The following is a 55631-nucleotide window of genomic DNA, read 5'->3' as shown; positions in this document are numbered from 1 at the left end:
CGTGACGCCTTCACCGTCGGCTTGGCTTCCGCCGGGGCGGACAGCGGAGACGGTACCGCGGGCATCCTGGAGCGGTTGGAGGAAACCCTCGCCGAGCAGGAGGCGGAATTGCGGCGGCAACGGAGCGCCGTTCAGCGGATGCGCGCCGAAGGCAGACGGATGGGCCTGCTCTCCGACTTCGTCACCGAACGCCTCAAGAGCCTGCCCGAGGGCTCCCTGCGTCAGGCGGACCTGGACAGTCTGCTGGTCACTGAGCGGATCTTCGGCCCGCTCGGCGCGGCCGTCCAGGCCACCCGCTTCGTCGTCCTGGCCACGCATCCCACTCTGCGGAAGGATTCCGACCGTATCGACGGCGCCGAGGAGGCACTCGATGACAGCGTCGCCGTTGATGATCCGCGGGTGGCTCAAGTAGCCGTCGAGCGGCACGCCTTCGAAAGCGCCCTGCAGGCCGTCATCGAGGAGTCCGGCCTGGATAGGGACGACGATGCCCTCTTTGACGCCTGGGACACTTTGCACCCGGCTACCGCCGATGACGGCGAGGACGAGGTCGACCTCAGCTCTGGCAGACGGAAGGCTGACTCCATGAGTGTGTTCGAAGCCACCGGCAAGATGCCCTACGACTTCTCGCCGGCCCGCCTGCGCTGTATGGAACTGGCCGAAGAACTATCCGCCCAAGACTGACCCTCCACCACGGTCATGCCGCCGTGCCCGGCTGCTGGAACACCGCCACGTCGGCAGGGAGGCCTTGACCATGTCGGTCCAGATCGTCTTGGCCGGGAACACCCCACAAACGCGGGGGTGTTCCCAGGATGGTGCAGCCAGGGCTTCGGGCTGAGAATAGGTATCCGCGACGGGCCGGACGGTGACTTCGCGGACCCGTTGGACCTCGGCGCGCCCTTGGCCCCGGAGCCGCCCCGCGGTGCGCGCGCGGCCGTTGGGGGCGACGCGATCTGTTACTGCTCCTCCTCCATGCGAATCACGCGCCGCAGGTCATCGACAGCGGTGTGGCTCGTTGGTTCGCGCTGTTCGAGGATCGCCGCGGCGATGGCGTCCAGTTTGCGCTGAACGGCGCGAGTGTCGCGCCGTTCAGTGTTCTTCAGCAGGGTGAGCAGGAGCAGGTTGATGGCCGTCATGACGTCACCCGCGAAGATCAGCCAGGGCGTCGACAGGTGTGCCAGGTGCACCACGACCATGCCAAGGACGAGGAGTACGCAGAGTAGGTAGAAAAGCGGAGAGCTGGTGACGTTTGAGGCCCGGTCGGAGAAGGCGGCGAACCAGCCGCGCCCGGTACCGCCCCGTTCGGCGGGATGTTCGGTGGTCATGTCCACCATGATCCCTGGTCGGTTCGACGGTGAGGATCGTGTGCGTGCCGCGGGAACCGCGTGCGGCCTTGGTGGCGGCGGGCGCGGCGGGCTCAGTCGACTCGGCGGGCTCCTCGGCCCTCACGAGGATCTGCCGCACCGACTCGGGGGTCGGCGCCTGGTCGAGGGCATCCACTGTCTGCGGGTCTCCAAGCAGCCGGGCGAGGGCGCCCATTGCCTGAGTGTGTGCGGAGGCGTCCGTCGCGGCCAGGGCGACGACGAGGCGGACCGGGTCATTCGTGTCGTGGCCGAAGGGGACGGGCTCGACAAGACGCACCCAGGACATGCCGGTGTGATGCACGGCGGGCGACGGCCGTGCGTGGGCGAACGCGAAGCCGGGGGCGACGACGATGTACGGCCCGTTCTCCTCCACCGTGCGGAGCATCTCTTGGGTGTAGGCGTCCGTACTGACGCCGTTCGCCACGAGCAGGTCCCCGGCGGCACGACCCCTGGAGAAGCAGCTCGCCAGCCGGCTGGCGGGACTGGGCGGACCCTTCATGGACCTGCAGTTCATCAACCCGCAGATGTCCGGCGCTCTGGCCTCGATGCGCGCGAGGCCGTCCGCCAGACGCGCTCCAACCCCCACCACCGCCAGGCCAGGATCGACGGCTTCGCCAAGCTCGCCGCCTTTCTGCAAGAGAACGACCTGCTCAAGGGTCAGTCCCTGAGCCTATGGCGTCGCGCGGGGTTCGTGGCATGAAGCGGTGCCGAGGCCGTGACGGAGCCCTCGTCGGTGTCGGGCGTTACGGGGAGAAAACCCCTCTGCGTCTCCAACCGCCCTCGCCGTCAGTTCGGTAGCTGATGCGCAGTAAGGTGCCGATGCTATAGGGGAGTTGACGCGGTGGAGATCGAACGTGTTACCCATACGAAATCCCGAGGGCAGGACAAGAGCCCCCGGCGGTGGCAGGATGCACCGCAGCTTGCGCAGCACACAGCGCTGTTGATCTCGCTCGCGCCTCGTTCGAGCCTGCCCTGGAGGTCCTGTGTCCGCTCGTCCCCCCAAGCCCGTTCGTTTCCCGGTGGCTGCCATAGCCCTGACCACAGTCGCCGTCCTGCTGATGACGAGCTGCACCAGCACCAAGTCCGACAGCGACGGCGACAAGGGCGCCTCGGGGATCAAGCTTGTCTCGTCTGGCAAGATCAAGACCTGCACACATCTGCCCTATCCGCCGTTCCAGTCGAAGAAGGACGGCAAGATCGTCGGCTTCGACGTGGATCTGGTCGACCTGGTCGCCAAGGAACTTGGGGTAGAGCAGGAGATCGTCAACACACCTTTCGAGGGCATCGAAACCGGCCAGGACTTCAACATCCGCAAGTGCGACCTGGCCGCCGCAGGCATGACGATCACCGACGAGCGCGACAAGGTCATGGACTTCTCGGCCCCCTACTTCAACGCCACCCAGGCGCTGATCACCAAGAAGGGGCAGCCCTACAAGACCTTCGAGGATCTCAAGGGCAAGAAGCTCGGCTACCAGAAGGCCACCACCGGCGGCATCTACGCCAAGAAGGAGAGCAAGGGCCTCGACGTCGAACTCGTGGAGTACGAGGACGTCGGCTTGCTGCTCACGGCGGTCAAGGCCGGCAAAGTCGACGCGGGCATCAACGACAACGGCGTGCTCTTCGAATACATCAAGGACAACCCGGACACCGAGGTGACCGCGGAGTTCGACACCGGTGAGAAGTACGGAATCGGCTTCCGCACGGGCAACGACTCACTGCGCACGAAGGTCAACAAAATCCTCAAGGACGCCCGGACCGACGGAAGTTACGACAAGATCTACAAGAAGTGGTTCGGCACCACTCCGCAGAGCTGACCTCCAGGATCCAAACGGCCGACCAGAGGAGTTCTGCACGTATGTCCATGTCCCGACGGCGGCGGGCACGGCTGTTCCGCGGCATCCAGTACGCCGTGCTGTTCATCGCCATAGCCGTGATCGCGCTGGTGGCCGACTGGGGGACACTGCGCCAGGCCTTCTTCGATGTGGAGATCGCCAAGGCGCTGTTCCCCGAGGTGATCACCACCGCGCTGGTCAACACCGCCTACTACACGCTCCTCGGCTTTAGCTTCGGCTTGGGGCTCGGCATCGTGCTGGCGCTGATGCGGCTGTCCACGGTGCCTCCCTACCGCTGGATCGCGATCGCCTATATCGAGTTCTTCCGCGGCATCCCCTCCCTGCTGGTTTTCATCTCGCTCGGCTTCGGGGTGCCGCTGGCCTTCGAGGTCGCGCTCGACATGGACATCACGGTTATGCTGTCTCTGGGCCTGGTGGGTGCCGCCTATATGGCCGAGACGATCCGCGCGGGCATTTTGGCGGTGCCCAAGGGCCAGACCGAGGCGGCCCGTTCGCTGGGCATGTCAGCGGGGCGTGCAATGGTGTCGATCGTGATGCCGCAGGCGTTCCGAATCGTGCTGCCGCCGCTGACCAACGAGCTGATCCTGCTCACCAAGGACTCCTCACTGGTGTATTTGCTCGGCCTATCGCTCGGCCAGTTCGAGCTGGCCAACTTCGGCCGGGACGCGCTGAACGAGCACAAGAGCCTGACCCCGATCCTGATCGCCGGACTGCTGTATCTCGTCATCACCCTCCCGCTTGGCCATCTGGTGCGCCGGCTCGAGGCCCGTACGGCGAAAGCCAGGTGAGCACCATGAAGTTGGACAAGGCACCCGATGCGCCCGCACCTTCGGGCCAGGCGATCGAGGTGCGCGAGCTGCGCAAGTCATTCGGCGATCTGAAGGTGCTCAAGGGCATCGACTTGACGGTCGGGCGCGGCGACGTGGTCTGTGTCATCGGCCCTTCGGGCTCTGGCAAGTCGACCCTGCTGCGCTGCGTCAATCTCCTGGAAGAGCCCACGTCGGGCACGGTGACGGTAGCCGGCACGGAGGTCACCGACCCCGATGTGGACATCGATCGCGTACGCCGTCGGATCGGCATGGTCTTCCAGTCCTTCAACCTCTTCCCGCACCTCACGGCACTGGAGAACCTGACCATCGCGCAGCGCCGCGTGCTGCGGCGCAGCACGGAGGAGGCGGAGCGCATCGCGCGGGCCAACCTCGCGCGGGTGGGCCTCGTCGGCAAGGAGCAGTCCTATCCGGCGCAGCTCTCCGGCGGCCAGCAGCAGCGGATCGCGATCGCTCGGGCGCTGTCCATGGACCCCGAGCTGATGCTCTTCGACGAGCCGACCTCCGCGCTCGACCCCGAACTGGTCGGGGACGTACTCGCGGTGATGCGCTCGCTCGCCCAAGAGGGGATGACGATGCTGGTCGTCACCCACGAGATGAGCTTCGCGCGCGAGGTCGCCGACCGGGTGGTCTTCATGGACGACGGAGTGATCGTCGAGGAGGGCACGCCCGAACGCGTGGTGGGCGACCCGCAACACGAGCGGACTCGACTCTTCCTGGCGCGCGTACTCGATCCAGCGGCGGCGGAAATGGGCGAGGTCCCGGAGGACCGCTGAGTGCGCCTCGGGATTGAGTATCCCGGTGTGCGGGAGGAGTACCCAGCAGGGATGCTGTCCTGCGCGGATCAGTGGATCGGGGGGTTGTCACGCCGGGCGGGCGGTGGCTTGAGTTGTGTCATCGGTGATGCGGCTTCAGCCGGTCTCGGGTGGGCACTCCCAGCCGTGCGTGTGCGTCGTGCGAGCCCGGTGCGCCCGAAACAAGGTGGTCGACATTCTGTGACGTCGCCCCGGGCCGGCCAGTGGGCTCGACGTCGAAATGGCCGTCGCGACGCCTTTCGGCCAGTGCCTTTGTTACCCCTCCGGATGATGCAGCGGCACGACCCCGACACTGCGCCCGACGCGGTCGAGGAGCCGCCCCGTGTGTCAGACCGTGCGCAAAACGGAACGGTCGACGATCGTCAGGCGCACCGTCTGCCAGGAGGCGCCGAAAACGGGCGGCAGTTGCCGCCACGTGCAGCCCGACGTGGCAACGAAGTTGATCACAGCGAGCACCGCACGGTCATCACATCCCCGCCGACCACCGCCTTGCGCGCGCACTGGTGGCTCCGGCATCACATCTTGGAACACTTGCCACAGCCCATCCGGCGCCAGCCGTTCAACTATCCCCATGTCGGGGCATGAGACTGTCTGTCGTGCCGGTGATGATGGGTGGGTTGGAGGCGGCATTGGCCGAGGCGTCGTCTCCTTCGTGGACGCAACGTGTTCGTGCCGGGCGTGACCTTGCTTCCTTCACTGATGTCCCTGAAGCTGCCGAAGCGCTGGTGGGGCTGCTTCTCGACGTCGATGACACGGCGGTGACTCGACAGACGGCAGAGGCTCTGGCCCAGCTGGGGACGGTGGGCGCCATAAGGCTCATCGCTTTCGCGGTTGCAGAGGCTGACGACAACCAGGCCGACTGGCTGCAGACCGGTATATATGACGCGCTTGCGGGACCGGACGGTGTGCCGGACGTCGCAGCGGCCTGCGGAGAGCTCGCCCTGGACCCGGAAGAAGCTGTCCGTCGGGGTGCCGCAGATATCTCGGTGTGGACAGGCGGCACAAGGTGTTGATCTGAATCAACTTGCCTGTGGGCTGGTTCATGTAGCCGTCGTTGTGCCTTCGGCACTGTATGGGGCGAGGCTGCTGTTGGCTAAGGAGTTCTCTGGGTGCTGACAAGTGCAGGGCACATCTCAGGGGCGGAGCCAGAGTTCTATCGCGGCTGTGGTGACAGCGCCGTGGAAGACGTAGGCCCTCTTGTCGTAGCGAGTGTTGACGGCCCGGGAGATCTGGAGCCGGTAGATGGTCCGCTCGACCTCGTTGCGCCATTCGAAGCCGGCGGGTCGGTGCGGGTCGAGTATCGGGGACCGTCCCCACGCATGCGAGGAGTAGTACTGAACCCGGTGCTTGCCGATCCTGCGCCCGGGACCATCCCCGCGGGCGCGGAAAACAGGCTCTTTCACCAGGCATTCTGCCGTCACCAACCTGCGGATCTCAGTACTTTCACCGAGTCCGGCACACCCGAAAAATCCCTCCAGATCATCGCCTGCAAGGCATCCCCCAGGTGCGGGGACAAAACAGCAGGTCAAGCAGTGTGCTCCCCGCGTCCGCGGGGATGGTCCCCACATCGGATGGCCTCCATGGAGGGGCAGGGACGCGGCAGGCAGGGGCCGAAACGGTTTCGAAAAGTTCCGGAAGATTCCCGGATTCATTGACGCCACAAGCTAGGAACGAGGGGTCGTCCGGTCAAGGCCTGTCGCCGATCTGGCCGCAACTGCGCCTCTTGGCGGAGGTTGGCGATTTGCCACGTCGATCGATGAGGTTCCGGAAGTTTCGGGAAACCAACGGAAACTTCTTCTGTTGGGAGTATTGACGATCCACCATCAATAGCTCGACCATTCCTGTCTGAGAAGCCGATCACGGTTCGAGATATCGACCATGCAGGCTCTGAACACTCTGTGCCGCACGGCAGATCCACGCACCGCCGCACGCCCCATCCGCCCGCCGAGTGGGAGCGGGAGACACCCACCCCGCGCCTCAGCGCATTCGCCCTTTCGACTCTGGAGACACCCTCATGGGCTTGTCCGCCCTTCCCGGACCCATTGTCCGCCGAAAGCTCCGCGGTCTGCTGTTATCGCTGGCCGTCACCGTCCTCACGCTGGCCGCCGCACTGGTGGCGCCGCCGACCGCACACGCGGCCGAGAGCACGCTCGGCGCCGCGGCCGCGCAGAGCGGCCGCTACTTCGGCACCGCCATCGCCTCGGGCAAGCTGGGCGAATCCGCGTACACGACGATCGCGGGCCGTGAGTTCAACTCGGTGACGGCCGAGAACGAGATGAAGATCGACGCCACCGAACCGCAGCGCGGCCATTTCAACTTCACCGCCGCCGACCGCGTCTACAACTGGGCGGTGCAGAACGGCAAGCAGGTACGCGGTCACACCCTGGCCTGGCACTCGCAGCAACCCGGCTGGATGCAGAGCCTCAGCGGCAGCACTCTGCGCCAGGCGATGATCGGCCACATCAACGGTGTGATGGGCCACTACAAGGGCAAGATCGCCCAGTGGGACGTCGCGAACGAGGCCTTTGCCGACGGCAGTTCGGGAGCCCGGCGCGACTCCAATCTGCAGCGCACCGGCAACGACTGGATCGAGGTCGCCTTCCGTGCCGCGCGCGCCGCCGACCCGGCCGCCAAGCTCTGCTACAACGACTACAACGTCGAGAACTGGACCTGGGCCAAGACCCAGGCCATGTACGCCATGGTCAAGGACTTCAAGCAGCGCGGCGTGCCGATCGACTGCGTCGGCTTCCAGTCCCATTTCAACAGCGGCAGCCCCTACCACAGCAACTTCCGCACAACCCTGCAGAATTTTGCCGCCCTCGGCGTCGGCGTGGCCGTCACTGAACTCGACATTCAGGGCGCCTCGGCCACGACCTACGCCAATGTGACCAACGACTGCCTGGCCGTTTCGCGCTGCCTCGGCATCACCGTCTGGGGCGTGCGCGACACCGACTCCTGGCGATCGCAGGACACGCCGCTGCTGTTCAACGGCGACGGCAGCAAGAAGCCCGCCTACACCGCCGTAATCAACGCACTCAACAGCGGCTCCACCACACCTCCTTCGGACGCCGGAGGGATCAAGGGCGTCGGCTCGGGCCGCTGCCTGGACGTCCCCAACTCCCGTACCACCGACGGCACCCAGCTCCAGCTGCGGGACTGCTCAGGCAGCACCAATCAGCAGTGGACGTACACCGCTGCCGGTGAACTCAGGGTCTACGGCAACAAGTGCCTGGACGCGAGTGGGACAGGCAACGGCACCAAGGTCCAGATCTACAGCTGCTGGGGCGCCGACAACCAGAAGTGGCGCCTCAACTCCGACGGATCCATCGCCGGCGTCCAGTCCGGCCTCTGCCTCGACGCCGCCGGGGGCGGCACGGCCAACGGCACCCTGATCCAGCTCTACTCCTGCTCGAACGGCAGCAACCAGCGCTGGACCCGCACCTGATCGCCGGGGGCAGACCGGCGCCCGCTCCGACGGGGGAGCGCCACTCGCCGGGTCAGCCGCGGGCCCGCGTCGAGACGACCGCGTCCGCCACCGCTTCCCGGTTCGCCGGTTGATTCCGACCACGCGACACGCTTCTCGACTGCTCAGCCCCTGGTCCATGAGCCGAAAGTATTCCTCCCGCTCACGGACCAGAGGCCTGGGCCCCTGACTGCCCCGGTTCTTCCTGACCTTGAAGTTCATCGCATCCCCTGAGCTGGGGTGTTGCGGCGACCACTAGAACGAAAGCTGGGGGGCAGAAGGCATCAGTCCCAGGCTGTCGTTGGCGACGGCTCGGTTGGTCAGCACGTACTCGATGGCAGCCCGTTCGACACGGGCATCAACGCCTTCTGCTCCATACGAACCGCCGAGTACGTGATCATGCTCGCGTCTAAAGCCCGTGGTCGCGGCCTCGGCACCGCAGCCACTCGGCTCACCCTTGACGACGCGTTCCACATCACCAACCTGCGGATGGTCTGGCTCAAGGCTCTCGCCCTCAACGCTGCAGGCATCCGCGCCTACGAGAAGGCCGGCTTCCACATGGTCGGTGCGTTGCGCGAGGCCGGGTACTGGCTTGGCAACGTCTGCGACGAGGTCGTCATGGATGCCCTCGACAAGGACTTCACCGGCCCGTCCACCGTTCGGGCCGCATTGGGCGGCGGACGCTGACCACCAGTTCGAAGACTTTCACGGCGGCCAGGATGCCGACGCTGAATGGTGTGCGGACGACCGCGCCCCGTGCTTCGAGGTCGTGTTCGGTACCGAAGCCCCCGAGAACGAGACCGGCGTCTGCGCCTGAGTGAGCCGTACGCCCCGGCCGAAGCCGACCCGGACCACTACCACCAGATCCACCGCCACGTCCGCCCCAGTCACGCACCGCTGCGGATCGACACCGATGTGCTAGGCCGTGTGTCGAAAGTGCTCTGATTTGCCCGCTGCGGCGGTGGCGCGTTCTCCAGCGTGTTGTCACAGCGGGCCGTGGTTCAGTCGGCCTGATTGCTTGTGCGGCGGGCAGGAGGAACATCAGGGCCCACGTGGCGGTGAAGGCGGCGCCAATCCAGTACAAGACGTGAATGAGGCGTCGTGGCTTCTTGCTGCGTTTGTTGGCGTTCTGGTGGTAGCTGCCCGGGGGCGCGGCTGCGTCAGATGTCGTCCGGTGTGCCAACCACGGCGGTGCTGACCGGCGTGCCCGCCTCCACGGTACGGCTGACCGTGCACAGCCGGTCGTGCGAGGCCTTCACGGCCCGGGGGAGGATCGCCCGGGACCGGTCACCTGACGGCGCGTCGGGGAAGGCGGCGGAGAAAATGACCGTGAGATCCGACATCCGGTTTCCGTGCTCGTCCTGCACCTTGTTGCCGTTGACCGTGACGGTGAACGTGGTCGGCTCGCTGTGACGCGTCGTGGCGGCCTCCACGTCGGCTGCGCTACATCCGCCGATCGCGGTGAGGAAGAGCTCGACGGGCGTGAATCCGCCACCCTCGCCGGTGCCGAAACTCAGCACGTCCCCGCGGGCGTTGGTGGCGGTGAACCGGCCCGGGCCAGCACGTTCGATGGTGAGGGAACGCAGCGCATCATCAGTCATGGCGCCGACATTAGCGTCGCGCTGCTGGAACCCTCCGCAGGCCACGCCTCGCCCGGGCGCTCACGGACGACGCTGACCAGCGGGGACCCCGACCCCGGTTGATCATCGCAGCCAAGCAGGGTGTCACCGGCTGCGGTGTCGGACACGCTCGCGGCGGTGACCCGGACGGTCAGCAGCAGGCCGAGGGTGTCGCAGCCCAGGTGGCGCTTGCGGCCGATGACCCGCTTGCCCGCGTCGGTTCCCTGGTCGGCCAGGTGCACGTTGGCGGAAGTCTTGACGCTCTGGGAGTCCAGCACGCAGGCGTGACGGCTCGCCGTCACGCCTGCGGCCTCGCGGACCAGGCGCCGCAGTAGCCCGGTGAGCTGGGCGAAGACACCGTCCTGCTGCCACTTGGCGCGTGGCTCACGGGGCGAAGTCGTGCGGCAGGTAACGCCAGGGAATCCCGGTGCGGTCCACGTACAGAATCGCGTTGAGGATCTGCCGCAGGTCGTGCTCGGGCGGGCGGCCGATATCCAGGGCGTCTCGGCGGCGCCGGGAGCGCCAGGCAGTGAGCATGGGTTCGATTAGCTCCCAGCGTTCATCGGACAGATCGTTGGGATACCCGTCGCGCAGGCTTATGTTTCCGATGTTCCGCGCCGCGAGCGGCCCCGCCTGGGGGTAAATGCCGAAGAGCCGGGCCGAGTTGTACGAAACTCCGGGCGGCTCAGTTTCCCCGCCGAGCGTTTGGCGTGGGCGACCGTAACAGGGCGCAGAGCGTCGCGGGATCACGTTTCCCCGGGCGGGCCCGGCGCCGTCTCAGGGCTGCTCTCCTGCTGTCCTCCTACCGTCGTTTCGTTGTGCGGCGCCAGCCGAACGGGCCCGGCAGGTCCATCGACGTGGTGCGCCGACCGGTGCTGCTGTGGGTACGGCGGGGGCCGTGGTGGCCGCCTGTGGTGAGGGACCACGAGCGCTTGTTGATGTTCAGCTGCACGCCGGGAAGTATCCGGAAGCTCTTGCGGAACGTGAGCGGCATGAAGTCCTCCTTATGTCCCTCTCCGGGTACCCGGAGGGGGCCGTCCCTCACATGCGCGGCGGCCCCCGTGTTCATGCCCCCAGGTGATCTCTCACGGTTAACCCCCACTCACAGGAACCAGTTGGGACGATGTGGCTGCTGGGGGAGAGAGGCGAAGCTCACCCGCAAGACGACACCCAAGTACACTGCTTCCTGCTTGCGGCCGCCGCCGTCCTCTGCGGCCGGTCGAAGCCAGCGGAACGCCGCCAGCCAGGAACGAAGGTGCGGGTCCGTCTGCCTGTCGGCCGTCCCCGGACCCGGTCCGGGGCTGTCGCCGCCGACAAGGCCTACTCATCCCGCGCCAACCGTTCTTACCTGCGTAAACGCAACATCAAGGCTGTCATCCCGGAGAAGAAGGACCAGGCAGCTAACCGGAAGAGGAAAGGAAGCCGGGGCGGTCGGCCCACAGGTCACGACGCCGGTCTCTACAAGGAGCGGAACACCTTCGAGCGTCTGATCAACAAGCTGAAGGCCTGGCGGGGCATCGCGACTCGATACGACAAAACGCCCCAGAGCTACCTCGCCGGCCTCCACCTCCGCGCCTCCGTGATCTGGATCAACGACCTGCTGAAGGCAACTGATTGATCACAACGTCACACAGGCCCGTAGCCGCCTAGCGGAAGGCGCGACCCGCGTGTGGCAAGCTCAGTTGCAGAGCCCGCTGCATGGAGCCAGCCACAGTGGGCCGCAGCCGTAGTCCGTCCAGGTGCACCCGCCATAGCACACCGAGGAGCAGCTTCCGGTCCCCACCCCGCACCGGGAATTGCAGTCTTGGGCCTGGATACCTTGGTCGCGCCGAGGTGCCGCGCTGTGCGTGCCGGCGGGGCCGAGCGTCTTGAGTACCGCGTGGGCGCTGCTCTCGCCGAACGCCGACACGACCGCCGACTCCAGATCGTCGGCGGCCGCTCCCTTCCCGCGTCCTGCGATGATCTGCGGTGCCAGCCGCGTCGCGTCGTCCAGGACGGCGGACTGCCCGGCCGACAGACCCGTGTGCGTCTTCCGGTAGTGCGCGAAGTGCGCCACCCACAGATCGCTCCGGGCCGAGGCGGACAGCGCTCCGTAGACGGCGCGCCGGTAGTGCGGGGGATAGGAGACGAACTCGGCGTAGCCGGTGGGCAGTCGTTCGAGGTTGGCCTGCACCCAGCGCGAGGCCTTGCTCCCCTTGACGCGGGACACCGCCTGCGCGGGTGAGGCCGCCAGACCGCCTGTGACCAGGAACGTGCCCAGGGCCAGCCCCGGCACGGCCTTGAGGATTCCCCGACGGCCCGGTGACCGCAGCGCGTCGAGGCCATGGAGCGCGCGCACCACCCGCAGCGAGTCCGCCGGTCCCAGCAGCCGCACCAGCCGGAGGGACAGTGCGGTTCCGGTCCACGCCCGCACCTGGTCGCCGTCGACCGCCAGCAGGGTCGGGGCCCACTTGGCCCCTTCTCCCAGAGCACGCACGCGCAGCGCACGGACCCTGGGCTCCGTGAGGCCCGCGGTGGTTAACGTTCCATCGACGGAGTTCCCCACCCGATCGACGACTTCTTCACAGAATCCGCAGTCGGCGTCGAATGCCAGAATCCACTCGGTCATGAACTTCTCCCCACGTGTGTGTGACGAACCGTTCCATGGCGCCTGTCCGGTGAGCGTTCGCACGCCTTTCGCGGCTTGCGTGGCTATTGGTCACTCGAGCGCGCTCCGGAGACACTCGAGGAGAAAGCCTTCTCCGGGGCGTCGGTGAGTGTCAATCATTTCGATGAGATCGCGCGTCGCACACCCTCGCGAGCACGCACGGCCGAACAGCAGCGGGGGCGTGGCCGTCAGGTTGAGCACGCGGACAATCCGTCGACCAGACGTCCGGGTCGTGCAAACGGCGAGCGCGAAGACATGGCGGTTTTGTACACCGCGTGGCGCTCGGGGACGGGGTCCGAGGCCCCGCCTTCACAGACCGGTGCCGCGCAGGACGACGTTCACCCGGAGACACAGGCACCGACAGGCACCGGTGGGTCCCGCTCGTCGCGGCCCTCCAGGAGAGCCACACTTGCTGACGGTTGCCCAATGACGTGCGCAGTCACCGTAGCGGCGCCGCTCCACGCCCTGATGATCTACGGCGCCCGACGTGGCTGCCTCACGCAGGTCGCTGCTGGCTGCGCTCAAACAGCTCCAGGAGGATCGACACGCCGGTTGCCGTGAGGCCGCCGGCCGGGGGCAGCGGTCGGAGCTCTGACCAGCAGCCGTCACCTCTGCGCCGTTGCTGTGTCTGCAGGCGGGGCTGTCGGTGTGCTCGAGCGGTGTGCACGCCATCTGAACGGCGAGGACGGCTGTGAGGGCTGTGCCGGCAGCCGTAGTTGGGCCGGGCGCGACGGGGAGGCCTGTGTGCGGGCCGCCCTGTTGCGCCTGGTTGTCGCCAGTGGGTGGTGTGGCGGGTCAGGTGGTGGTGATCAGGTCGGTGAGGGGTTGGGCGGTGTCGGTGCCGGAGTGGCCCAGGGGTGCGTCGAAGCTCCAGACGAGGAAGAGCAGGAAGACGATGAGGGCGCTGAAGGTGGTGGCCAGGATGAGTTCGCGGGCGGAGCGGCGGATCTGCAGGGTGTAGAGGAGTCCGAGGGTGACGACGGCGCCGGCGATGAGGCCGAACCAGAGGGCGCCGGGCAGGGTGGTGCCGGCGCTGTCAAGGCGTTGGTGGCGGGCGTCGTCGGCGGCTGCTACCTGGTCCAGCAGGGGCTGGTAGGCCTGGGCCTGGAGCTCGTTGGCCGGGGTGTGGTGGGCGATGTCGCCGCGGATGCGGGCCAGCAGGTCGGCGCCGGTGGTGTCCAGGGGGGTGTCGTCTTTGAGGGCGGGCCATTCGGTGGTGACGGCGTGCCGGGCGTAGGCGTCGATGTGGTCTTTGACCTGGCTGCGGAAGGCGGCCGGGTAGACGTCCAGACGCTGGTCGACTTCGTAGAGGGCCTGGGCTTCGCGCTGGACGGTGTCCTCGGCGGCGCCGCGGGCCTCCCAGACGCCGGCGATGGCCAGGCCGAGCACGATGGCGTAGACGACGCCGACCATCATGACCATGTATTCGAGCACGTCCGGGGTCTGGGAGGTGTCCTCGTCGGCGTCCACGCGGCGGTGGCGCATGACGGTGGCGGTGATGACAAGGACGCAGACCAGGATCGAGGCCAGGGTGTAGACGAGCCATTCCGGCACAGCACAACTCCAGGACGGATGAGCGGGCGGGGGAGCGGGCGGGGGGAAGAGCGGCGTGGGGGTGTGCGGCTTGCCCGGACGCGGGTCGCCTCGTGGCGGTCAGCCGCGGCGGGAGCGGGGTCGCAGGGCGGCGGCGGCCAGGATGCCCGGCAGGGTGATGACGAGAGTGGTCATGGTGGTCGGCATGCCGGCCGGTAGCGGGCGCGAGGGACCGCCGGTGTAGTGCGGGCGGGGCACCCACCCAAAGGCCTGGGCCACCGCTGTCTTGGGCCGCTCTGCGACGGGGGCCGGGGCGGGGGCAGTGGCAGGCGGCGGGCCGGTCGGCGGCGTGGACTGTGCCGGGGGTTGGGGCGCGGTGGCTGCGATGTCCGTCCGCTGCACGAGCGGGGGCACCGGCGGCCGGGGCGTGGGCGCGAGGTGTGGCACCGGAGCGGGCTGGGGTGGCGCCGGCGGCCGCGGCGGTGGTGGGGGTGTGGACTGTGGCGGTGGAGGTGGAGGGGGCTGGGGATGGTGGTGACTGAGGTCGACCCATGCGTCTGGGGCACACACCACCAGGCGCTCCCCGGCCGCGGTGTGGTCCATGGCAACGGCCACGCCCCCGTGGTGCGGCAGCGGGCACAGCGCCGCGCAAGCTCCCAGACCGATACCGATCCAGCCGCCCATCCGCCATCCTCCCCGCCACGCCCTGACCTGATCTGCCCCGCTCTTCGAGCAAGCCGGGACACCGCCGCCCTCAGGCGCCGGCATCCCGATCAACGATCATGAGTCGAGGCGGTCACGCATGATGCCGCTCGAACCGGGGGGCCGGGTGGCGCAGTGCCCCGACGACGCGGACCAAGCGCCCACCGGTCCGCCCCTTGCGCCGCAGATCCGGGCGCACCGGATGCATCGCTGACCTCGCCTCGCAGGCCGTGTACGCCAAAAGCCCACGGGAAGGGTGGCCCGGCATCGGCCGGTCGCTGACGTGCAGGGCGAACCTGTTCACGTTGCGGTCCCGGGCGTCGAGATCACCTGTGATGACGGCGATGACGGGTATCACCTGGCGGTAAAGGGGGTCGGCGGGGCGTCCGTGCACAGGGCGCCGCTGGGCGCGGGAATATGTGTGGTGGTCGCAGCGCGTACGTAGTGGCGGGGCAACGCCTGTGTCGGGTCCGCCGGCGGGCTGTCCCTGCCTGCGCTGCGTGCCGGGCTCAGCCGGCTGCCGGGCAGCACCGAGCTCAGCGAACTCGTGGCGCAGCACGGCTCGTCCGTGAGGGGCCGCGGAGCGCTGAGCGCGATGCGGAGCGGCCGCATCCAGTGGGTTCACGATGCCGCATCCTGCGTCTCGGGGCGCAGGCGAGGGTTCAAAGACAGGCGTTCAGGCAGGGGGAAGCCCCCGCCGGGGCGGGGGCTTTTGTAAGTGGTCTCAGTGCTTGATCCAGTCGATGAAGGTGTTCCAGCCGTGGTCGGGTACGACCAGGGCGGGCCGGTGGGGTGTTTTGCTGTCCCGGGATCTGCGAAAGAGCGGCGGAACGCCGGGCGGCGAGCAGACCGGTGCCGCACTGCGTGTGATGCACGATCGCGACGTCCATCCTGACCCCGAGCCGCACCGCCAGACACGCGATGTCCTCGATCATCCACCCGTCCACCCGTCCACCCGTCCACCCGTCCACCCGTCCACCCGTCCACCCGTCCACCCGTCCACCCGTCCACCCGCGTTCCGCAGCACTCCCGCGTCCCCGGCTCCGATCCAAAGAAGTCCGCTGGCACGACTGGCGGATCGGCACCGACCAGCACAAGCGGCAGCCGCTCCGGCATCGATTCCGGCATCGCCAACCGGGCGAGGTCGACGTTCGCCGCGAACCCTGGTTGCGCTTCAAGAACTCGTCGAAGTCCTAAACGATTACTCCATGTGGTGTATCTAAGAAGCGGCAAGTCCTGTGGATGGCGGACCGGTATCTCGACGTTGACCGCGGTCAACAAGCCGGTGGTGGGGGAGTCCGCCAGGCGCGGACTGCGAGTCGTGGCCGGAGGCCGCTGGCGTGCGGACCATCCGCCGTCCCCGGCGCCTGTCGGGCGGAGCGAGTGGTCGTGTTGTCCCAGGGGACTTCGCAGCCGAGACTGACGCGCATGCAGAGGATGAGCCGGGCCGGGATCGTTGATATCGAGTACTCCCACTTCTCTGTGGGCGAGATACCTGGCGACGGGTTCGATCTGGTTGATGCCGAGGTGGACTTTCAGACCGACCGCCCCGTCATCGTCGTGCCCGGCCTTGTTGTGGTGATCTCACGAGTGCAGGCTCACTATGCACCGGTGGTTCTGGCTCTCTCTCATGGCCAGGATGCGGTACCGGGGGAGGGGTGGCAGTTGGTGGACACCGTGTCCTATACGCCGGTGTACGCGGGGCTGATGGCGGTATACGACACGATGAATGGGATCTCGTCTCCGTCCGATGCCCCGTTGGTGCTCTTCGGGCAGTCTGCCGAACCGGGGGAACCGGTGGTCGAGTTGGACCCGGGGTGGACGTACCGCGTACAGGTGTGGGCGCAGGGCCGTGACACCTCACGCGAGCGTCATGAAGCTGCGATGGCGCGCGAGGAGTGGGGTGCCAGTGAGGGCTTCGAGGCCTACGCCGTGGTGTTCTTCCCTGCATCAGAGCAGGAGGCCCCAGAGCCCGCGCATGAGAGGGGACTTCGGGCACGCTTTGCACGCCAGCGAGCCGAGGAAGAGGCGATCCGCCGCGCCGTGAAAGCCAAGGAAGGCGACGGCGCCCCGCCGGTGTAGCGGGGCACTGCACCTGGGTTCAGCACGTCAGGCGATCTTCATGAAGAAGCCGCCCTGGTGGAGCATGCGGTCCTTGGTGGACCACACCCAGCTGAGAACCAGCCTTGCGGTTCTGTGTGCTGTCGAGGTACTTGACCGCCTCCAGGAACGCACATGCGGCCCCCGCCGCCCGGAGTGAGGTCCGGGAGGCGAGGGCCGCGTCGTGCCGCCGGGACCAATTGGTCCCAGCAGCAAGACAGATGGTTCAGCGAGGCTTGGTGGCCTTCACGATCGTTGAGTGCACGCCGTCGGCGACCTGGTGGGGGTGTTGGAGAACCCGGTGAAGGTCCAGGCCGTATGCCTTATCGGTCGCACCGACGCGGCGGGGCGGACAGCAGGACCTCGACGTCGATGCCGCCGCCGGAGCCCAGGTCCAGGACGCGCTCGCCCTCGCTGGGGTCGGCGACCGCGGTCGGATTACCGCAGCCGAGCGACGCCGCGACAGCGCCAGCCGGAAGGTCATCGGTCTCGCCTCATCCTTCATGTCCTGCGAGCCCGGGAACACGACGGTCCCGCCCAGTTCTGCACGGTCCACCGATACACCTCCCGGTTCTGCCAGGTAAGGGGCGGGGGGCACACGGTGTGGGCGGGGGCCCCTACAACAGGGCGCCGCCGGACACTTCGAGGCGCTGGGCGGTGACCCATCGCAGGTCCTCGGAGGCGAGCGCGGCAATCGCGTCGCCGATCTCGTGCGGTTCGCCGACGCGGCCGAGCGCGGTCTGCGCGCCCAAGCCCTCGCGCATCTGCGCGTCGTCCCGCATGGCGCCGCCGTTGAAGTCGGTGGCGGTCGGCCCCGGTGCGATGGCGTTGACGCGGATCTTGCGCGCCCCCAGCTCAAGGGCCAAGGCCCGGCTGAGGACCTCGACCGCCGCTTTGGAGGCCGAGTAGACCGAGGTGCCGGCACTGGTGTGGCGGCTGAGGGAGGAGGAGACGTTGATGATCTGCCCTCCGTCGGCCAGCACGGGCGCAAGTGCCTGGATGAGGAAGAACGTGCCGCGTACGTTGGTGTCCATCATCGCGTCGAAGTCGTCGACCGTGACCGCTTCCAGCGGTCCGAACAGCCCGACCCCGGCATTGTTGACCAGGACGTCCAGCCGGGTCGCGTCCCAGCGCTCCAGCTGCGCAGCCAGGTGGGCGACGAAGGTGGGAAAGGAGGCCACGTCGCTGATGTCCAGCCGCAGCGCGGCAGCCGTGGCGCCGGTTTCCTGAATGCTCTTGACCGTCTCCTCGGCCTCCTGCGCGTCGCCGCGGTGGGTGACGATGACGCGCAGCCCGTGCCGGGCCAACGCCTGGGCCGTGGCCCGGCCCAGCCCGCGATTGCCGCCGGTCACCAATGCGATCTTGCCTGACTCCATGAGTGCTTCTCCTTGCGGGAACAGACCGACGCTGGCGGGGGAGTGCTTCCGCCGACCAGATGCGAGTCACTCGACTCGCATCCCTGCCTACGTAAGCATCCGCACAGTGGCGAGTCAAGTGACTCGCCTCGTGATGGGGCATACTGGTCCCATGACCGCAGGACTCTCCGCGCACCACCAACGACTCGCTCAGCGCAAGCGTGAGGCGATCACCGCTGCGGCCACGAAGCTGTTCCTGGAACGGGGCTATGACGGGACCTCGCTGGCGAGGATCGCGCAGGAAGCGGTCGTTTCGAAGTCCACGCTGTTCAAGCAGTTCCCGACCAAGGCGGCGCTGTTCGAGGCCATCGTCACCGAGTACTGGGAGGGTGGGCCGGACCCGGCGGCGTCCGCGACGCAGCCCGAGGACCTGGGCGCCGGCCTGAGCGCGATCGGCCGCCAGTACGCCGACCTGGTCGGCCGGCCCGCGATGGCGGCCCTCTTCCGCATTGTCATCGCAGAACTGCCGCGCTTCCCGGAACTGGGACGGGCCCAGTTCGAGCTGGGCAAGCTGCCCTACTTCATCTCCGTCCAGCACTACCTGGAGGCCCAGCACGCCGCGGGCACTGCGGTGGTACCTGACGCGGAGAGCGCCACCAACCAGTTCCTCGGCATGATCGCCAACTACGTCCTGTGGCCGCGGATGCTGCTCGCCGACTGGAGCCCCGCATCTGCCGACATCGGCCACGCGGTCGACGAGGCGGTCACGACGATGCTCGCCCGCTACGGCCGCAGCGCCAACGACCCGCAGCACTCCTGAGGGCCCCGGCGCCGCTGCGGGTGCGGACGGCGGCGCCCGCCCCCGGACCCCGGAACACTGCGGGAGGCTGCCGGTCAGTACCGGGGCGGCCTGTAGGCGTCATTCGCAGCGTCGGGGAGCCGGCGGCTGTGCCGCCGCCGGGAACGTAGACGGTGTCCCCGACCGGTGTTGGAGCCTGACTCCACGTCAGCTATTGCCCGTTCGTGAGTGACTTCTGCTGACCTGTCGAGGCCTTGAAGGGTAGGGATGAGCCGCTGGCGGCAGCATCAATCTCGCAGTGCTGTGGCCTGCAGAAAGAAGGGGTGACACAGGCTCTTAGCTCTCGACCATGTCGCCGTTGCTCCAGGCGTAGACCTTGTCTCCCTTGACCGCGACCCGTAGCTGGTACTGCCCGGAACAGTCGGGCCGTCCGTCATCGGCCCCCACGTCTTGTGGCCACCAGCTCGCCACTAGCGTGGGCCCGTCGGAGAAGGCGCCTTCCGAGCAGCCTTCCTCACCGGTCAGTTTCAGCGGGGTGTCGCCGAGCGTGAAGTGCATGAGTTTGGCATTGCCGGTGGTCTGCGCCTTGATTGTGATGTCCGTCGCGTCCCTGGGTACCCACTTGGGGAGCCGGAAGATGAGTTCACCGTCGGCGGACTTTCGGGCCTCGTGCTCGGTGGGGAACGTCTTGACGCGTTCGTGGAGCACGTGGTCGTTGAACACGTCCGGGAAATCGGCGTTGTGTTCTTTCAGCACGGGCGTCACGGCCGAGCCGACGGCCCAGAGGCCTACTACGCAGGCTGCGCTGATGATCAGAGTCTTTTTCTGCATACCAATCCAGGCCCGGATGAGGCCGCTCGCTTCCACGCCGACCAGGCGATCGTATGTCGCCCCATGAGAGAGACGGAGGCGCAGAGCAGGCGGTTCAGTCCCGCGGTCCAAGAACATCTACGGTCATCGTGCCCGTCGGCCTCGGCGTGCTCTGGGCCCGCAGCTGTCCTCGTCCTCTCCATCTTCGGCGGCGCAGGAGTTGAGGAAGGGGCACAGGACAGGCTCGGGCCGCTGGCGCTGGCGCTGGCGCTGATGTTGAATAGGGAGCGGCCCGGGATGTTGATGTGCTGCTCCCTGAATGGGTAGGGGCGGGGCACGTCCTCGTCTTTGACGTCGCAGCCCACGGCGCGGCCTCGGGCGACAGCGGCACAGGTAGCGGGCAGTTGCGCGCCAACGTTCAATCTTCATGCGACACGCCGAGGTCGTGGCGCATAGCGGCTCTCATAGTTCGGAGCATCTCCCAGACCTCGTACTGAGCCTGGGCCGCGGTCTCCATCGTTTCGCCTGGTTCGGGGGCGCCGCGTTCGAGGCGTTTGACCTGGCCGTAGACCTTGGTCAGGGCTTGGTTGACGACACTCGCTCGCCTGAGTACTTCTTCGGGGGCGATCATCTGTGCCTCGGAGTATCGATCGCGGTGCGCGTTCTTCGTCTCATCGAGTGCGTCGCTGTCGGCCTCTTCCACGCCGTGATCCCTCATGATGTGCAGGTGGCGGTTGAGCGCGGTGGTGAACTGCCGGGCATCCCGGTTGAGTTCCACATAGCAGGTACGTCGCAGCGAACGGGCCTCGCGAGCCTCCTCATGGTCTCGAACGAGTTCTATCTCCAGGCGCTTAGCTCGTTCGGAGCCGCGCTGGGTGAGCAACGCACCTCCCAGCGTTCCGGCGACGCCTGCGACAGCGATGATCACTGAGCTGAGATCCACCGACGCACCTCGTGAAATTCTTCGGCCTCGTGCCCGCTGCGCATGGCCCAGGCCGTCCAGTTTGCCGCTCCTCGGTGTGTCGGTGACGCCGAAGGGGCGGACGCACTCCGGCCAGGTCTACCGGGACGTCGCGTAGCTGATTGGCGCCGTGCCGGGACCATGCGAGCGAGATCGGGTCCCTGGGCGACACAGTCGGCCATGTACTCACCTCCACCGCCGCCCAGGGCTTCGAGTACGACTGGAACGGCGTCATCCTGGGAGACGACCTCGTCTGGCGTCAGGACCGGTGGATCCCCAACCCTCAGGCCAGCAGAGACCCCGCGCTGAGCAGCACCGACACCGCCACCTTTCTCCGCCTGGTCCGCAACACCTACAAAGTCCTCCTCACCCGTGGCATGTCCGGAACCCTCCTGTGCTCCACGGACTCCGAAACCCAGGCACGACTGCGCCAACTGGTCCCCGTACCGACTGCGGCAGAGCCTGACCCGCCTGCGCCGGTCCATCAGCCCACCTGAAACAGCACCACCGAACTCACCACGTACGGCTGCAGATTGCGGCTCGCCCCCCGCGTCCAGGCCGGCAGCGCACGGCGCAAGCCCTCTGCGGCTCGACACAGCGCCGCGACCCGGTCCCGGGCCGCGGCGTCAAGCACATCTCACCGTCGCCCTGTACAGCTCCCACTACGTCCTGCCGGCCAGCCACTTCTCTTACCGTCGATAGCAGACTCGACTACACCTCGTTGAAGCCACGTGATGCGTCGTAGATGTCGAGTTCGATGAAGACCACGTAGAAGCTCGTGACGACGTACTGGACCATTACGTGGTCCTCCCAGACCGAGCGGGTCACGGTGTCGGTCGTGTAGGTGAGGTGACTGCCGGGGCCCTCTGGCTCAGCGGCGATCCTGGCGACCAGACGCAGGAACGTTTCCCGATCGTCGGCCGGCATGTAGTCACGAAACCGCACAACCTGCTCGGTGAACTGCACACGTCTTTTCATCGAGGCAGGACTCTACGGGCACGGCGAAGGCCCTTGCCGGGAGTTTCGGCCGGGCCTGCTCGCCTGCAGGTAGTTCAGGCGGCCGCTTTCTCCGGGATGCCGGAGACGAGGCCAGTCAATCTCCAGGATGGTCAGCAGCCGGCAGTCGCCGCATGTGTACGTGATGCTGTCGTGTGCGAGCTCCAACTGAGCACGTCTGTCTGTACTTCGTTGAGCACCGGTCAGAGGGCCGGGCTCGTGCGGGGCTCTGCCTTGGGGTCGCTGGTGCGGCCGTGCTCGGAGTCGGCGAAGGCCCTGCGGACCAGCGGCCGCGCGGCCTTCGACTGCAGGGCCCGCATCGCCAGCGCGTTCACCCGGATTCCCAGCGCGGACTTGGGCGCCATGGACGCGATACGGCCGGGCGGGAGTTGCTGCGCAGATGCGGTCCTGGGCCGCATGGCCTGCTCGAAGGAGGCCAGCGCGGCGGGCGTTTGCGAGGTGTCGCCCGGCGCGCCCGCGGCGCGCAGCGCGGCCGCCAACTCGGCGGCACCGCGCAGGGCGAGGGCGGTGCCGAGGCCGCTGAGCGGGCTCGCACACCAGGCGCTGTCGCCGAGCAGCACGATCCGGCCGGTGTTCCAGCACGGCACGTGCACTTGGTCGAAGGTGTCCAGAGCGAAGTCGTCGGCTTGGCGAGCCGCGGCCAGGAACTCGGTGGTGCGCCAGCCGACACCCGCGAACGTCCGCTCCAGCAGGGCGAACTGGGCCTCGCGCTCGTGCCGCGAGGGCAGCGTGTCGGCAGCGAAGGTCAGGCCCACCTCCTGCTGCCCGGGGTGGCCGGGGCGAGCCTCGACGCCGCGGCGGCCCGGTGCGTTGTGGGTCAGGAACCAGCCGTCGAGAGACGGCGTCCCGGGCCGCTCGGTGAGGGTAAACCAGGCGTGGGCCAGGCCCAGCGGCTTGCGATAGTTCTCCTCCGGCCCAAACCGCAGCGCACGAACCTTTGAGTGCGCGCCATCGGCGCCCACCACCAGGTCGAACGTCTCCTGCGCGCCGTTGCTGAAGCGGGCGCGCACTCCTGCCTCTGTGTCCTTGAGCGCCTGCACGGTTTCGCCGAACCGGTGCGTGACGCCCGGCCCGGTCGCCTCGTGAATGATCCGGGCGAGGTCCGTGCGCAGCAATTCCTCGCGGGACACATAACCGCGCCCGTCGAACGCCTCCACCGGCATCTCGGCCAGACGCCGCTCCCGCGCGTCGATCCAGGCTGCGCCGCGCTGTTCCACCAGACAGTCCAGTGCCTGCCGGAGCAGTCCGGCGCGCTCAAGGACCTCCCTGCTGTCGCCGCGCAGGTCGACGGTCTGGCCGCCGGTGCGCAGGGCCGGCGCGATCTCCGCGACGGTGACCCTCCAGCCGTCCCTTTCCATGAGCAGCGCGAGTGTGTCCCCCGCGATTCCAGCGCCGACGACGAGTACGTGAGCCACGACATCCTCCGGTTCCGCTTCTGCTTCGATCGCAGAGGTATCCCAGCACCCCTCATGCGAATGTTTCGCATTTAGAGTATGCACCTTGGTCGCACTAATACAAGAGTTTCGCGTTAGAGTGAAGCGGTGACGCAAGCATCAGGGACAGCCCGCCCCGGCGGCCGTACTGCCCGCACCGGTGAGGCCGTGCGGGCGGCCACCCGCGAACTGCTGGCCCAATCGGCCGACGGCACCGTCGACATCGCGGAGGTGTCGGCCCGCTCCGGCGTCCACCTCGCCACCATCTACCGCCGCTGGCGCAGCGCCGACGGTCTGATCATCGACGCGGTGGTGGACGAGCTGGACAGCCGTTCGCCGCTGCCCGCCACCGGCGACCTGCGGGCCGATCTGCACGCATGGATCACCAACCTGCTCAGCGACCTGACCAAGCCCAGCCATCTCGCCTTCTTCCGGGCCCTGCTCCGGGCTGGCGATCAGGGGCAGGACACGCGAAGCTTCGCCGAGCCGCGTATCCAGCAGATCCAGGCCACCCTGGACGCCGCCGGTGCCACCGTGCTGACCTGGATGGACATCTTCGAACTGGTGCTGGCGCCGGCCTACGTGCGTGCGCTGCTGACCCTGCCTATGGACCCGGAGACCGAGGCTCTACGACTGGTCGACAACGTGCTGGCCATCAGGGCGGCGCGCGAGCGCGAAGCGCTGGAGTGAGCGTGCGGGCGCCCCGGCGAGTCGCACATGGGTTATCGGCACACAACCGGCCCACCCAGGAGAAGATCCACTGCGTCAGTTGCGGCCACCAGGCGCACGCCGACCACGTTGGGGCACTCAACGTTCTACGGGCCGGGCTGGTCCATCGCAAAGCCCACCCGGCATAGCGAGAAGCCCCCTCATTCATGAGGGGGAGGAGCCACGCACTCTGACTACGGGAGTCTGCCCCCGCCGGCCCCAGGTGCGGGCGTGTGGCGGCGTCATCGCGAACCCGGCTTCGTCCTCGAAGACGATGCGCGGCCACACGTCCTTCTACCAGAGCTCGATCGCACGCTCGTCGCGTTCCAGCGCGCGACGGGCCGGGTTCTGCCAAGACCAGCCGTGCCGGTGCAGCAGCCGCCACACCCCCGCGATCGAGCAACTGACCGGGAACTGGCGGCCGATCAGCGTTCTGACGCGTTCCAGCGTCTACCGCTGATCTTGCCAGCCATGCGCGGCTGGCTCTTTGGCCAGCTCTGTTTCCAGCAGGGCTAACAGCTCGTCTGACAGCTTCGGCAGTTTCGCGGGTCCCTTCGGCTTCAGCCCCTGCATGCCGCCGGCAGACGGCAGAATCTCGCCACATCCCCCGGCGTTGGGATCCGCTCGGATGCGATGCCGGCGCACGGGATGGCGCCAGCGGCCGGAGGTATCACGGGCGATGTCGGCGCTGTTTGTGTTCTGGTTGCTGCCTGCTGTGAGTTTGGGAATGTCAAGGCTTGGTCCCGGTCTCGCGGCTGGGCTCGTGGATTTGTTGCGGATGGTCTTCCTTCTCTCTGTCCGAGGCTTCAGGTGTCCTGTGTGGGGTGCCGTGGACGTTGAGTCCGGGGTGTTGTTGTTTTTGGTGGTGGGTGTGGTGTGGGGGGTGTGCTGCCGGGGGGGCTGGTGTGTGGTGGTGGGTTGGGTTTCGGGTTGTGGGGGGTGGGTCAGGTTGTTGTGGGGTGTGTGAGGTCGTAGAGGGTGGTGCCGTCGATGGTGGTTTTTTTGAAGTGGGTGGTGATCCACTGGGTTATTTGTGTGGTGGTGCCGTTGCCGGGGTCGGCTCCTGGGCTGATGGCGATGTAGTAGTGGATTTTTCTGTCGGTGATGTGTTGTTTGAATTGTGTGAGGGTGGGGGTGGGGTCGGTGCCGACGAAGCCGCCGATGGGCATGACGGGGTGTTGGGTGGCGAGTTGGTAGCTGGCGGCGATCTGGGCGCCGGTGGTGGCGGCGGGCCAGGTGTAGTGGTCGGCGTCGGTCAGGAGTGTGGTTTTGACTTTGCTGCTGACTGTGAGGCCGTTGATGAGGGCGTCCATGGCGGCGCCGCCCTGAGCCGGGGCCTGGGTTTGGGTTTGGGTTTGGCCGTCTGGGGGTGGGGTGCTTGTCTTGTCTGGTGGTTGTTGGGTGCCGGAGGGATGGTCGGGGCCGCCGGCCGGCTTCGTGCCGCTGGTGCCGCTCGTGCTGTCTGTGTCTTTCGGGTCGCTGGTGCCGCTCGGTGCGTTTGTGTCGCCGGGGTCACGTGTGCTGCCTGTGCTCTTCGGGTTGTCTGTGCTGTCCAGCTCGTTCATGTCGCCGGGGGTGTCTGTGTTTCCCGTGGTGCCTGCGCCGGCCGGGTTTGATGGGCCTGCTGTGACGATTGATCCGGTGTGGCTCTGGTTGAGGGTTGTTGTGGTGTAGGCGAGGGGTCCTGCGAGTGCGGCGGCGAGCCCCAGTCCAGCTGCGGCCAGGCCGAGTTGGTGTCCGTGCCGTTGCCCGAGTGGGTGTCGGTAGCGTTTTCCGGGCTGCTGTCCGGGCTGTTGGCCGGGTTGTTTTCCGGGTTGTTGGCCGAGCCGTCCTGCGAGTGGTAGCACGAGTGCGGCGGTCAGGCCGGTGGCCAGTACGGCCCAGCGTAGCCAGGGCAGGTAGTCGGCTGTGCGGCCGAGCAGGGTGTAGGACCAGGTTGTGGTGAGGGCGAGTGTTGTGGCGAGGGTGGCGGTGGCTGGGAGGCGGTGGCGTTGTTCCCACAGGGTGGTGGTGCCCATGCCGGTGAGTGCGGCGATGTAGGGGGCCAGGGCCACTGTGTAGTAGGCGTGGAACATGCCTTGCATGAGGCTGAAGACGGCGGCGGTCACCAGGAGTGAGCTGCCCCAGGCCAGGAACGCGGCGCGGGTGGTGTCGGTGCGTGTGGCGCGGCGGGTGAGGATGAGTCCGGCGGTCAGCAGGATCAGGGCGGCGGGCAGGAGCCAGGTGATCTGGCCGCCGATGCTGGTGCTCAGCAGCCGGCCGGTGCCGCTGTGTCCGGAGCTCCAGCCTCCGCCGGCGTTGCCGGCGTTGTCTCCGGCGATCCGGCCCAGGCCGTTGTAGCCGAAGGTCAGTTCCAGGAAGGAGTTGTTGGGTGAGCCGCCGATGTAGGGGCGTGAGGAGGCGGGCCACAGTTCTACCAGTGCCACCCACCAGCCGCCGCAGAGTGTCATGGTGAGTGTGGCCCAGGCGAGTTGGGCGAGTCTGCGCCGCAGGGGTGTGGGTGCGCATACCGCGTACAGGAGTGCGAGCGGGGGCAGGATGAGGAAGGCCTGCAGTGATTTGGTGAGGAAGGCGAATCCGACGGCGGCGCCCGCGTACAGGAGCCATTTGGTGCGGGTGTCTTCCAGGGCGCGCAGCACGCAGTACAGGGTGAGGGTCATCAGGAGGGTGAGCGGTGCGTCGGGGTTGTTGAAGCGGAACATCAGTGCCGCGACGGGCGCGGTGGCCAGTACCGCGATGGCGATGAGTCCGGCTGCCGCGGTGAAGCGTCTGCGTACCGCGGCGTAGAGGATGCCGGCCGTGGCCAGGGCCATGAGTACCTGGGGCAGCAGGATCTGCCAGGAGCCCAGGCCGAAGAGGCGTACGGACAGGGCCATCGGCCACAGTGCGGCGGGCGGTTTGTCCACGGTGATGGAGTTGGCGGCGTCAGAGGAGCCGAAGAAGAACGCCTTCCAGCTTTCGCTGCCTGCCTGTGCGGCCGCGGAGTAGAAGGGGTTGGCGTAGCCGGAGGCGCTCAGGTTCCACAGGTAGGAGAGTCCCACGGCGGCCAGCAGCCCGATCAGCGCCGGCCGTACCCAGCGGGCGTCCGCGGGTGCGGGGGAGGCCGGGGGCGGGGCCGCAGGCGAGGACGGGGAGGGGGAGGGGGGCGGGGGTGCGGTGACGGTCATCGAGCTGCTCCGGAGTCGTGGCGCCGCTGATCGTGGACATGGCCCAGGCCCAGGCCGTGGTCGAGGCCCTGGCTCTGGCCGAGGCTTTGGCCGAGGCCCTGACCCTGGTCGTGGCTTTGACCGTGGCCCTGGATCTGGCTTTGGCCGTGGCCCTGGACCTGGCTTTGGCCGTGGACCTGGCTTTGGTCGAGGCCGTGGCCGTGGTCGAGGTGCCCGTACTCGTATTCGTGCTCGTGCTCGGGCTCGTTTTCGTGCTTGTGCTTGTGCTGGTCGGTGGGGTGCGGGTCTGGGAAGACCCAGATGCGGAACAGCAGGAAGCGCAGCACGGTGGCTGCGAGGTTGGCGGCGATCAGGACGGTGAGTTCGGTGGCGTGTGAGGGGGTGCCGATGGCTGTGTCCAGTGCGGTGAGTGAGCCGCTGGTCAGTACGAGGCCGATGGCGAACACCACCAGGCCCTGTGCCTGGTGGCGCATGGCCCGGTCCCGGCCGCGGACCTTGAAGGTCAGGCGCCGGTTGGCCGCGGTGTTGGCGAGTGCGGAGAGGAACAGTGCGGCGGCGTTGGCGGGCTGGGCTCCCAGCCCGAGGCGCAGCAGTGAGTACAGGAGCAGGTAGAAGAGGGTGGAGAGCGCTCCCACCGCACAGAATCCGACCAGTTGTCGTGCCAGTCCCTTTGGTACGCCTTCGAGTTGGCGGTCGCGGGGGTCCTCGCCGAAGGGCCGGGCGAGGCGGTCCAGTGACAGTGCGCCGAGTGCGAGTGCCCGCCCCACGCGCCATACGCCCTTGAGGTCTTCGGTCGCGGTGCGCATGATGTGGACGGTGGAGTCGGGGTCGTCGACCCAGTCCACGGGTACTTCGTGGATCCGCAGCCCGGCCCGTTCGGCGAGCACGAGCAGTTCGGTGTCGAAGAACCATCCGGTGTCCTCGACCATCGGCAGCAGCTGCTGGGCGACATCGCGGCGGATCGCCTTGAACCCGCACTGCGCGTCGGAGAAGCGGGCGTGCAGCGAGCCGCGCAGGATCAGGTTGTATGTCCGTGAGATGAACTCGCGCTTGGGTCCGCGCACCACCCGTGAGCCGCGGGAGAGCCGGGAGCCGATCGCCAGGTCCGAGTGCCCGGAGATGAGCGGGGCGACAAGGGGGAGCAGCGCGTTGAGGTCGGTGGACAGGTCCACGTCCATGTAGGCGAGCACGGAGGCGTCCGAGTTGGACCACACGGCCCGCAGGGCGCGCCCGCGGCCCTTCTGGTCGAGCCGGTGGACTTGCACCTCGGCCAGTTCATCCGCGAGCCGGGCCGCGATGTGGGGTGTGCGGTCGCTGCTGGCGTTGTCGGCGACGGTGATGCGAAATGCGCCCTGCCCGTAGGGGAAGGTGCGGGCCAGGTGTGCGTGCAGCCGCCGCACGCAGCTCTCCAGGTCCTCTTCCTCGTTGTAGACGGGGACCACGACGTCAAGGACGGGTACGCCGCCGCCCCGCGCGGGCAGATGCTCGCGCACGGGCAGATGTTCGCGCACGGGCAGCTGCTCGCGGTCCGGCCGGCGTTCCGGGCCGGCGGGGGCCGGATCGGCGGGCCGGATCCGGCCCCGGGCCCTGAGGTGGGGCGACATGCCGCGGTGGCGCTCCACTACGGGCGTGTGCTCTTGTTCGCTGGACACACCAGTCCTCCCTGCTGTCGGAGCTTGCGGCTCAGGGTGGAAGGGGTGGGTCGTAGTTCGATCGAGGCGGGCTCAAAGTGCGCGCGATGCCCGCTCGAGATGCGCCGGCCGTGCGCGCGAGGTGTTGCGGCGGGGGTGGCTCTATGTCCTTGGCCCGGTCAAGGAGGCCTGGCCGGGAGGGGCATCGCGCGTCCGGGCTGCCGGTCAGCGGGGTGCGGGGTGCGGGGTGCGGGGTGCTGATCGGGGCTGCGCGGGTTCGGCGGCGCCGGCCGTGGACAGCCGCGAGCCCGCTCCGTCCCAAGGACGCGTGCGAGGCCGGGACGGGACTGGGGTACGAGGCCGGGGCGGGGCTGGGGTGCGAGGCCGGGGCGGGACTGGGTGAGCAGGGCGCGGGGATGCGGCCGCTGGTGCGGGGCGGTGATCTCGTCGGTGAGTTCCGGCGGGCGCAGGGGGTGCGCCATGGCGCGCGTCTGGTCCGCGAGGGTGTGCGCCATGGTGCGCGTCTGGTCTGCGAGGGTGCGTCCGCGGCGGTTGCCGTCCACCGGCCGGGCGGGGAACGCGCGGGGCCGTGTGGTGTTCCGGTTGGTGTGCTCCTGAGGGGCCTTGGGCGCTGCTTTCGCGCGGCCCGGCGGGAAAGGGGCGGCGTCAGAGCATCCGGTCGACCAGTCCGTCGACGTAGTGGGGGGTGAGGTCCATGCCGAACAGGACGCGGATGTACATGGGGGCCAGGATGTGGTCCAGCACGCCGAACGCGTCGGGTGCCTCTTCGCCGCGTTCGCGGGCCCGGTCGAGCATGGACTGCAGCTGCCGGGTGCGTTCGGCGCGCAGGTCCTCGCCCGCCTTCAGGCCCTGCTGGCCGTTGTTGGACAGGGCGACGGCCAGGCGCAGCACCGCGAGGCCGTCGGGTCCGGTGATCTCGCGGGCGACCTGTGCCGCGTAGGTGCGCAGGTCGCCGTCCAGGCTCCCGGTGTCGGGCATCGGCGACTGCGCGTTGAGGCGGGTCAGGGCGACGTCGGTGAGCAGGGTTTCCAGGTTGCCCCACCGGCGGTAGATGCTGCTGTCGGCCACGCCCGCGCGGGCCGCGACCTCGCCGACGGTGAAGTTGCCGTAACCGCGCTCACTGATCAGGGCGGTGACGGCCCGGTGCACCTCCGCGCCGACGCGGGCGCTGCGTCCGCCGGGGCGCCGGGCTGGCTGTCGCTCGTTCATGCCCCCACCTTAACGCAGCCGGGACTTGCGTTTATGAGGAGACCCTCCCTATAGTCCTCTAACGCAGTCGCCGACTGCGTTAGAGCATCCTGGGGCTGACCACGTCGGCCGTGCAGAGGTGCGACTCACGAGGGAGAGGACCCCCCATGGCGGTATCGCCTGCGGCCGTAGGCAGCCGACGAAGCCGGACCGTGCTGCTCACGGTGACCTGCCTGGGCCAGTTCATGGTCCTGCTCGACAACACGATCGTGGGAGCGGCGCTGCCCGACATGCAGCACCGGCTGCACACCCAGCTGACCGGTCTGCAGTGGATCGTCGACGCCTATGTACTGCTGGTGGCCATGCTGCTGATGTCCGGCGGTGTCTTCGCCGACCGGTTCGGCCGCAAGCGGGTCTACCTGAGCGGCGTGGCCCTCTTCACCGTCGCGTCGGTGCTGTGCAGCCTGGCGCCCTCGGTCGGCTGGCTGGTCGCCGGCCGGGTGTTGCAGGGCATCGGGGCCGCGGCACTGAGCCCCGCCTCGCTCGCCCTGCTGGCCGCCGCCTATCCCGTGCCGCACGAACGCATGAAGGCGATCGGGCTGTGGGCCGGACTCAGCGGGATCGGTCTGGCCGCAGGCCCGGTGGCCGGGGGCGTGCTGACGCAGGCCTTCGGCTGGCCCGCCATCTTCCTGGTCAACCTGCCCATCGGCGCGGTCCTTGTGCTGGTCGGTCTGCGCAGCCTCGAAGAGTCCCGTAATCCCGGTGCCCCGGCGATCGATGTCCCCGGCACGGTGCTATCCGTGCTGGGGGTGGGGGCGATGACCTACGGGCTGATCGAGGGCGGTGCCCGCGGCTGGACCTCACCGGTGATCCTGGCCGGCCTGGCCGCCGCGGCGGTACTCCTGGCCGCTTTCGTCGCCGTCGAAGCGCGCCGCGTTGCTCCGCTGCTGCCGCTGCGGCTGTTCAGGCAGCGGCTGTTCACCGTGTCCAACACCGCCATGGTCGTGGTGGGGTTCGCGCTCACGGGCTCGTCGTTCTTCTTCTCCCAGTTCTTCGTGTCCGTCCAGGGCAGCTCGATCCTGCGCGCCGGCCTGCAGACCCTGCCGCTCTCCCTCGCCATGGTGATCGTCAGCCTGTTCGCGGGCCGGCTCGCCGCCCGCTACGGCTTTCGCATCGTGGTGAGCACCGGCCTGGCCCTGGCCGGCCTGGGACTGCTCGCGCTGGGCATGGTGCACGCCGACACCGGCTACGGGAACGTGTGGTGGCGGATGGCGGTGGTCGGCGCCGGCTTCGCCCTGACCCTGTCCCCGCTGACGGGAGCCGCCATCCAGGCGGTCAGCCCGCAGGAAGGCGGCCTCGCGTCAGGCATCAGCAGCACCACCCGGCAGATCGGCGCGGTGCTCGGCGTGGCGGTCCTGGGAGCCGTCGTCCGCGCCCGGCAGTCCGACGGCGCCTCCTTCGAGGCCGGCCTCAACAGCGCCTTCCTGGCGGCCGGCGCCGTCACCTTGGCCACCGCCGTGTTCACCGGCCTGTGGCTGGCCAGGTCCACGCCCGCCGAAGGCGCCGCGGCGCCGCAGCATGCCACCGCCCCCGGCGCGGCCACCGCCTCGAACGAGGCGCCCGCGAACAGCCGTTGACGGCCGCCTGCCCGCCGGCGCCGGCAGGCGGCCCCGCCGGGGAAGAGCCCAAAGCAGCACAAGCAACCAAAGCAACCGAAGCAGCACAAGCAACCGAAGCAACTGAAGCAACCGAAGCAGCACAAGCAACTGAAGTGATGCAAGAAGCGGCCGAAGTATCCGAAGCGACGCATGCGATCGAAGGGACTCCGGGCCGGGCTCAGGCCGGCAGTTGGGGGTGCCGGGCGGAAGGCCTGCGGCGCAAGCTGAACGGCCGGCGGCTGAGGGCGCGGCCTGGGTGCTGCCGGCCTGCCGCCCGGCAGGTGCAGGCCGGGGGAGTGCGGATCGCCGGTGAGCGATCGAAGCGGCGCGGGCGGGGGAGGCAGGGGCATGCCCGCGTGCGCCTGCCCCACCGGCAGGGCCCCGCAGCCGCTGCAGCCGCTGCAGCCGCTGATCCGATACCCCCACTGCGCCGCCCTGCGCCTCTGCGGTGACCGGAAAAGCGGCGGCAGGCACTCGACGCCGCCCGACACGGTGCCCGCGCCGCCCGCGATAACCGCGCCGCCCGCGATAGCCGCGCCGCCCGCGGTGGCCGTGATGGCCGCGGTGGCCGTGATTCCGGCCGGCTTCCCTCACGGCTTCAGGGGGATGCGGGTGTGTGCTGCGCCCGCTGTCCAAAGGGTCTTCCGCGGCAAATGGGCCCGCCTTTGCCACGGCCGGTAGAGGAACTCGAGAAACGCCTGGAATCGTACGGAGATCTTGTCGGGCAGGGCCGGAACTGCGGGCGCCGGCCCATTAAGCGCAATAAGCGCCATGAGCGTGATGGGCGTGAGGGAAAGCGGACTGTCTCCCCTTTATCTGAGGGTGAGACAGTCCGCTTTCCCCTCGCGTTTGAGGATCGCTGCAGCACTGCTCGACGTGCGCTGGAGGCGCAGTGGAGAAGGAGCGGTGTCCGGGGGGACTGCGGCGATCTGGGTCCCGGGAATTCGGCCTGGAGCCGTAGGCTCGGGCCGGGGGCGAGCAGAGGGAGGGTGGCGGGAGATGGCCCGGGTGATACGGACGAAACCCTGGAGTCTGCTGAGAGTGGCGCAGCTTGCCGGGGTCACCGCGAAGATCGCGTACGCGGCGCGGGACGGGGGAGTGCTCCACCCAGGCGTCCTTGGGGCGAGCGACGCCTTGCCCTTGCGTACGTTCGATGCGCTGCGCAGGATCAGCTGGCCCGGTACCAGCCACGCGCGCAATCTGCCGCGGCACATGCGGCTCTGGGAGTCACGGGCGATCGAGCAGTCCCGTCTGGACATCGAGGCGGTGGACCGGCGGGCGGGGCTGTATGTCCATCAGGCCGGGGCCGTTCTGGTGGTCGGGGCGAGCCGGCACGCCCCGGTCGTCCTGGAGCTGCTGGCGAAGGATGCGCCGTTCCTGTATCTGCCGCTGGGGGCCTGGGCCCACGAGGCGCGACAGAGGGTGGAGCACGTTGGGCAAGGATGAGGCGGCCGGGGGGCGTCAGTTGGGCGAGGCCTCGAGGAAGTCGCTGACCTTCATGGCGTAGGAGCTGTGGGCGATGGGGATGGCGGCCAGGTACTCCTCGGGCAGGTCGAACGCGTCGACGAGGGGTGTCAGGTGCTCGGCCAGGGCGTGCAGGAGCGCGTCGATCGCCGGCGGCAGTGCGTGGATGTGGTCGGCCGACAGGTGGCCCGCGGCCAGCAGATCACCGGTGTGGTGGCTGATCTCCTGGAGCAGGAACAGGCGGCACAGGTCCTGGAGCAGGGAGCGGGCGGCGGGGTCGGCCGTGCGGGCGATGGCGGCGATGAACGCGTCGGCGGCCTGGAGGCGGGCGTGGGCGGAGACCATCTCCAGGCCCGAGGACGAGGCGGCGTTCCAGCGGCCGAGCGGGTCGCCCCGGCGTCCCTGGCGCAGTGCGGTGCACGCTCGGGTCTGCCACAGGCCCTCGACTTCGGCGAGCAGGTCGCGCAGGAAGGCCAGGTCGCTCAGGTCCTGGCCCTGGGGGGAGGCGGGGCGGGCGTCCAGGCGCTCGGTCCGGTGGCCGAAGACCATCTCGGCGGCCGCCTTGATCCACAGCGGCAGGTTGTCGCCCTCGGCGGTGACCGAGCCCTCGGCGTCCAGCTGGAGGTCGGCCAGGCCGTTGAGGGGGAAGAGCCCCTGGGCGCCGCACCGTTCACGGCATTCGATCATGATGGTGCGGCCCTGCCAGGTGATCCACGCCTTGGCGATGGCCACCAGGCGCTCGGTCTCCACCCGGTTCTCGGGCGTGTGCGCGGCCCACCGGTCGGTCACGGTCCGGTGCAGGAAGGTCATGGCGTAGGCCGTTGCCAGGCTCTTGAGCAGCCGGCCGTAGTGGCTGCGGTGCGCGGTCAGCGGCACCCGCTCACCGGCCCGGGGACCGCTGATGTGACGGTGGTGCGCGTAGCGCACCGCGATGCTCAGGGCGGCCCGGGAGGCGCCCACGCTCGCGGCGCTCATGCAGAGCTTGCCCGTGGTGACGCGCGCGATCGACTGGAGGAACCGCTTGCGGCGGTTGCCCATGCTGCTGTTGAGCACCCCCTGATCGCTCAGCCGCCCGTGGTCGGCCTCCAGCAGGGCCTCGCGGGGCAGGCGGACGTGATCGAAGGAGGTGAGGCAGTGGTCGACCGGGTTGCCGATCCGGTCGGGAAGCCGGCGCACCCGTATCCCGGGCAGCGTTCCGGCCTCATCGCTCAGCGGTGTCAGGAACAGGAAGACCCCGTGGTCCTCACCGTCGATCACCAGCCGCGCGGCGACCACGGCGCTCTTGGGGCCGCCGGTGGAGCTGGTGTTGGGCATGAACTTCTGCGCGGCGGGGCCGGGGGTGTTCAGGACGAAGCCCCCGCCTGCGCGGTCGAACTCGGCGGTGGTCTGCAGGGCGGGGGCGTCGTTGCCGTGCTCCAGCTCCGAGCAGAGAAACGTTCCTGTGCGCTGCATGGAGGTGTAGGGGGACAGGCCCTCCCGCGCGTCGTGGTCGTACAGGCTGCCCAGGAACAGGTTGTAGTGGATGCTCGCCAGCGCGCACAGCGCCCCGTCCGAGGCCGCGGTCCACTCATGCAGGCCGGCCAGCTGGCGCGGATCGCGGGCCAGCTGCTCGGCGCTGACGACGGTGTCGTTCACCAGCCGCAGGCGGCGGTAGGAGAGTTCGGTGCGCTCGGCGGTGGTGAGGCCGGGGACGTGACGGAATTCCTTGCGGGCGATGAGGTCGCGCCACCGCCCGTGTATCGGGGCCCTGTCGGCGGGATCGAACAGCTGGTGCATCAGCTCGGCGACGAGGGGTGCCGCCGTAGGTTGCGCTTCGTCCGCCGCGGGTGAGGCCGGCCCGGCGACCAGCTGGAGCAGGCCCAGACCGCAGGGCCCGTCGGTGAGGGCCGGTCTGGCCTGCGGGCCGTCCGCGGCCTCGAGCGCGATCTTCTGCATCGTCAGCAAGGTCATATCACTGCCTCGGCTTCGAATGAATGGGTCAAGGTCAAGGTCGCCAATAAGATACTGACCTACCGGTTTTTTACAAGACTCTTTACTGACGCTTGACCTTCGTGGGGGTGTCAAAGATCAAAATGGATATCCCGGTCGGGTAATCCGCCCGGACAAACGGAACTTGACGGTCCCAACGGATTCCACAGAAGCCATTGGAAAACCGGTCGCCAGGTTTTATTCTCTTGCCAACGGCCCTGCCGGAGGGCCCTGGAGGACCGCATGCCCGGCCGGGAGTGTCACCGCGGTGCGGCAGGACAGCGGAATGCCCTAGTCCAGAAAGGCGGAACGCACTAAGATACGTACGTGCCGGTTTCTTTTCCCGTGTTCTGTTGATCCGCCGGCGCCGGACTGGTAGGAGGATGTTGTGGCACAGCAGGAGCGGGCCATCAGGACACGGCAGGCGATCCTCATGGCGGCATCTGCTGTGTTCGACGAGGTCGGGTACGAGGCCGCGACCATCTCCGAGATCCTCAAGCGGTCCGGCGTGACCAAGGGCGCGCTCTACTTTCACTTCACGTCCAAGGACGAGCTCGCCCAGGCGGTCCTGGCCGCCCAGGTCGGTTCGCTGCCCCCGATCCCTCGCCGGGAGCTGACCCTGCAGGAGGGGCTGGACTCGGCCCTGGTGATGGCCTACCTGCTCAGCCGCGGGGACTCCCTGGTGCGGGGCAGTGTCCGGCTCACCGTCGAGCAGGGCGTGCGGGACGGCCTGGACCGCCAGGTGCCCATCCAGGCGTGGCTGGATGTCAACGAAGCCGTGCTGGGCAAGGCGAAGGCGGACGGGGAACTGCTGCCGCACATCGATGTGGCCGCTGCGGCACGGCTGTTCGCCAGCTGCTTCACCGGGGTCCAGATCATGTCGAAGATCATGACCGGACATGCGGACATGCTGGCGCGGGTGTCGGAGCTGCAGCAGTACCTGATGACGTCCGTTGCAGTGCCGGGGGTGCTCGTACAGCTGGACTTCAGGCCCGAGCGGGGCCAGGAGGTGTACGAGGAAGCGATGAAGGCCCAGGAAGAGGCGGAGGCAAGCCGGGCCCGGTCTCTCTGAGCGAACACTCCCGTCGTAGTCCATCGGGGGGTGGGCTGTGCCCTCCTGATGTGCGTGTGTGTCGAAGCGTCAAGCGTCACGACAAACGTCACGACAAACGTCACGACAAACGTCACGACAAACGAACGGAGTGCATTGATGGAAGCAACTGCATGCCCGTACACCCTGGATGTGCTGGGGAGGGATCACGCCGGTGAGGCGGCGATGCTGCGGGCACAGGGGGGAGCAGTTGAGGTGGAGCTGCCCGGCGGTGTCATCGCCTGGGCCATCACACGGCAGGCGGACATCAAGCAGCTGCTGGTGGATCCGCGTGTCTCCAAGAGCGCCCGCCAGCACTGGCCGGCCTTCATCGAGGGGCGCATCACGGCGGACTGGCCGCTCTATCCGTGGGTGTCCAACGAGAACATGCTGTTCTCCTACGGCGAGGAGCACTCCAGGCTGCGCCGGCTGGTCGCGGCGGCCTTCACCGCGCGGCGCACCAAGGAGCTCCAGCCCTGGGTCGAGCGGCTCACCGCGGAGCTGCTGCAGGAGCTGGCCGCGCTGCCGGCCGGCGCGCGGCCCGATCTGCGGGCCTCGTTCGCCGCGCTGCTGCCCATGCGGGTGATCAGCGAGCTGTTCGGGGTCCCCGCGCGGCTCAGGGACAGCCTCGCCGGGGCGATGCACACCGTCTTCAACAGCTCGGCGACGGGCGAGGAGATGGCCGCCGCCCAGGGGCTGGTCTTCCAGCTGCTGGGTGAACTGGTGGCGCTCAAACGGGTCGAGCCCGGTGACGACCTCACGTCGGGGCTGCTCGAGGTCAGGGACAAGGGCGAGGGGCTCTCCGAACAGGAGCTGCTGGGCACGCTGAATCTCCTGCTGGCCGGCGGGCAGGACACCACCTGCACCCTGATCACCAACGCGGTGGGCCAGCTCCTGTGCCACCCCGAGCAGCTGGCCCACGTGCGGGAGGGGCGCGCCGACTGGGACGACGTGATTGCCGAGACGATGCGGATGCACAGCCCGGGAGCCTTCTCGCCCATGCGGTTCGCGGTGCAGGACATCGAGCTGGACGGTGTCCTGATCAAGAAGGGGGACCCGATCCTGGTCAACTTCGCCGCCGGTCTCGATCCCGCGTACCACGGGCCGGACACCGCGGTGTTCGACGTCCTGCGCACCGGGCGCCGCGACACCATCGGGTTCGGGCACGGCGCCCACTACTGCATGGGCGTCCCGCTGGCGCGGCTGGAGACGACCACCGCCCTGGCCCAGCTCTTCGCGAGGTTCCCGGACGTGACGCTCGGCGTCCCCAAGGAGGAGCTCGAACCGATGAGGACGTTCATGATGAACGGCTACGGGGCCCTGCCCGTGCAGCTGCACGGGAACCCGGGCTGACCCGCGCGCCAGACAGCTGATCGACGAACTCCGTATCCCCCCCCAGGGGATACGGAGTTCTTCTGTGTCGGCCTTCCAGCGGAGCGAGAGCAGTCCTTGAGGGGGGTGCCCGACCGTGACCGCACAGCAAAGGAGGAACAAATGGGCAATCCGGACAGTACTCAGGCCGTGCTGCGACTCGAGCGCGGGCAGGCCAGCGACGAAGAGCTGGCCGCGCTCACCGTCGTGCTGCTCTCCCTGCACCGTGACGACGCGGAGCCGGGGCACGGGCAGGGGCGCCGCCCCCTCAACGGGTCGCGCTGGTGGAAGAACCCGGGCTACCGCGCCCCGCGCAGCTGGCAGTGACCCGGGCCCCCGACGGCACCACCCCCCCATCTGTAAACCGCATGGACGGTTTGTTACACTGTCCGTATGGACCCCGGGACCGGACCCTCTCGGCCTGGCCCCAGGAAGGGATCTGTCATGGAGACGATGATTTCCCCCGCCCCGGCCGGGGCGGAGCCGGCCGACCTTCGCGGGCGGGTGGCGGAGCTGCACGCGATCCGGGTGCAGGCGCAGGCGGGCCCGAGCCAGAAGGCGACCGAGGCCCAGCACGCCAAGGGCAAGCTGACCGCGCGTGAGCGGATCGAGCTGCTGCTGGACGCGGGTTCGTTCCAGGAGGTCGAGCAGTTGCGCCGGCACCGGGCGAGCGGGTTCGGCCTGGAGGCCAAGAAGCCCTACACCGACGGTGTCATCACCGGCTGGGGCACGGTCGAGGGCCGCACGGTCTTCGTCTACGCGCACGACTTCCGCATCTTCGGCGGCGCGCTCGGCGAGGCGCACGCCACGAAGATCCACAAGATCATGGACATGGCCATCGCGGCCGGCGCCCCGCTGGTGTCCCTCAACGACGGCGCGGGCGCCCGTATCCAGGAGGGCGTCTCCGCGCTCGCCGGATACGGCGGCATCTTCCAGCGCAACACCAAGGCCTCGGGCGTCATCCCGCAGATCTCGGTGATGCTCGGCCCGTGCGCGGGCGGCGCGGCCTACAGCCCCGCCCTGACCGACTTCGTCTTCATGGTCCGCGAGACCTCCCAGATGTTCATCACCGGACCCGACGTCGTCAAGGCCGTCACCGGCGAGGAGATCACCCAGAACGGCCTGGGGGGCGCGGACGTGCACGCCGCGACCTCGGGCGTCGCGCATTTCGCCTACGACGACGAGGAGACCTGCCTCGCCGAGGTCCGCTACCTCATCGCGATGCTCCCCTCCAACAACCGCGAAAATCCGCCATCTCACGTGAGCGGCGACGCGGCCGGGCGCCGCTCGGAGGCCCTGCTCGATCTGGTCCCGGCGGACGGCAACCGTCCGTATGACATGCACAAGGTCATCGAGGAACTCGTCGACGAGGGCGACTACCTGGAGGTTCACGAGCGCTGGGCGCGCAACATCGTCTGCGCGCTGGCCCGCCTGGACGGCAAGGTGGTGGGCATCGTCGCCAACCAGCCGCAGTCCCTGGCGGGCGTTCTGGACATCGAGGCCTCGGAGAAGGCGGCTCGGTTTGTTCAGATGTGTGATGCGTTCAATATTCCGATCGTGACCCTGCTGGATGTGCCCGGCTTCCTGCCGGGGGTGGACCAGGAGCACGGCGGGATCATCCGGCACGGCGCGAAGCTGCTCTACGCGTACTGCAACGCGACGGTGCCGCGGATCTCGCTGATCCTGCGCAAGGCGTACGGAGGTGCGTACATCGTGATGGACAGCCAGTCCATCGGCGCGGACCTCACCTATGCCTGGCCCACCAACGAGATCGCGGTGATGGGCGCCGAGGGCGCCGCCAACGTCATCTTCCGCCGGCAGATCGCGGCCGCCCAGGACCCCGAGGCCATGCGCCAGAAGATGGTCAAGGAGTACAGGGCCGAACTCATGCACCCCTACTACGCCGCCGAGCGCGGCCTGGTCGACGACGTCATCGACCCCGCCGCCACCCGCGAGGTCCTCATCAAGTCCCTGGCCATGCTCCACAACAAGCACGCCGAACTGCCCTCCCGCAAGCACGGCAACCCGCCGCAATAGCCGTACGCCCAGGGGGAGGCCGGCGGCCGCGCCGCCGGCCTCCCCGCGATCAGGAGACCCCCGATGGTGAAGCAGGAGCGTGCGGCGCGCACGCGCGAGTTGTTGGTGCAGGCCGCCGCCGAGGCATTCGCCCGGGAGGGGTTCATACCGGCTTCGCTCACCACCATCAGCAGGAGGGCGGGGGTGAGCAACGGCGCGCTGCACTTCCACTTCGAGAGCAAGAGCACGCTGGCCCGCGCGGTGGAGGAGGAGGCCGCCGAGGTCATCCGGCAGATCGGCCGCTCGGACGCCGGCCGGCCGGGCGCGCTGCAGCGGCTGGTCGACGCGACGTACTACCTCATGGGCAGGCTGGACCAGGACGTGGTGGTGCGGGCCGGGTTCCAGCTGAGCAACTGCGCCGCGCTCAGGGAGCGCAGCGTCGACCTGCGGGGGCAGTGGCAGCACTGGATAGAACAGGTGCTGCAGGAGGCCGAGCGCGAGGGCGAACTGGCCGCCGGGGTGCCCGCGGCCGACGCCGCCACCGTCGTGGCGGCGGCCATGGCGGGCTTTGAGATGCTCGGGGCGAAGGACCGCGACTGGACCTCCAGGGGCCGGCTCCTGCCGTTCTGGGAGCTGATGCTGCCCCGGCTCGCGGCGCCCGGGGTCCTGGAACAGGTCAAGCCCGCAGGCACACGCCTGGGTGCCCATCCCTCGCGCCGCCAGCCCCCCACATAAACAGTCCGTCCGGTCTGCTTTGTGGCCGTTCTGGCGCCCGCGCGGGAGGGATGCGCCGCCCCGCCCGGGGCCCGGAGGGGCGAAGCGCCGCCTTGCTCGAACCCTCAACTACTGTATTCAGCACGCTTGTTGGGGCAATATGCCGGGGTGTATCGGCATAAAGGGGTGCGGGTGGCCGCCGGGTCCCTCCCATAAAAACAGCGTGAACGGTTTAGTATTGACAAACCGTCCGTCCTGTTTTGTAATCGTGGGGTGCCTAGAACCGCACAGGGATGGGGGAGTCGGCGTGGAGATCGACGTACTGGGTCCGTTGGCCGTCAGGGAGAACGGGGTGTCCATCACCCCCACCGCACCGAAACCGCGACAGGTCCTGGCCCTCCTGGCGCTCCATGCCGACCAGGTGGTGCCCGTCGGCTCGCTCATCGAGGAGCTGTGGGCCACCACACCGCCGCGCAGCGCGCGCACCACGCTGCAGACCTATGTGTTACAGCTGCGTGAGCTCATCGCTGTCGCCCTGGAGAAGGACGAACCGCCCCAGGGGCAGCCGCGGCGCAGCGCCAAGGACGTACTGGTGACCCTGCCCGGCGGCTATCTGCTGCGGGGCGGCGCCGCCAGCGACGTCCGGGAGTTCGAGCGGCTCGCGGGCATGGGATACCGGGCCATGGACGGCGAGGACTTCCGGGAGGCCGCACAGCAGTTGCGCCAGGCGCTCGGCCTGTGGTCGGGATCCGCCTTCGCCGACGTACAGACCGGGGCGCAGCTGGAGATGGAGGCCAAGCGGCTCGAGGAGAGCCGGCTGTGCGCCCTGGACCAGCGCATCGAGGCCGACCTGCGGCTCGGCCGCCACCGTGAGCTGCTCGCCGAACTCACCGTCCTGGTCAGCCGGTATCGCACGCACGAGAACCTGCACGCCCAGTTCATGCTGGCGCTGCACGGGGCGGGGCGCCGCGGCGAGGCGCTGGATGTGTACCAGCGCCTGCGCGGCACGCTCGTACGGGACCTGGGCATCGAGCCCTCGGCCCGGCTGCGCAGGGTGCAGCGCGCGATCCTGGTGACCGGCCCCGAGGCCCCGGCGCAGCCGGAGAAGACCGGCGGCGAGCGCTTCGCCCGCGTGAGCTGAGCGCCGCGATGGTGCGTGGGGTACAGGAACGATCGGAACGGACCCGCGAACGCCTGGTGCACGCCGGCGCCGAGCTCTTCCATCGCCACGGATACGCGAACGCGAGCCTGAGCGGCATCGCCGCCGCGGCCGGAGTGACGAAAGGAGCCCTGTACTTCCACTTCACCTCCAAGGAGGACCTCGCGCACGCGGTGCTGCGCCGCGGCCACGATCTCCTGGACGGTGCGGTGGCGGAGCTCAGGGCCGCGGGCGTCTCGCCGCTGCAGTCGCTCATCGACCTCACCTACTGGCTGGCCCGCACACTCCAGGAGGAGCCGGCCGTCCGGGCCGGCTTCCGGATCGCCCGCGAGCGCGCCGGGCACCTGCCCCCGGCCGGCGACCTGCACGGGGTCTGGATCCGCACCGTCTGGGAACTGCTGCGCCAGGCCCGCGAGGCGGGCGAACTGCGCCTCCGGCCGCGGCCGGAGGGCCCCGAGACACTGGTGGCCGCCGCGGTCTGCGTGATCGAGGTGATGTCGCAGACCGCGATGCCCTACGCCGAACTGCGCCACCGGGTCGGCGCATTGTGGGACCTGACGGTGCCCAGCCTGGTGCCCCCCGGCGCCCCCGCGGTCAGGACCTGGCCGCACGCCGAATACGCCGCCCAGGGCATGTGGGCGGTCTGAACCGCGCACCGCCCCGCCGCCCCCCCCCCGCCGCAAGGCCCGCCCCAGAGCCCGCCCTAAAGCCCGTCATGAATTCCGTCATAAGGTCTGTCATGTTTTCCGTCCGTACGTTCTCAAGGCCCTCGGCGGCCCATGGAGATCGCTCCGGCATTCCGGAACGAGAAATCCTCGGTGATTGTCTCGTTCTCGCCACACCACGGTTGGAGACCAACTAGAAGGCGGGTAGAGGAATCCGCTTGCCCCGCACGGATCCGGCTAGCTTGCTCGGGGCGCTTGTTTCAGGCCACTGAGAGGAACTCGAAGAGCAACTCGACGAGGTACGGAGGAGAACGTGAAGATTCAGGTTCTGGGTCCGTTGAGTGCTGAAGTCAACGGGGGTTCGATTGTTCCGACAGCGGGTAAGCCGCGACAGATCCTGTCGCTCCTGGCCCTCTATCCGGGGCGGGTGATGCCCGTTCCCACGCTCATGGACGAGATCTGGGAGACCGAGCCGCCCAGGAGCGCGCTCACCACCCTGCAGACATACATCCTTCAGCTGCGCAGGAGGCTGGGCACGGCGATGGGCCCGGGCGCCCCCAACGGCGCCAAGGACATCCTCGCGACCCGGCACGGGGGGTATCTGCTGCAGATACCCCCAGACTGCGTGGACGTCCACCAGTACGACCACCTGGTCGCCGAGGGGCAGTCCGCTTTCGAGGCGGGCGCCAACGAGGTCTCCGCCGACCGGTTTCGCCAGGCACTCGACCTGTGGAACGGGCCCGCACTGGTGGACGTGCAGGTGGGCCCCATCCTGGAGATCGAGGTCATGCGCCTGGAGGAGAGCCGGCTGGTCACCGTGGAACGGCGGATCGACGCCGATCTCAGGCTCGGACGGCACGGCGAACTCCTGGCCGAACTCGCCGAACTGACCGCACGCCACCCGCAGCACGAGGGACTGCATTCGCAGGCCATGGTGGCGCTCTACCGGTCGGGCCGGCAGGCCTCCGCGCTGGAGGTCTACCGCAAACTGCGCGTGCGGCTGATCGGCGATCTCGGTGTCGAGCCCTCGCCCCAGCTCCAGCGGCTGCATCAGGCCATGCTCAGCGTCGACCCGCAGCTGGACGTCATCGCGGGACCCCGGCGGACTTCCACCTTCGACCTCTTCGCAGCCTGATGATCCGGCCGCAACCGACGGGCACTCCAGCCGATCCCTACGAGCGCCGGATATGCGGCAGGATTTTATGGTGAACAATTCAAGGTTCCTGCCGGAGCGCCACCCAGGGAGTCCTCCAGCCGCTTGAACAGCTGAATTCCCCACGCACAGCGCGGGAAAGAAAGAATTCGTCGCCCACGAGACCTCAGGCCTCGTGGGCGACGAACGTGTGCGGGGCCCGAAAACCACCGGGCACCCGGCGCCCGGTGCGCCCGCCCGCCCGCAGCGGGCTGCCTCTCAGCCGCTCTTGAGTTCCAGCGCGAGCGCGTGTTCGGCCGCCGTCAGCGGAATGTCGGGGCACAGCCTTTCGGGGTGGCCCGGCGGGGGAGCGTCGAGCGGCTGCGCCGCGTCGTGCGGCAGATCCTCCAGCCGCTTCATCTCGCCGACCGTGTAGATCAGGCCGAAGGCCATCAGGCTCTGCCACACCGCGTCCAGAGCGCGCCGCAGCAACAGGGCTGCTTTCACATCTGCCACCACTTCGGTTGTCCTGCGGACTGGGCCTGTGCCTTGGCATGGTGTCTTTGGGCGGTCAGGAAGTGCTCAAGGAACGCCGGAGAGCCTGCCCTTCCAGCGGGCCTCGACCTGGACTGGAGGCGTCTGGCGACGCTTCGGGCAACGGTTCTCCCAGCGAGCGAAGGGCCACCCGATGATCCGTGACGAGCGTACGAACCTGGCCATCGACGGGTTCGACGTGGCAGAGGCCCGCCCGGCGAGCACCCCGGGCCCCTGGCCCCCCGGCGTGGCCCAACCGCCGCTTGCCGGACGGGAGCACGGCCGCGCGGCGGGCGGCGAGGTCGAGGACGTCGAGGAACTGCTCGCCGATCTCCAGCTGGAGCGGCGGGGGCTGGCCGGGCGCGACCCCGAGCCCGCCGAGCGGCGTGCGGCACGCCTCGGCGACGAGATCGCCTTTCTCCGCCTGTCCCGCCTGGTCACGGAACTCGCCGGCAACGGCGGGCCCCCGGCGCCCGCCCTGCGCACCACGCTGGACCTGGAGGCCGACGAGGACGGCCGCCGCGCGGCGTGCCAGGCGCAGCGCGCCGAGGCCGGGCAACGGGTGGGGGAGATCTGGCAGTGGCTGGTACAGCGCCGCCGCCAGCGGGCGGGCGGCGGCGCTGTGCCGGCCACTGCCGCCCGGGAGGAGGGCCGGCGGTGCTCGGGCCCGGTGCTGCCCCCGCTGCCGGGAACACCCCGGCAGCACATCGGCGTCACCGCGCCCGTCGTGGACCTGGCCCCCCTCGCCCAGTCATGGGCGCGGGCGGCGGGGCTCGGCCAGGGCACCCGCGAGCACAACTGGCGCCTGCTGCGGACCGGGAGGGGCCTGAGGAGCGGCGCACCGGGCACGGACGGCGCACTGGCGCTGCCCCGCTTCGGCGAGGTGCTCCTTGGCCTGGTCGGAGCAATCCGCGAGCGGGGCCTGCTGCCGCCCGCCCACAAGGTCAGGCTGATCAGCCGGCCAGGAGCGCGGGCCCAGGTGACACCGGTGCGCCTGCCCGGTCTCTCGCTGCTCAGCGTGGACACCGGCATCACCCCGCTGTCCTACGGCCACCTCCAGCACGCCATCGGGCACATCGCCGAGTACGCCGCCCGCCCCTCCGCGCTCTGCCTGGCCGAGCGGTGGTCGCTGTGCGCGCTGCGCTCGGAGGGCTGGGCCCAGCTCATCGGACAGCTCGTCCAGGATCCCGCGGTGCTGGCCAGGACCGGCCTGCCGGAGCACACCGCGCGGGCCGTCGCCGGGTTCCTCGCCCAGGAGGAACGCTTCAGCCGGGGGCTGATGGCCGCCGACCTGGCCCTGGACGCCGAGCTCGCGCAGTGCCGCGGCGTCGCCGACGCCCTGGACGCCGCCGGCCAGGCCGCCGCGCGTACCGGCCTGGAACAGGCCCCCGAACTGATGCTGCTGCGCCAGATCCGCCTCGACTCCACGCGCCACCGGCTGGCCGGGCACGCCTGGGCCGAGGCCGCACGCGCCGAACTCGGCGCCGCCTTCGGCGCCGGCTGGGCCGACCGGCAAGAGGCATGGCAACTGCTGCGCCAGAGCGTGGGCCAGGCCGGCACCGCGACGGGATTCCTGCACGCCCTGCACGCGGCCCGCACCCCCCACGGCGAGCGGCACCTGGCAGGGGCCGCTGTCTGACCGCCGACGGGGGAGCCTGACACGGACGCCCACGGGCGGGACCCGGAGCGCGCCCCGGACCCCGTACGCCGAGCCGTGATCGAGCCAGTCTCCACTGTCCGCACATATGTTCCTGGTCCGGGTCGTTGCGGGCACCGGCATGGGTGGGAGCCTGCGCCCACTCTTGCCAGGGGGAACCATTGGAAGGTCACCGGAACTTCATCGAACTCTTGCGTACCCGCGTCGAGCAGTCGCCCCAGCGCGAAGCGATGGTCCTGCTCCCCGACGACGGTGCGCGCGCACGGACAGGGACGGTCTCCTACCGCAGCCTCGACGCCTCCGCGCGCGTCCTTGCGGGATGGCTCCAGGACCGGGGCGTGCAGGGCGAACGGGCGCTGCTCATGCACGAATCGCGCCACCAGTTCGCCATCAGCTTCCTCGCCTGCCTGTACGCCGGGGTCATCGCCGTGCCGGTGCCCTCGAGCCACCGGCGCGGCCACAACCAGGCCCGGGTCGCGGGGATCGTCAAGGACGCGGCGCCCGCCGTCGTGCTCACCGACGCGGCGCAGGCCCCCGATGTGTCCCGGCTGCTCGTGCGGCCCGCATCGGGCAGCATCCTGTGCCTGGCCGCCGACGCCGTGCCCGCCTCCGCGCCCTGGCGGATGCCCGAACACGTGCCGGACGCGGTGGCCTATCTGCAGTACACCTCCGGGGCCACCGGCGCCCCGCGCGGGGTCGCGGTCACCCACGAGAACCTGATGGCCAATCAGCGGGCGCTCGTGGAAGCGCTGGGCACCTCACCGGGGGAGTCCATCGGCGGCTGGCTCCCGTTCCACCACGACATGGGCCTGGTCGGCCAGCTGCTGCACCCGCTGTGGCTGGGCGGCACCAGCGTGCTGCTCTCGCCCGAGGCGTTCGTCCGCCACCCGGTGCGCTGGCTCCAGGCCATCGGGGACCACCAGATCACCGTGAGCGGCGCCCCCGACTTCGCCTACGACCTCTGCGTGCGCCGGGTGAGCGACGAACAGCTGGCCGGACTCGACCTGTCGGGCTGGCGCACGGCGGTCAGCGGCGGCGAGCCGCTGCGCGCCGGGACACGGCGCGCCTTCACCCAGCGCTTCGCCCCGGCCGGATTCCGGCCGCAGGCGATGACCGCGGGATACGGCCTGGCCGAGTCCACCCTCCTGGTCGCCGCCACCCCCGCGGGCGAGCAGGGCGCCGAACTCGCCGTGGACGTGGCGGGCCTGGAGAAGAACCTGATCCGCAGACCGCGCGAGGGACAGCCCGCCCGCACCCTGCTCTCCAGCGGCCGGCCGGCCGGCGGCGAGATACACATCGTCGAACCCGAGACCCGGACCGTGCTGCCGCACGGCGAGATCGGCGAGATCTGGGTACGCGGCGCGAGCGTCGCGGCCGGATACTGGCAAAACCGCTCCGAGACCGCGCGGACCTTCAACGCCGCCACGGCGGACGGACGATCACCCTTCCTGCGGACCGGGGACCTGGGCACCCTGGAAGAGGGCCACCTCTACGTCACCGGCCGGATCAAGGACATGATCGTGGTGGCCGGGCGGAACCTGTACCCGCACGACCTGGAGTACGCCGTACAGCAGATCAGCGCCCTGTTCGGGGCGGGCACCGCCTTCGGCGTGAGCGGGGAACGCGAACGGATCGTGATCGTGCAGGAGGTGCGCACCCAGCGCTGGTACGACCTGGACTTCGGTGCGCTGGCCGCCGACGTCGGACGGTGCATCACCGAGGAGTTCGAAGTGCCCGTCGGCGGGGTGCTCCTGGTCCGCCCGGGCACGGTGCGCCGGACGAGCAGCGGGAAGGTGGAACGCGGCGCGATGCGGGAGCTGTTCCTCAACGGGCGGCTGCGCCCCCTGTGCGAGCACCTGGACGACGAACTGGCGGCACTGTCGGAGCCCGCCAGGCTCACTCCTCAACGAAGGAACAGGACATGAGTGCAGTGGTACCGGGAGGTCCCCAGGAAGAGGTGTTCGCCGCCTGGCTGCGGGAACACGCCGGCCGGTATGTGCACGGCGAGGTGTCGCTGGACACCCCCCTGCTCAAACGGGGCCTGGACTCGGTCGCCATGCTCAGCCTCTTCGGGGAGATCGAGGAGGCCTTCGGGCTCGTCCTGGATCCGGCCGACCTGTGGGACCAGCCCACCGTGCGGGAGCTGGCCTGGTACCTGGCGGCGCTCAGCGCGGCCCGGCCCGGGGCATCCTCACCGATCCGCACCGCGTTCGTGTTCACCGGGCAGGGCAGCCAGCACCTGGGCATGACCGTGGGCCTGTACCGCAACTCCACCAGCTTCCGCCGCCACCTGAGGGAGGCCGCGGCCGCGGTGCTGCCCCACTTCGGGGTGTCGGTCACCGAGCTGGTGCTCTCCGAGGACCCCCGCATCCATGAGACCGCGGTGACCCAGCCGGCGCTTTTGGCGGTCGAATACGCCCTGGCCATGACCCTGCTGGAGGAGGACGTGCGCCCGGAGGCCGTGCTGGGCCACGGCATAGGGGAGTTCGCGGCGGCCGCCGTCGCCGGCGCGCTCACCCTCGCGGACGCCGCCGAGCTGGTCTCCCACCGGGGCGCGATCATGCAGGAACTGCCGCCGGGCGGCGGCATGATGGCCACCTGCGCGGACCCCTTCGAGGCCGCCGAGGTGACGGCCGGCGAACCCCGCGTGTCCATCGCCGCGCTCAACGCGGCGCGGGCCACGATCCTCTCGGGGGACCTCGCCGGACTGGACCGGGCCCAGGAACGGCTGGACGCCAGCGGCATCTCCAGCACGTTCCTCAAGGTGACCCACGCCTTCCACTCGCCGCTGATGGAACCCTCGGCGCCGCCGTTCCAGACGGTGGCCCAGCGGCTGAGCGGCGGAAAGCCCCAGCTGCCCTTCTACTCCACGGTGTACGGCCGCAGGCACGACGGGCCGCTCGACGCCGCGTACTGGACCACACAGATCACCTCCCCGGTGCGGTTCGCCGATGCCACCCGGCTGCTGCTGGCCGAGCACGCCCCCACCCATGTGGTGGAGATCGGGCCCAAGGCGGTCCTCTCCCCGTTCCTGCGACGGATCGGCGGGGCGAAGGGACCCAAGGTGCTGCCCGTCTGCCGCGGCCCGCGCAGCGACGCGGTCCACCTGGCGGGCGTGCTGTCCGCCCTGAGCGCGGGCCCGCTCGTCGAGCAGGAGCCGGTCTGAGCCAGGCCCCGCGCCGGCCGGCCGGCCGCCCGGCCGCATGATCGGCGGGATGCTTGAGCTCTGCTTGAGCACCCGCCGAGCGCAACGGGCCACATTCCCCTTCCCGTTCCAGGAGAAGAGACAAGGGGATGAAGGCATGACGCACACGACACAGACATCCGCCGCGCAGACATCCGCCGCACCCGCACCCGCACCCGCACCCGTGCCCGCTGCAGCGCCGCAGGGCCCGCTCGCCCGGATCGTCGTCAACCGCCTGGTCCGGCCCGTGTGGTACGCCCTGGTGGCCTACGGCGGCTTCTGGCTGCCCGGCGGCAGCCAGTACTACGGCGACGCGCTGCGCTACGCGGCCGGCCCCGGCCCCGGCCCCGACGAGAACCCTCGTGGCCAGCACTTGAGGTCCTCTTGAGCCCTGACGACCACTCAGGCACGGCACAGGTTGCGCACAGGGACGGAGGGGCGACATGACGACAGTGGCGAACAAGGCCGGCAGGGCCGGCAGGGCCGGCAGGGCGGACACGTCGGAGGCCGGCGCGCAGGAGCGCATCGCCCGGCTCGAGCACAGACTGGGCGATCTGGACGATCCCGGAAACCCGCTCGGCGTCGAGCAGCTGCTGGCGGCCGACGCGGCCGGCCGGCCGCTGGCCGCCGCCGAGCGGGCGCTCGACGAATTCGGGCTGAACGCCGAGTTCGTGCCCGCGCGGCTGGGCGGCCGGCTGGAGCGTCTGGACGTGCTCGCCCGCGTGCTGCGTGCCGTCTTTCGCCGGGACGCCTCCCTGGGCCTGGGCTACGGCGTCACCTCCTACCTGGCCGGGGTCATCGTGTGGGCGGACGGGACGGCCGCCCAGCAGCGTGCCGTCGCCGACCTGCTGCTGGGCGGCGGCCGCATCGCCTGCGCCTATCCGGAGCCGCCCACCGGCAACGACTTTCTGCGCAACCGGTTCTCGGCCCTCGCACAGGGGGCGGGCTACCGGCTCAACGGCCGCAAGGAGGCCCTCAACAACGCGGCCCGCGCCCAGTCACTGCTCATCTTCGCCGACGGCCCCGACGCCGGGCAGGGCAGCAGCGCCTTCCTCATCGAGGGGCCGGACGCGGACAGCGCCAGCGCCGCGCTGCTCGGCCGCTACGAGACCACCGGCATCCGCGGCTGTCTGGTGCACGGCCTGCAGTTTTGCGCACACCCCGTCACCACGCAGCAGCTGGTGGGCCGGGCGGGCGCCGCCGGGGAGCTGGCCCGCCGGGCCTTCCCCCTCACCCGCGCCATCGGCCCCTCCATGGCACTGGGCTGCGCCGACACGGCGCTGCGCACCACCGTGGCATTCGCCCGCTCGCGCCGGCTGCGCAGCCGCGCCTCGCTGCAGAGCCCCCGGACCCGGACCGCGCTGGCCGACGCCTTCGCCGACCTGCTGCTGTGCGACGCCCTGGGACTGGTGGCCACCCGGGCCGTGCATGAGCTGCCCCGCCAGAGCAACACCTTCAGCGCCGCCGTCAAATACCTGCTGCCGACCGTCCTGACCGAGGCGGTGTACGACCTGTCGATCGTGCTGGGCTCCGAGTCCTACGCCAGGAGCGGCAGTTATGGCATCTTCCAGAAGGCGGTACGCGACCTGCCCATGATCGGCCTGGGCAGCGCGGGCGGCGCCGCCAGCCGGGGCGTCCTCATCGACCACCTGCTCCAGGTGCCGGGCCTGCGGGCCCCGGGCGGGGGCCAGGCACCCGCCGCCCTGTTCCAGCCCTTCGGCGACGATCTGGCGCCCGTGCGCCCCGACGAGCTGGTGCTGGCCCCGGACGGCGACTGCCTGCTGGGATCACTGGAATCCTCGATGGCCCATGCGGCCGCGGCACACGGGGAGTTCGCCGCCCACCTGGGAGAATCCGCGGCCAGGCTCGGCGCCGAGCTGTCCGCACTGCGCGCCGCCTGTACGGCGCTGGGCTCACGCCCCGGCGAGCGGGCCGTGAGCCCGCGGGCCTACGCCCTGGCCGACCGCTATGCGCTGATCGCGGCGGGCGCCGCCTGCCTGGGGACCTGGCGCCACCAGGCGGGCAGCGGCGGGTTCTTGGGCGAACCCCTGTGGGCGGTCATGGCGCTGGCCCGCATCCTGCGGCGGCTGGACAGCACGGCCGCCGCCGCGCCGGCGGCCGCGGCGGACCGCTTCGTCCACGAGCTGCTCTCCCGCTTCGAGGACGCCCGCAGCTACGACCTCTACGCCACCTCGATCGGTCGTTGAGCACCTGCCTGTGCCATCCCACGTCAAGTCCATCCATGGCGAGTTGAGGAGAATCCCGTGAACCAGGACCTACTGGATGCCACGGCCCGCGTCCTGGGCGAACCAGCCGCCGAACGCGCCGGGACCCGCCGCCCGCAGGACGACCTCGTCTTCGACTCGGTAACGATGATCGAGCTCAAGTGCGCCCTGGAAGAACGCGTCCCGGAGCTGGCAGCGGCCTCCCTGGCCGACCTGTTCGACGGCGTGTTTACCCTCGGCGATCTCAGAGAACGCCTGGCCGTGCTCCGCGGGCAGCCGGTGACGTGATGCGCCCGCTGCAAAACCACGGCCCCGCGGGCTCCTGGGAGCGGGTGCGCCAAGACGTCGCCTCGCGCGGCACGGCAGTGGTCTGGTCGCCGGTGCAGGACTGGCTGCCCGCCGACGTGGCCGCCCCGGACGTCGTCGCGGCCCTGGGCTGCGACCACCGGCGGGTGGACCAGATCGGCCTGGCACAGATGAGGGAGCGGTTCGTCGCCTCCCGGCTGTTCCTGAAATCCGCCGCGGGCGCGGTGCTCGGCGTCAGCCCCCAGGACCTCGACCTGGCCTACAAGCCCGGCGGCCGCCCCTACCTGCGGGGCATCGACCAGCTGGACATCAGCCTGAGCCACACCGAGGAACTGCTGGTCGTGGGCCTCACCCGGCACCGGCGGGTCGGCGTCGACACCGAGTTCAAGGACCGGCGGATGCTCGCCCTGGGCACCGAACGCCAGGTGTGCACCCCCTATGAACTCGAAGCCCTGGCGGCCATCGAGGAGGAGCACCGCAACCGGGAACTGGTGCGGCTGTGGACGCTCAAGGAGGCCTACAGCAAAGCGATCGGCCAGGGACTGCGCTTCAGGTTCTGCGAGTTCGGCTTCACCGCGCCCGACGAACGGGTGCAGCTGCAGCGGCCCGACGGATCACCGGGAACGGGCGGCGAATGGGCGTTCCACAGCTGGACCGTCGCCGACCGGTACACGGTCAGCGCGGCCGTGCACGACCCCGGATTCTCGGGCTCACGCACGGCCGGACCCGTCGCGGGACTGCTGCCGGCCCTGAGCGCCCCCGTCCAAAGCTCAAGGAGTCATTGAGCGTCCTTCCAGAACCCCGAGCCAGGCTCATACCCCACTGCACGCAGCGGTGTCGAAGGGATAGGGGGGGCTGACCGGTGCATCGATATCTTGCGGTACGGCCGCCGGCCGCAGAACCGCCCGCCGGGGAAACACAGCGGTTGAACCTGCTGTGCTTCCACCACGCGGGCGCGGGTGCCATGACCTTCGCCGGCTGGCAGCGGCACGTCGGACCGGATGTGAAAGTGCTGCCCGTGCGGCTGCCCGGTAGGGAATCCAGGCTGCGGGAAGAACGCATCACCGAAGGGACGCGGCTGGTCGAAGAGCTGGAGCACGATCTGGGGCCGCTGCTCGATGAGCGCCCCCACGCCTTCTACGGACACAGCCTGGGGGCGCTGGTCGCCTACCGGTTCGCGCTGCACCGGGCCCAACTGGGGCGCAGGCCGCCGCACCTGCTGCTGGTCGGCGCGTGCGCCGCGCCACAGCTGCCGTCCGCGCTGCTGGACGCCACCGGGGCGCCCGGCCTCTCCGACGAGCAGCTGATCGCCTCCCTCAACGACGAAGAGAGCATGCCCCAGGCCCTGCTCAGCCGCCCCGAGTGGCTGAGCATGACCCTGGACACGCTGCGGGCGGACCTCCAACTGGCACGCAGCCTGCGCTGCGCGCCCATCACCGCTCTTTCCTGCGCCGTGAGGGCCTTCGCGGGCACCGGGGACCAGATGGTCCCGGCAGCCGACATCCAGGCCTGGGAGCACTGCACCACCGCGGGCTTCGCCCTGCACAGCGTTCCCGGCGCCCACTTCTTCGTTCGTGGACACCACGCGCCCAGCGCCGTCGCAGAGGCGCTGGGCGAGAGGGCGCCGCACACCGGGGCCCCGCTGTCGCCCGTTGCCGGCTGACCCCACTTCGTTCCCCAAGGAGTTCCTCGGATGGACATCAGTCTTCTCGGCCCGTTCAGAGCCGCCCACGCAGGGGTGCACCTGCACCTCACCGCTGTGAAGCCGCGCAAGGTGTTCGCGCTGCTCGCCGTCCACGCCGACGAGGCCGTCTCGGTGGCCACGCTCGTCGAGGAGGTGTGGGGGGAGAACCCGCCGCGCAGTGTGCAGACCACCCTGCAGACCTACATCCTGCAGATACGCCACCTGATCGCCTCCGCACTGGGCGAGCAGTACACCGGGCTGCCCAGCAGCGCCAAGAGCGTGCTGGTGACCGAGTCCGGCGGCTACCGCCTGGACACCCACGGCGGCGTCGTGGACGTCAGGGAGTTCGAAGCGCTGTCCTCGGCCGGCCACCGGACCCTGGAGCAGGGCGACTGGGCCGCCGCCTCGGACTACCTGGGCCGTGCGCTGGCCCTGTGGAACGGCCGCGCGCTGGCCGACGTCCAGCGCGGGGTGCTCCTGGAGGTGGAGGCCACCCGGCTCGAGGAGTCGAGGATGAGCGTTCTTCACCGGCGAATCGAGGCCGACTTGAGGCTCGGCCGCCACTATGAGCTGGTTGGTGAGCTCTCCGGACTCGCGGCCCGCTACCGGCTGCACGAGGGTCTGCACGAGCAGCTGATGCTTGCGCTGTACCGCGCCGGGCGCCGCAGCGACGCGCTGGGGATCTACCACCAGCTGCGGGCGGCCCTCAGCCGCACCCTGGGGCTGGACCCCTCTCCCGGCATCGACCACCTCTACGGCGCCCTGCTGGACTCCTCGCCCCAACTCGATCTCGACCCCCTGGGGGTGGCCGGTGCCGCCGGTCCACCCCTGCTGGCGAGGGCCAACTGATCCGCCCCTCTCCATCGAACCCTCCGTAGGAAGACCGAAAGGAACCACTGTGAGTGACATATCCCTGGCCGAACTCGGTGAGCTGCTGCTCGAATGCGTCGGTGCTCCGGAGGAGGGAATGACCTTCGAGGGGGACAGCGCCCTTGACACCCCCTTCCTGGAGTTCGGCTACGACTCCCTGGCCCTGCTCCAGGTCACCGGCGTCTTCGACCGCAGGCACGGCATCGTCCTGGACGACGACGCCGTCGCCGAGGCCGAGACGCCGCGCATGCTCCTGCAGCTGATCGCCGCCGCCCCGCGGGCCGGCGCGGTCCGATGACCGCTGTGGTCCAGGCGCCGGGCAGCGGCCTGGCGGGCAAGCGGGTGCTGGTCACCGGCGGAACCCGCGGCATCGGACGGGCGACGGTGCTGGCCTTCGCCCGCTGCGGCGCCCGCCTCGTGGTGGCCCACCGCACGCACAACGAGGCGTCCAAGACGCTGGAGGCCGAACTCGACGAGAGCGGAGCAGAGTTCGTCCTGGTCCAGGCCGATGTCACCACCGGCGAGGGCGCCCAGGCGCTCGCGGCCGTCGTGGGCGAGCGGTTCCAGGGCCTGGACGTGCTGGTGAACAACGTCGGCGTCGATGGACACGTCGCCTTCGAGCACCTGGAGCAGGACGAATGGCACCGGGTGATGAACCACAACACCACCTCCGCCTACCTGGTCACCAAGTCCCTGGTCGGGCTCCTGGCGCAGCGGGCGTCGGTGGTGAACATCGGTGCCTCGGTCGCCCTGCGCGGCCGTCCGCTGGGCGTCCACTACAGCGCGTCCAAGGCGGCGCTCATCGGGTTCACCCGGGCGCTGGCCAAGGAGCTGGGCACCCGCGGTATCCGCGTCAACACGGTCGCCCCGGGGGTGACCGAGACCGAGCCGGGCGGCGGACTGCCGCCGCACCTGATCGAGCGGCTCACGGCCATGACGGCGCTGGGCAGGCTCGGCACGTGCGAGGACGTCGCCGGCGCGGTGCTCTATCTCGCCGGGGAGTCGTCCGCCTACGTCTCCGGCACCACCATTGAAGTCGACGGAGGAATCTGATGCCCTACGCAGCCATCACCTATCGGATCAAGCCCGGTCACGAGGACGAGATCGCCGCGATCTTCGAGGGTTTCCAGCGGGTGGACCGGCCCGACTTCACCGGGGACAGCGGCCAGGCGGCGGGCCGGCTGCTGGGCACCGGGGTCTTCGTGAAGGACGAGACACTGATCCGGGTCATCCACTACGAGGGCGACTTCGCGGCCGTCGGCAAGCACATGGCCGCGCAGAAGGGCGTGCACATCCTGGAGGAGAAGCTCGCCCCCTACCTCGCCGAGGAGCGCGACACCAGCTCTCCCGAGGCGTTCGCCGCCTACTTCCGCAACGCCACCATGCGCTCGATCGCGCAGCTGACCGTGGACACCCACCCGGCGGGGAACAGCGCGCCGTGAATGACGTGCTGGCCATCGCGGCCCTGCTGGGCAGCGGTGTCACCGCAGGTGTGCTGTTCGCGGTCGCGCTGAGCGTCTTGCCCGCGCTCTTCGCGATGGAGACCGGCACGTACGTGTACGCGCACAGACTGCTCGGCCGGAACTGGGATCCCACCATGCCGGTCATCGTGCTGAGCAGCACCCTTGTCGAAGCGGTGCTTGCGGTGGCGAGCGAGGGCTGGACCCGGGCCCTGTTCGTGGTGGCGGCCGTGCTCCTGCTGGGCGTCTCGGCCGTCTCCCACCTGTGCAACGTCCCCATCAACCGGCGGGTCAAGTCCGTCGACGACCCCCAGCAGCTCCCCGCGGACTGGGAGGACCCACGGCCCTTGTGGCGCCGGTGGCACCTCCTGCGCACGACCCTGGCCGTGTTGGCCCTGGCGGTGACGGCTGCGGGCGTCACCGCGCTGTGAAAGAGCCCTGAGCGGCGGCCCCCCCTGGGGGGC

52 protein-coding genes and 8 pseudogenes (1 of these 60 running past the window's edge) are annotated in these 55631 nt (G+C 69.4%); 35 read left to right on the top strand and 25 right to left on the bottom strand.

Features of this window, described 5'->3' with window-relative positions:
- On the top strand, positions 1 to 681 hold the 3' portion of the coding sequence (locus ACFUPX_RS32065) for a MerR family transcriptional regulator (protein ID WP_383330599.1). 219 nt of this gene lie to the left of the window's left edge; 681 of the gene's 900 nt are visible here — the last part of the coding sequence; its start codon lies off the left edge, out of view; the stop codon is at positions 679 to 681.
- A 272-nt stretch (positions 682 to 953) separates the two neighbouring features.
- Here the strand turns inward: ACFUPX_RS32065 and ACFUPX_RS32060 are convergent, their stop codons facing one another.
- Together ACFUPX_RS32060 and ACFUPX_RS32055 are read right to left on the bottom strand one after the other, a co-directional pair.
- A complete protein-coding gene (locus ACFUPX_RS32060) occupies positions 954 to 1322 on the bottom strand; it encodes a low affinity iron permease family protein (protein WP_383330596.1) in 369 nt (122 codons plus the stop codon).
- 184 nt (positions 1323 to 1506) lie between these two features.
- Positions 1507 to 1746, bottom strand: a pseudogene (locus tag ACFUPX_RS32055) (PTS sugar transporter subunit IIA); the annotation flags it as partial.
- Between the two features lie 598 nt (positions 1747 to 2344).
- Here ACFUPX_RS32055 and ACFUPX_RS32050 point away from each other — a divergent pair.
- The 3 genes from ACFUPX_RS32050 to ACFUPX_RS32040 are packed head-to-tail and all read left to right on the top strand — an operon-like array spanning position 2345 to position 4817.
- The gene (locus ACFUPX_RS32050) at positions 2345 to 3175 is read left to right on the top strand and encodes an ABC transporter substrate-binding protein (RefSeq protein WP_383330593.1); all 831 of its coding nucleotides are present in this window, start codon (positions 2345 to 2347) and stop codon (positions 3173 to 3175) included.
- 41 nt (positions 3176 to 3216) lie between these two features.
- Positions 3217 to 4002, top strand: a complete 786-nt coding sequence (locus ACFUPX_RS32045) for an amino acid ABC transporter permease (protein ID WP_383330590.1) — start codon at positions 3217 to 3219, stop codon at positions 4000 to 4002.
- A 5-nt stretch (positions 4003 to 4007) separates the two neighbouring features.
- Complete coding sequence (locus tag ACFUPX_RS32040) at positions 4008 to 4817, top strand: amino acid ABC transporter ATP-binding protein (RefSeq protein ID WP_383330587.1); 810 nt, start codon at positions 4008 to 4010, stop codon at positions 4815 to 4817.
- A 411-nt stretch (positions 4818 to 5228) separates the two neighbouring features.
- Here the strand turns inward: ACFUPX_RS32040 and ACFUPX_RS32035 are convergent.
- Positions 5229 to 5429 (bottom strand): annotated as a pseudogene (locus ACFUPX_RS32035) (transposase); the annotation flags it as partial.
- A gap of 32 nt (positions 5430 to 5461) precedes the next feature.
- Here ACFUPX_RS32035 and ACFUPX_RS32030 point away from each other — a divergent pair.
- Positions 5462 to 5869, top strand: coding sequence for a hypothetical protein (locus ACFUPX_RS32030; protein ID WP_383330616.1), 408 nt, complete (start codon positions 5462 to 5464; stop codon positions 5867 to 5869).
- 120 nt (positions 5870 to 5989) lie between these two features.
- On the opposite strand, the pseudogene ACFUPX_RS32025 reads toward ACFUPX_RS32030, so the two are convergent.
- A pseudogene (locus ACFUPX_RS32025) lies at positions 5990 to 6142 on the bottom strand (IS5/IS1182 family transposase); the annotation flags it as partial.
- Positions 6143 to 6870: 728 nt separating this feature from the next.
- Here ACFUPX_RS32025 and ACFUPX_RS32020 point away from each other — a divergent pair.
- The gene (locus tag ACFUPX_RS32020) at positions 6871 to 8301 is read left to right on the top strand and encodes an endo-1,4-beta-xylanase (protein WP_383330584.1); all 1431 of its coding nucleotides are present in this window, start codon (positions 6871 to 6873) and stop codon (positions 8299 to 8301) included.
- Positions 8302 to 8370: 69 nt separating this feature from the next.
- Here the strand turns inward: ACFUPX_RS32020 and ACFUPX_RS32015 are convergent.
- Positions 8371 to 8541 (bottom strand): annotated as a pseudogene (locus tag ACFUPX_RS32015) (helix-turn-helix domain-containing protein); the annotation flags it as partial.
- An 18-nt stretch (positions 8542 to 8559) separates the two neighbouring features.
- Between ACFUPX_RS32015 and ACFUPX_RS32010 the strand changes: the two are divergent.
- Complete coding sequence (locus ACFUPX_RS32010) at positions 8560 to 9006, top strand: GNAT family N-acetyltransferase (RefSeq protein WP_383330581.1); 447 nt, start codon at positions 8560 to 8562, stop codon at positions 9004 to 9006.
- A 473-nt stretch (positions 9007 to 9479) separates the two neighbouring features.
- Here the strand turns inward: ACFUPX_RS32010 and ACFUPX_RS32005 are convergent, their stop codons facing one another.
- From ACFUPX_RS32005 to ACFUPX_RS31995, 3 genes and pseudogenes are all read right to left on the bottom strand, one after another.
- Entirely contained in the window at positions 9480 to 9920 is a 441-nt protein-coding gene (locus ACFUPX_RS32005) for an OsmC family protein (RefSeq protein WP_383330578.1), read from the bottom strand.
- 113 nt (positions 9921 to 10033) lie between these two features.
- Positions 10034 to 10538 (bottom strand): annotated as a pseudogene (locus tag ACFUPX_RS32000) (transposase); the annotation flags it as partial.
- 202 nt (positions 10539 to 10740) lie between these two features.
- On the bottom strand, positions 10741 to 10932 hold the full coding sequence (locus ACFUPX_RS31995; protein WP_383330575.1) for a DUF4236 domain-containing protein: 192 nt from the start codon (positions 10930 to 10932) through the stop codon (positions 10741 to 10743).
- 258 nt (positions 10933 to 11190) lie between these two features.
- On the opposite strand from ACFUPX_RS31995, the pseudogene ACFUPX_RS31990 reads away from it, so the two are divergent.
- Positions 11191 to 11556, top strand: a pseudogene (locus ACFUPX_RS31990) (transposase); the annotation flags it as partial.
- Between the two features lie 60 nt (positions 11557 to 11616).
- Here the strand turns inward: ACFUPX_RS31990 and ACFUPX_RS31985 are convergent.
- From ACFUPX_RS31985 to ACFUPX_RS31970, 4 genes and pseudogenes are all read right to left on the bottom strand, one after another.
- On the bottom strand, positions 11617 to 12546 hold the full coding sequence (locus ACFUPX_RS31985; protein WP_383330572.1) for a bacteriocin fulvocin C-related protein: 930 nt from the start codon (positions 12544 to 12546) through the stop codon (positions 11617 to 11619).
- A gap of 834 nt (positions 12547 to 13380) precedes the next feature.
- Positions 13381 to 14139, bottom strand: a complete 759-nt coding sequence (locus ACFUPX_RS31980; RefSeq protein WP_383330569.1) for a hypothetical protein — start codon at positions 14137 to 14139, stop codon at positions 13381 to 13383.
- Between the two features lie 99 nt (positions 14140 to 14238).
- Positions 14239 to 14565, bottom strand: coding sequence for a hypothetical protein (locus ACFUPX_RS31975; protein WP_383330566.1), 327 nt, complete (start codon positions 14563 to 14565; stop codon positions 14239 to 14241).
- A 979-nt stretch (positions 14566 to 15544) separates the two neighbouring features.
- Positions 15545 to 15721, bottom strand: a pseudogene (locus tag ACFUPX_RS31970) (DUF397 domain-containing protein); the annotation flags it as partial.
- A 527-nt stretch (positions 15722 to 16248) separates the two neighbouring features.
- Between ACFUPX_RS31970 and ACFUPX_RS31965 the strand changes: the two are divergent.
- On the top strand, positions 16249 to 16902 hold the full coding sequence (locus ACFUPX_RS31965) for a hypothetical protein (RefSeq protein ID WP_383330564.1): 654 nt from the start codon (positions 16249 to 16251) through the stop codon (positions 16900 to 16902).
- A gap of 322 nt (positions 16903 to 17224) precedes the next feature.
- Here ACFUPX_RS31965 and ACFUPX_RS31960 read toward each other — a convergent pair.
- Both ACFUPX_RS31960 and ACFUPX_RS31955 read right to left on the bottom strand, forming a co-directional pair.
- A pseudogene (locus ACFUPX_RS31960) lies at positions 17225 to 17411 on the bottom strand (arsenite S-adenosylmethyltransferase); the annotation flags it as partial.
- A gap of 126 nt (positions 17412 to 17537) precedes the next feature.
- Positions 17538 to 18296 carry an SDR family NAD(P)-dependent oxidoreductase gene (locus tag ACFUPX_RS31955; protein ID WP_383330561.1) on the bottom strand — a complete coding sequence of 253 codons (759 nt, stop codon included), beginning with the start codon at positions 18294 to 18296 and terminating at the stop codon, positions 17538 to 17540.
- Positions 18297 to 18447: 151 nt separating this feature from the next.
- Here ACFUPX_RS31955 and ACFUPX_RS31950 point away from each other — a divergent pair, with 151 nt between their 5' ends.
- Positions 18448 to 19095, top strand: coding sequence for a TetR/AcrR family transcriptional regulator (locus tag ACFUPX_RS31950; protein ID WP_383330558.1), 648 nt, complete (start codon positions 18448 to 18450; stop codon positions 19093 to 19095).
- A gap of 315 nt (positions 19096 to 19410) precedes the next feature.
- Here the strand turns inward: ACFUPX_RS31950 and ACFUPX_RS31945 are convergent, their stop codons facing one another.
- Together ACFUPX_RS31945 and ACFUPX_RS31940 are read right to left on the bottom strand one after the other, a co-directional pair.
- A complete protein-coding gene (locus ACFUPX_RS31945) occupies positions 19411 to 19941 on the bottom strand; it encodes a hypothetical protein (protein WP_383330555.1) in 531 nt (176 codons plus the stop codon).
- Between the two features lie 361 nt (positions 19942 to 20302).
- Complete coding sequence (locus ACFUPX_RS31940) at positions 20303 to 20827, bottom strand: hypothetical protein (protein WP_383330552.1); 525 nt, start codon at positions 20825 to 20827, stop codon at positions 20303 to 20305.
- Positions 20828 to 20967: 140 nt separating this feature from the next.
- Between ACFUPX_RS31940 and ACFUPX_RS31935 the strand changes: the two genes are divergently transcribed.
- Complete coding sequence (locus ACFUPX_RS31935) at positions 20968 to 21342, top strand: DNA/RNA helicase domain-containing protein (RefSeq protein WP_383330549.1); 375 nt, start codon at positions 20968 to 20970, stop codon at positions 21340 to 21342.
- Positions 21343 to 21556: 214 nt separating this feature from the next.
- Here ACFUPX_RS31935 and ACFUPX_RS31930 read toward each other — a convergent pair whose 3' ends face one another.
- Both ACFUPX_RS31930 and ACFUPX_RS31925 read right to left on the bottom strand, forming a co-directional pair.
- On the bottom strand, positions 21557 to 21811 hold the full coding sequence (locus tag ACFUPX_RS31930) for a hypothetical protein (protein WP_383330546.1): 255 nt from the start codon (positions 21809 to 21811) through the stop codon (positions 21557 to 21559).
- A gap of 233 nt (positions 21812 to 22044) precedes the next feature.
- The gene (locus ACFUPX_RS31925; RefSeq protein WP_383330543.1) at positions 22045 to 23277 is read right to left on the bottom strand and encodes an FAD-dependent monooxygenase; all 1233 of its coding nucleotides are present in this window, start codon (positions 23275 to 23277) and stop codon (positions 22045 to 22047) included.
- 126 nt (positions 23278 to 23403) lie between these two features.
- Between ACFUPX_RS31925 and ACFUPX_RS31920 the strand changes: the two genes are divergently transcribed.
- On the top strand, positions 23404 to 23985 hold the full coding sequence (locus tag ACFUPX_RS31920) for a TetR/AcrR family transcriptional regulator C-terminal ligand-binding domain-containing protein (RefSeq protein ID WP_383330540.1): 582 nt from the start codon (positions 23404 to 23406) through the stop codon (positions 23983 to 23985).
- A gap of 312 nt (positions 23986 to 24297) precedes the next feature.
- Here the strand turns inward: ACFUPX_RS31920 and ACFUPX_RS31915 are convergent, their stop codons facing one another.
- The 5 genes from ACFUPX_RS31915 to ACFUPX_RS31895 all read right to left on the bottom strand — a co-directional run bounded on the left by ACFUPX_RS31915 (position 24298) and on the right by ACFUPX_RS31895 (position 30031).
- Complete coding sequence (locus ACFUPX_RS31915; protein ID WP_383330613.1) at positions 24298 to 24450, bottom strand: winged helix-turn-helix domain-containing protein; 153 nt, start codon at positions 24448 to 24450, stop codon at positions 24298 to 24300.
- 497 nt (positions 24451 to 24947) lie between these two features.
- Positions 24948 to 27170: an ArnT family glycosyltransferase gene (locus ACFUPX_RS31910; protein ID WP_383330537.1), complete on the bottom strand. Its 2223-nt coding sequence runs from the start codon at positions 27168 to 27170 to the stop codon at positions 24948 to 24950.
- Positions 27167 to 28687 carry a glycosyltransferase gene (locus ACFUPX_RS31905; protein WP_383330611.1) on the bottom strand — a complete coding sequence of 507 codons (1521 nt, stop codon included), beginning with the start codon at positions 28685 to 28687 and terminating at the stop codon, positions 27167 to 27169. The genes ACFUPX_RS31910 and ACFUPX_RS31905 overlap by 4 nt, the downstream gene beginning before the upstream one ends.
- Positions 28688 to 28980: 293 nt before the next feature.
- A complete protein-coding gene (locus ACFUPX_RS31900) occupies positions 28981 to 29316 on the bottom strand; it encodes a hypothetical protein (protein ID WP_383330535.1) in 336 nt (111 codons plus the stop codon).
- A 151-nt stretch (positions 29317 to 29467) separates the two neighbouring features.
- A complete protein-coding gene (locus ACFUPX_RS31895) occupies positions 29468 to 30031 on the bottom strand; it encodes a TetR/AcrR family transcriptional regulator (RefSeq protein ID WP_383330532.1) in 564 nt (187 codons plus the stop codon).
- Between the two features lie 146 nt (positions 30032 to 30177).
- Here ACFUPX_RS31895 and ACFUPX_RS31890 point away from each other — a divergent pair, with 146 nt between their 5' ends.
- Both ACFUPX_RS31890 and ACFUPX_RS31885 read left to right on the top strand, forming a co-directional pair.
- Positions 30178 to 31647 (top strand): MFS transporter, encoded by a 1470-nt coding sequence (locus ACFUPX_RS31890; RefSeq protein WP_383330529.1) that lies wholly within the window; start codon positions 30178 to 30180, stop codon positions 31645 to 31647.
- A 1062-nt stretch (positions 31648 to 32709) separates the two neighbouring features.
- The gene (locus tag ACFUPX_RS31885; protein WP_383330526.1) at positions 32710 to 33114 is read left to right on the top strand and encodes a hypothetical protein; all 405 of its coding nucleotides are present in this window, start codon (positions 32710 to 32712) and stop codon (positions 33112 to 33114) included.
- Between the two features lie 15 nt (positions 33115 to 33129).
- On the opposite strand, the gene ACFUPX_RS31880 is transcribed toward ACFUPX_RS31885, so the two are convergent.
- Complete coding sequence (locus ACFUPX_RS31880) at positions 33130 to 35082, bottom strand: acyl-CoA dehydrogenase (protein WP_383330523.1); 1953 nt, start codon at positions 35080 to 35082, stop codon at positions 33130 to 33132.
- Between the two features lie 406 nt (positions 35083 to 35488).
- Between ACFUPX_RS31880 and ACFUPX_RS31875 the strand changes: the two genes are divergently transcribed.
- From ACFUPX_RS31875 to ACFUPX_RS31840, 8 genes are all read left to right on the top strand, one after another.
- Positions 35489 to 36172: a ScbR family autoregulator-binding transcription factor gene (locus ACFUPX_RS31875; protein WP_383330520.1), complete on the top strand. Its 684-nt coding sequence runs from the start codon at positions 35489 to 35491 to the stop codon at positions 36170 to 36172.
- 138 nt (positions 36173 to 36310) lie between these two features.
- Positions 36311 to 37543, top strand: a complete 1233-nt coding sequence (locus tag ACFUPX_RS31870; protein WP_383330517.1) for a cytochrome P450 — start codon at positions 36311 to 36313, stop codon at positions 37541 to 37543.
- A gap of 141 nt (positions 37544 to 37684) precedes the next feature.
- Positions 37685 to 37888, top strand: a complete 204-nt coding sequence (locus ACFUPX_RS31865; RefSeq protein ID WP_383330515.1) for an acyl-CoA carboxylase subunit epsilon — start codon at positions 37685 to 37687, stop codon at positions 37886 to 37888.
- Positions 37889 to 38005: 117 nt separating this feature from the next.
- Complete coding sequence (locus ACFUPX_RS31860) at positions 38006 to 39598, top strand: acyl-CoA carboxylase subunit beta (protein ID WP_383330512.1); 1593 nt, start codon at positions 38006 to 38008, stop codon at positions 39596 to 39598.
- Between the two features lie 63 nt (positions 39599 to 39661).
- The gene (locus ACFUPX_RS31855) at positions 39662 to 40312 is read left to right on the top strand and encodes a ScbR family autoregulator-binding transcription factor (RefSeq protein WP_383330509.1); all 651 of its coding nucleotides are present in this window, start codon (positions 39662 to 39664) and stop codon (positions 40310 to 40312) included.
- A gap of 286 nt (positions 40313 to 40598) precedes the next feature.
- On the top strand, positions 40599 to 41432 hold the full coding sequence (locus ACFUPX_RS31850) for a BTAD domain-containing putative transcriptional regulator (protein WP_383330505.1): 834 nt from the start codon (positions 40599 to 40601) through the stop codon (positions 41430 to 41432).
- 8 nt (positions 41433 to 41440) lie between these two features.
- Entirely contained in the window at positions 41441 to 42097 is a 657-nt protein-coding gene (locus ACFUPX_RS31845) for a ScbR family autoregulator-binding transcription factor (protein WP_383330502.1), read from the top strand.
- A 331-nt stretch (positions 42098 to 42428) separates the two neighbouring features.
- Positions 42429 to 43250, top strand: a complete 822-nt coding sequence (locus ACFUPX_RS31840; protein ID WP_383330500.1) for a BTAD domain-containing putative transcriptional regulator — start codon at positions 42429 to 42431, stop codon at positions 43248 to 43250.
- Between the two features lie 276 nt (positions 43251 to 43526).
- Here ACFUPX_RS31840 and ACFUPX_RS31835 read toward each other — a convergent pair whose 3' ends face one another.
- Positions 43527 to 43763, bottom strand: a complete 237-nt coding sequence (locus ACFUPX_RS31835; protein WP_383330497.1) for a DUF6059 family protein — start codon at positions 43761 to 43763, stop codon at positions 43527 to 43529.
- Positions 43764 to 43935: 172 nt separating this feature from the next.
- Between ACFUPX_RS31835 and ACFUPX_RS31830 the strand changes: the two genes are divergently transcribed.
- From ACFUPX_RS31830 to ACFUPX_RS31770, 13 genes are all read left to right on the top strand, one after another.
- Positions 43936 to 45420 (top strand): hypothetical protein, encoded by a 1485-nt coding sequence (locus ACFUPX_RS31830; protein WP_383330494.1) that lies wholly within the window; start codon positions 43936 to 43938, stop codon positions 45418 to 45420.
- Between the two features lie 209 nt (positions 45421 to 45629).
- A complete protein-coding gene (locus tag ACFUPX_RS31825) occupies positions 45630 to 47363 on the top strand; it encodes a fatty acyl-AMP ligase (RefSeq protein ID WP_383330491.1) in 1734 nt (577 codons plus the stop codon).
- Entirely contained in the window at positions 47360 to 48604 is a 1245-nt protein-coding gene (locus ACFUPX_RS31820) for an acyltransferase domain-containing protein (RefSeq protein WP_383330488.1), read from the top strand. Before ACFUPX_RS31825 ends, ACFUPX_RS31820 begins: the two co-directional genes overlap by 4 nt.
- Before the next feature lie 136 nt (positions 48605 to 48740).
- Positions 48741 to 49010: a hypothetical protein gene (locus ACFUPX_RS31815; protein WP_383330485.1), complete on the top strand. Its 270-nt coding sequence runs from the start codon at positions 48741 to 48743 to the stop codon at positions 49008 to 49010.
- 55 nt (positions 49011 to 49065) lie between these two features.
- Entirely contained in the window at positions 49066 to 50829 is a 1764-nt protein-coding gene (locus tag ACFUPX_RS31810; protein WP_383330482.1) for an acyl-CoA dehydrogenase family protein, read from the top strand.
- 57 nt (positions 50830 to 50886) lie between these two features.
- A complete protein-coding gene (locus ACFUPX_RS31805) occupies positions 50887 to 51135 on the top strand; it encodes a hypothetical protein (RefSeq protein ID WP_383330479.1) in 249 nt (82 codons plus the stop codon).
- A complete protein-coding gene (locus ACFUPX_RS31800) occupies positions 51135 to 51938 on the top strand; it encodes a 4'-phosphopantetheinyl transferase family protein (RefSeq protein WP_383330477.1) in 804 nt (267 codons plus the stop codon). Before ACFUPX_RS31805 ends, ACFUPX_RS31800 begins: the two co-directional genes overlap by 1 nt.
- A gap of 140 nt (positions 51939 to 52078) precedes the next feature.
- Positions 52079 to 52816: a thioesterase II family protein gene (locus ACFUPX_RS31795; RefSeq protein WP_383330474.1), complete on the top strand. Its 738-nt coding sequence runs from the start codon at positions 52079 to 52081 to the stop codon at positions 52814 to 52816.
- A gap of 30 nt (positions 52817 to 52846) precedes the next feature.
- Complete coding sequence (locus ACFUPX_RS31790; protein ID WP_383330471.1) at positions 52847 to 53686, top strand: BTAD domain-containing putative transcriptional regulator; 840 nt, start codon at positions 52847 to 52849, stop codon at positions 53684 to 53686.
- Positions 53687 to 53735: 49 nt separating this feature from the next.
- On the top strand, positions 53736 to 54005 hold the full coding sequence (locus ACFUPX_RS31785) for an acyl carrier protein (protein ID WP_383330468.1): 270 nt from the start codon (positions 53736 to 53738) through the stop codon (positions 54003 to 54005).
- Positions 54002 to 54760 carry an SDR family NAD(P)-dependent oxidoreductase gene (locus ACFUPX_RS31780; protein WP_383330465.1) on the top strand — a complete coding sequence of 253 codons (759 nt, stop codon included), beginning with the start codon at positions 54002 to 54004 and terminating at the stop codon, positions 54758 to 54760. The genes ACFUPX_RS31785 and ACFUPX_RS31780 overlap by 4 nt, the downstream gene beginning before the upstream one ends.
- Positions 54760 to 55149, top strand: coding sequence for a SchA/CurD-like domain-containing protein (locus ACFUPX_RS31775; RefSeq protein ID WP_383330462.1), 390 nt, complete (start codon positions 54760 to 54762; stop codon positions 55147 to 55149). Before ACFUPX_RS31780 ends, ACFUPX_RS31775 begins: the two co-directional genes overlap by 1 nt.
- Positions 55146 to 55598 (top strand): DUF1772 domain-containing protein, encoded by a 453-nt coding sequence (locus ACFUPX_RS31770; RefSeq protein ID WP_383330459.1) that lies wholly within the window; start codon positions 55146 to 55148, stop codon positions 55596 to 55598. The genes ACFUPX_RS31775 and ACFUPX_RS31770 overlap by 4 nt, the downstream gene beginning before the upstream one ends.
- Positions 55599 to 55631 lie beyond the last annotated feature (33 nt).

It is taken from the genome of Streptomyces sp. NPDC057302 (genome assembly GCF_042667685.1).
Classification (GTDB): Bacteria; Actinomycetota; Actinomycetes; order Streptomycetales; family Streptomycetaceae; genus Streptomyces.
The sequence above is the reverse complement of the archived record's forward strand: the minus strand, read 5'-3'. Positions and strand labels throughout refer to the sequence as shown.

Bases quoted from the DNA above. Each gene is read 5' to 3' on its own strand.
- ACFUPX_RS32060 (WP_383330596.1), bottom strand. From the start codon at position 1,322: ATGACCACCGAACATCCCGCCGAACGGGGCGGTACCGGGCGCGGCTGG.
- ACFUPX_RS32045 (WP_383330590.1), top strand. From the start codon at position 3,217: ATGTCCATGTCCCGACGGCGGCGGGCACGGCTGTTCCGCGGCATCCAG.
- ACFUPX_RS32040 (WP_383330587.1), top strand. From the start codon at position 4,008: ATGAAGTTGGACAAGGCACCCGATGCGCCCGCACCTTCGGGCCAGGCG.
- ACFUPX_RS32030 (WP_383330616.1), top strand. From the start codon at position 5,462: ATGATGGGTGGGTTGGAGGCGGCATTGGCCGAGGCGTCGTCTCCTTCG.
- ACFUPX_RS32020 (WP_383330584.1), top strand. From the start codon at position 6,871: ATGGGCTTGTCCGCCCTTCCCGGACCCATTGTCCGCCGAAAGCTCCGC.
- ACFUPX_RS32005 (WP_383330578.1), bottom strand. From the start codon at position 9,920: ATGACTGATGATGCGCTGCGTTCCCTCACCATCGAACGTGCTGGCCCG.
- ACFUPX_RS31995 (WP_383330575.1), bottom strand. From the start codon at position 10,932: ATGCCGCTCACGTTCCGCAAGAGCTTCCGGATACTTCCCGGCGTGCAG.
- ACFUPX_RS31985 (WP_383330572.1), bottom strand. From the start codon at position 12,546: ATGACCGAGTGGATTCTGGCATTCGACGCCGACTGCGGATTCTGTGAA.
- ACFUPX_RS31965 (WP_383330564.1), top strand. From the start codon at position 16,249: ATGCAGAGGATGAGCCGGGCCGGGATCGTTGATATCGAGTACTCCCAC.
- ACFUPX_RS31955 (WP_383330561.1), bottom strand. From the start codon at position 18,296: ATGGAGTCAGGCAAGATCGCATTGGTGACCGGCGGCAATCGCGGGCTG.
- ACFUPX_RS31950 (WP_383330558.1), top strand. From the start codon at position 18,448: ATGACCGCAGGACTCTCCGCGCACCACCAACGACTCGCTCAGCGCAAG.
- ACFUPX_RS31910 (WP_383330537.1), bottom strand. From the start codon at position 27,170: ATGACCGTCACCGCACCCCCGCCCCCCTCCCCCTCCCCGTCCTCGCCT.
- ACFUPX_RS31900 (WP_383330535.1), bottom strand. From the start codon at position 29,316: ATGGCGCACACCCTCGCGGACCAGACGCGCGCCATGGCGCACCCCCTG.
- ACFUPX_RS31895 (WP_383330532.1), bottom strand. From the start codon at position 30,031: ATGAACGAGCGACAGCCAGCCCGGCGCCCCGGCGGACGCAGCGCCCGC.
- ACFUPX_RS31890 (WP_383330529.1), top strand. From the start codon at position 30,178: ATGGCGGTATCGCCTGCGGCCGTAGGCAGCCGACGAAGCCGGACCGTG.
- ACFUPX_RS31880 (WP_383330523.1), bottom strand. From the start codon at position 35,082: ATGACCTTGCTGACGATGCAGAAGATCGCGCTCGAGGCCGCGGACGGC.
- ACFUPX_RS31870 (WP_383330517.1), top strand. From the start codon at position 36,311: ATGGAAGCAACTGCATGCCCGTACACCCTGGATGTGCTGGGGAGGGAT.
- ACFUPX_RS31865 (WP_383330515.1), top strand. From the start codon at position 37,685: ATGGGCAATCCGGACAGTACTCAGGCCGTGCTGCGACTCGAGCGCGGG.
- ACFUPX_RS31860 (WP_383330512.1), top strand. From the start codon at position 38,006: ATGGAGACGATGATTTCCCCCGCCCCGGCCGGGGCGGAGCCGGCCGAC.
- ACFUPX_RS31855 (WP_383330509.1), top strand. From the start codon at position 39,662: ATGGTGAAGCAGGAGCGTGCGGCGCGCACGCGCGAGTTGTTGGTGCAG.
- ACFUPX_RS31845 (WP_383330502.1), top strand. From the start codon at position 41,441: ATGGTGCGTGGGGTACAGGAACGATCGGAACGGACCCGCGAACGCCTG.
- ACFUPX_RS31830 (WP_383330494.1), top strand. From the start codon at position 43,936: ATGATCCGTGACGAGCGTACGAACCTGGCCATCGACGGGTTCGACGTG.
- ACFUPX_RS31820 (WP_383330488.1), top strand. From the start codon at position 47,360: ATGAGTGCAGTGGTACCGGGAGGTCCCCAGGAAGAGGTGTTCGCCGCC.
- ACFUPX_RS31815 (WP_383330485.1), top strand. From the start codon at position 48,741: ATGACGCACACGACACAGACATCCGCCGCGCAGACATCCGCCGCACCC.
- ACFUPX_RS31810 (WP_383330482.1), top strand. From the start codon at position 49,066: ATGACGACAGTGGCGAACAAGGCCGGCAGGGCCGGCAGGGCCGGCAGG.
- ACFUPX_RS31800 (WP_383330477.1), top strand. From the start codon at position 51,135: ATGCGCCCGCTGCAAAACCACGGCCCCGCGGGCTCCTGGGAGCGGGTG.
- ACFUPX_RS31790 (WP_383330471.1), top strand. From the start codon at position 52,847: ATGGACATCAGTCTTCTCGGCCCGTTCAGAGCCGCCCACGCAGGGGTG.
- ACFUPX_RS31780 (WP_383330465.1), top strand. From the start codon at position 54,002: ATGACCGCTGTGGTCCAGGCGCCGGGCAGCGGCCTGGCGGGCAAGCGG.
- ACFUPX_RS31775 (WP_383330462.1), top strand. From the start codon at position 54,760: ATGCCCTACGCAGCCATCACCTATCGGATCAAGCCCGGTCACGAGGAC.